The sequence below is a fragment of the Pseudomonas sp. TE24901 genome, from assembly GCF_054058375.1.
Map to the genome: position 1 here is coordinate 228,559 of NZ_JBSSAF010000011.1, position 43,728 is coordinate 272,286.

At 63.5% G+C, this 43,728-nt stretch carries 43 protein-coding genes; 33 read left to right on the forward strand and 10 right to left on the reverse strand.

Features of this window, described 5'->3' with window-relative positions:
• Positions 1-491: 491 nt before the first annotated feature.
• Positions 492-1,421: a DMT family transporter gene (locus ACVWVP_RS22505; RefSeq protein WP_178921248.1), complete on the reverse strand. Its 930-nt coding sequence runs from the start codon at positions 1,419-1,421 to the stop codon at positions 492-494.
• Between the two features lie 92 nt (positions 1,422-1,513).
• Between ACVWVP_RS22505 and ACVWVP_RS22510 the strand changes: the two genes are divergently transcribed.
• From ACVWVP_RS22510 to ACVWVP_RS22560, 11 genes are all read left to right on the forward strand, one after another.
• Positions 1,514-2,077, forward strand: a complete 564-nt coding sequence (locus tag ACVWVP_RS22510) for a helix-turn-helix domain-containing protein (protein WP_178921250.1) — start codon at positions 1,514-1,516, stop codon at positions 2,075-2,077.
• Between the two features lie 155 nt (positions 2,078-2,232).
• Positions 2,233-3,429, forward strand: a complete 1,197-nt coding sequence (locus tag ACVWVP_RS22515; protein ID WP_457408105.1) for an SfnB family sulfur acquisition oxidoreductase — start codon at positions 2,233-2,235, stop codon at positions 3,427-3,429.
• A gap of 9 nt (positions 3,430-3,438) precedes the next feature.
• Positions 3,439-3,765: an acyl-CoA dehydrogenase gene (locus tag ACVWVP_RS22520; protein WP_457408107.1), complete on the forward strand. Its 327-nt coding sequence runs from the start codon at positions 3,439-3,441 to the stop codon at positions 3,763-3,765.
• Positions 3,765-5,180 (forward strand): LLM class flavin-dependent oxidoreductase, encoded by a 1,416-nt coding sequence (locus ACVWVP_RS22525; RefSeq protein ID WP_457408109.1) that lies wholly within the window; start codon positions 3,765-3,767, stop codon positions 5,178-5,180. The genes ACVWVP_RS22520 and ACVWVP_RS22525 overlap by 1 nt, the downstream gene beginning before the upstream one ends.
• A gap of 132 nt (positions 5,181-5,312) precedes the next feature.
• Positions 5,313-6,215, forward strand: coding sequence for an AMP-binding protein (locus ACVWVP_RS22530; RefSeq protein ID WP_457408110.1), 903 nt, complete (start codon positions 5,313-5,315; stop codon positions 6,213-6,215).
• The gene (locus ACVWVP_RS22535; protein ID WP_457408113.1) at positions 6,212-6,985 is read left to right on the forward strand and encodes an ABC transporter ATP-binding protein; all 774 of its coding nucleotides are present in this window, start codon (positions 6,212-6,214) and stop codon (positions 6,983-6,985) included. The genes ACVWVP_RS22530 and ACVWVP_RS22535 overlap by 4 nt, the downstream gene beginning before the upstream one ends.
• Positions 6,982-7,863 (forward strand): branched-chain amino acid ABC transporter permease, encoded by an 882-nt coding sequence (locus tag ACVWVP_RS22540; RefSeq protein ID WP_457408115.1) that lies wholly within the window; start codon positions 6,982-6,984, stop codon positions 7,861-7,863. Before ACVWVP_RS22535 ends, ACVWVP_RS22540 begins: the two co-directional genes overlap by 4 nt.
• 4 nt (positions 7,864-7,867) lie before the next feature.
• A complete protein-coding gene (locus tag ACVWVP_RS22545) occupies positions 7,868-8,917 on the forward strand; it encodes a branched-chain amino acid ABC transporter permease (protein ID WP_457408118.1) in 1,050 nt (349 codons plus the stop codon).
• A gap of 17 nt (positions 8,918-8,934) precedes the next feature.
• Positions 8,935-10,275: an ABC transporter substrate-binding protein gene (locus ACVWVP_RS22550; RefSeq protein WP_178921265.1), complete on the forward strand. Its 1,341-nt coding sequence runs from the start codon at positions 8,935-8,937 to the stop codon at positions 10,273-10,275.
• 3 nt (positions 10,276-10,278) lie between these two features.
• Positions 10,279-11,046 (forward strand): ABC transporter ATP-binding protein, encoded by a 768-nt coding sequence (locus ACVWVP_RS22555; RefSeq protein ID WP_457408121.1) that lies wholly within the window; start codon positions 10,279-10,281, stop codon positions 11,044-11,046.
• A gap of 12 nt (positions 11,047-11,058) precedes the next feature.
• Positions 11,059-12,453 (forward strand): FAD/NAD(P)-binding protein, encoded by a 1,395-nt coding sequence (locus ACVWVP_RS22560; protein ID WP_457408122.1) that lies wholly within the window; start codon positions 11,059-11,061, stop codon positions 12,451-12,453.
• A 103-nt stretch (positions 12,454-12,556) separates the two neighbouring features.
• Here the strand turns inward: ACVWVP_RS22560 and ACVWVP_RS22565 are convergent, their stop codons facing one another.
• The 4 genes from ACVWVP_RS22565 to ACVWVP_RS22580 are packed head-to-tail and all read right to left on the reverse strand — an operon-like array spanning position 12,557 to position 17,177.
• Positions 12,557-13,810 carry an efflux RND transporter periplasmic adaptor subunit gene (locus tag ACVWVP_RS22565; RefSeq protein ID WP_178921271.1) on the reverse strand — a complete coding sequence of 418 codons (1,254 nt, stop codon included), beginning with the start codon at positions 13,808-13,810 and terminating at the stop codon, positions 12,557-12,559.
• Complete coding sequence (locus ACVWVP_RS22570) at positions 13,800-15,281, reverse strand: TolC family protein (RefSeq protein ID WP_178921273.1); 1,482 nt, start codon at positions 15,279-15,281, stop codon at positions 13,800-13,802. Before ACVWVP_RS22570 ends, ACVWVP_RS22565 begins: the two co-directional genes overlap by 11 nt.
• A complete protein-coding gene (locus tag ACVWVP_RS22575) occupies positions 15,274-16,473 on the reverse strand; it encodes an ABC transporter permease (RefSeq protein ID WP_178921275.1) in 1,200 nt (399 codons plus the stop codon). The genes ACVWVP_RS22570 and ACVWVP_RS22575 overlap by 8 nt, the downstream gene beginning before the upstream one ends.
• Complete coding sequence (locus ACVWVP_RS22580; protein ID WP_178921277.1) at positions 16,470-17,177, reverse strand: ABC transporter ATP-binding protein; 708 nt, start codon at positions 17,175-17,177, stop codon at positions 16,470-16,472. The genes ACVWVP_RS22575 and ACVWVP_RS22580 overlap by 4 nt, the downstream gene beginning before the upstream one ends.
• Before the next feature lie 358 nt (positions 17,178-17,535).
• Between ACVWVP_RS22580 and ACVWVP_RS22585 the strand changes: the two genes are divergently transcribed.
• Positions 17,536-18,294, forward strand: a complete 759-nt coding sequence (locus ACVWVP_RS22585) for a TetR/AcrR family transcriptional regulator (protein WP_176998819.1) — start codon at positions 17,536-17,538, stop codon at positions 18,292-18,294.
• Positions 18,295-18,474: 180 nt separating this feature from the next.
• Here the strand turns inward: ACVWVP_RS22585 and ACVWVP_RS22590 are convergent, their stop codons facing one another.
• Both ACVWVP_RS22590 and ACVWVP_RS22595 read right to left on the reverse strand, forming a co-directional pair.
• Entirely contained in the window at positions 18,475-19,533 is a 1,059-nt protein-coding gene (locus tag ACVWVP_RS22590; protein WP_457408125.1) for an FUSC family protein, read from the reverse strand.
• A gap of 151 nt (positions 19,534-19,684) precedes the next feature.
• Positions 19,685-21,301, reverse strand: coding sequence for an NADP-dependent glyceraldehyde-3-phosphate dehydrogenase (locus ACVWVP_RS22595; RefSeq protein WP_457408127.1), 1,617 nt, complete (start codon positions 21,299-21,301; stop codon positions 19,685-19,687).
• A gap of 127 nt (positions 21,302-21,428) precedes the next feature.
• Between ACVWVP_RS22595 and ACVWVP_RS22600 the strand changes: the two genes are divergently transcribed.
• The gene (locus tag ACVWVP_RS22600; protein WP_178925815.1) at positions 21,429-22,304 is read left to right on the forward strand and encodes a Dyp-type peroxidase; all 876 of its coding nucleotides are present in this window, start codon (positions 21,429-21,431) and stop codon (positions 22,302-22,304) included.
• Between the two features lie 122 nt (positions 22,305-22,426).
• Here the strand turns inward: ACVWVP_RS22600 and ACVWVP_RS22605 are convergent, their stop codons facing one another.
• Entirely contained in the window at positions 22,427-22,909 is a 483-nt protein-coding gene (locus ACVWVP_RS22605) for a winged helix-turn-helix domain-containing protein (protein WP_178925816.1), read from the reverse strand.
• A gap of 703 nt (positions 22,910-23,612) precedes the next feature.
• Between ACVWVP_RS22605 and ACVWVP_RS22610 the strand changes: the two genes are divergently transcribed.
• The 7 genes from ACVWVP_RS22610 to ACVWVP_RS22640 all read left to right on the forward strand — a co-directional run bounded on the left by ACVWVP_RS22610 (position 23,613) and on the right by ACVWVP_RS22640 (position 29,344).
• Entirely contained in the window at positions 23,613-23,774 is a 162-nt protein-coding gene (locus tag ACVWVP_RS22610) for a hypothetical protein (protein ID WP_016969018.1), read from the forward strand.
• 122 nt (positions 23,775-23,896) lie between these two features.
• Complete coding sequence (locus ACVWVP_RS22615; protein ID WP_259175225.1) at positions 23,897-24,781, forward strand: SctD/MshK family protein; 885 nt, start codon at positions 23,897-23,899, stop codon at positions 24,779-24,781.
• 64 nt (positions 24,782-24,845) lie between these two features.
• Positions 24,846-25,202 carry a hypothetical protein gene (locus ACVWVP_RS22620; protein ID WP_178925818.1) on the forward strand — a complete coding sequence of 119 codons (357 nt, stop codon included), beginning with the start codon at positions 24,846-24,848 and terminating at the stop codon, positions 25,200-25,202.
• Entirely contained in the window at positions 25,202-25,537 is a 336-nt protein-coding gene (locus tag ACVWVP_RS22625; protein ID WP_370589118.1) for a tetratricopeptide repeat protein, read from the forward strand. The genes ACVWVP_RS22620 and ACVWVP_RS22625 overlap by 1 nt, the downstream gene beginning before the upstream one ends.
• On the forward strand, positions 25,534-27,672 hold the full coding sequence (gene sctV / locus ACVWVP_RS22630) for a type III secretion system export apparatus subunit SctV (protein WP_457408129.1): 2,139 nt from the start codon (positions 25,534-25,536) through the stop codon (positions 27,670-27,672). Before ACVWVP_RS22625 ends, sctV begins: the two co-directional genes overlap by 4 nt.
• Positions 27,669-28,949, forward strand: coding sequence for a type II and III secretion system protein family protein (locus ACVWVP_RS22635; protein ID WP_259175222.1), 1,281 nt, complete (start codon positions 27,669-27,671; stop codon positions 28,947-28,949). The genes sctV and ACVWVP_RS22635 overlap by 4 nt, the downstream gene beginning before the upstream one ends.
• A gap of 14 nt (positions 28,950-28,963) precedes the next feature.
• Positions 28,964-29,344 (forward strand): hypothetical protein, encoded by a 381-nt coding sequence (locus ACVWVP_RS22640; RefSeq protein WP_178925821.1) that lies wholly within the window; start codon positions 28,964-28,966, stop codon positions 29,342-29,344.
• A gap of 491 nt (positions 29,345-29,835) precedes the next feature.
• Here ACVWVP_RS22640 and ACVWVP_RS22645 read toward each other — a convergent pair whose 3' ends face one another.
• Positions 29,836-30,600 (reverse strand): tetratricopeptide repeat protein, encoded by a 765-nt coding sequence (locus tag ACVWVP_RS22645; protein ID WP_457408131.1) that lies wholly within the window; start codon positions 30,598-30,600, stop codon positions 29,836-29,838.
• A 48-nt stretch (positions 30,601-30,648) separates the two neighbouring features.
• On the opposite strand from ACVWVP_RS22645, the gene ACVWVP_RS22650 reads away from it, so the two are divergent.
• From ACVWVP_RS22650 to ACVWVP_RS22710, 13 genes are all read left to right on the forward strand, one after another.
• Positions 30,649-31,212: a type III secretion protein gene (locus ACVWVP_RS22650; RefSeq protein WP_457408134.1), complete on the forward strand. Its 564-nt coding sequence runs from the start codon at positions 30,649-30,651 to the stop codon at positions 31,210-31,212.
• A 12-nt stretch (positions 31,213-31,224) separates the two neighbouring features.
• Positions 31,225-31,467, forward strand: coding sequence for a hypothetical protein (locus tag ACVWVP_RS22655; protein WP_178925768.1), 243 nt, complete (start codon positions 31,225-31,227; stop codon positions 31,465-31,467).
• A gap of 9 nt (positions 31,468-31,476) precedes the next feature.
• The gene (locus ACVWVP_RS22660) at positions 31,477-31,911 is read left to right on the forward strand and encodes a hypothetical protein (protein WP_016969163.1); all 435 of its coding nucleotides are present in this window, start codon (positions 31,477-31,479) and stop codon (positions 31,909-31,911) included.
• A 4-nt stretch (positions 31,912-31,915) separates the two neighbouring features.
• Entirely contained in the window at positions 31,916-32,698 is a 783-nt protein-coding gene (sctJ, locus tag ACVWVP_RS22665) for a type III secretion system inner membrane ring lipoprotein SctJ (RefSeq protein WP_176998803.1), read from the forward strand.
• Positions 32,695-33,309 carry a type III secretion protein gene (locus ACVWVP_RS22670; protein ID WP_178925767.1) on the forward strand — a complete coding sequence of 205 codons (615 nt, stop codon included), beginning with the start codon at positions 32,695-32,697 and terminating at the stop codon, positions 33,307-33,309. Before sctJ ends, ACVWVP_RS22670 begins: the two co-directional genes overlap by 4 nt.
• Positions 33,306-33,890, forward strand: a complete 585-nt coding sequence (locus tag ACVWVP_RS22675) for a FliH/SctL family protein (protein WP_178925766.1) — start codon at positions 33,306-33,308, stop codon at positions 33,888-33,890. The genes ACVWVP_RS22670 and ACVWVP_RS22675 overlap by 4 nt, the downstream gene beginning before the upstream one ends.
• Positions 33,887-35,209 (forward strand): FliI/YscN family ATPase, encoded by a 1,323-nt coding sequence (locus tag ACVWVP_RS22680; RefSeq protein WP_178925765.1) that lies wholly within the window; start codon positions 33,887-33,889, stop codon positions 35,207-35,209. The genes ACVWVP_RS22675 and ACVWVP_RS22680 overlap by 4 nt, the downstream gene beginning before the upstream one ends.
• A 187-nt stretch (positions 35,210-35,396) precedes the next feature.
• Complete coding sequence (locus ACVWVP_RS22685) at positions 35,397-35,843, forward strand: hypothetical protein (protein WP_457408136.1); 447 nt, start codon at positions 35,397-35,399, stop codon at positions 35,841-35,843.
• Positions 35,840-36,847 (forward strand): type III secretion system cytoplasmic ring protein SctQ, encoded by a 1,008-nt coding sequence (gene sctQ / locus ACVWVP_RS22690; protein ID WP_457408137.1) that lies wholly within the window; start codon positions 35,840-35,842, stop codon positions 36,845-36,847. Before ACVWVP_RS22685 ends, sctQ begins: the two co-directional genes overlap by 4 nt.
• Complete coding sequence (gene sctR / locus ACVWVP_RS22695; protein WP_017137580.1) at positions 36,844-37,497, forward strand: type III secretion system export apparatus subunit SctR; 654 nt, start codon at positions 36,844-36,846, stop codon at positions 37,495-37,497. The genes sctQ and sctR overlap by 4 nt, the downstream gene beginning before the upstream one ends.
• Before the next feature lie 58 nt (positions 37,498-37,555).
• Positions 37,556-37,825: an EscS/YscS/HrcS family type III secretion system export apparatus protein gene (locus tag ACVWVP_RS22700; RefSeq protein ID WP_016969171.1), complete on the forward strand. Its 270-nt coding sequence runs from the start codon at positions 37,556-37,558 to the stop codon at positions 37,823-37,825.
• Positions 37,826-37,831: 6 nt separating this feature from the next.
• The gene (gene sctT, locus ACVWVP_RS22705; protein WP_176998797.1) at positions 37,832-38,644 is read left to right on the forward strand and encodes a type III secretion system export apparatus subunit SctT; all 813 of its coding nucleotides are present in this window, start codon (positions 37,832-37,834) and stop codon (positions 38,642-38,644) included.
• A gap of 2 nt (positions 38,645-38,646) precedes the next feature.
• Positions 38,647-39,693, forward strand: coding sequence for an EscU/YscU/HrcU family type III secretion system export apparatus switch protein (locus ACVWVP_RS22710; RefSeq protein ID WP_176998796.1), 1,047 nt, complete (start codon positions 38,647-38,649; stop codon positions 39,691-39,693).
• 131 nt (positions 39,694-39,824) lie between these two features.
• Here ACVWVP_RS22710 and ACVWVP_RS22715 read toward each other — a convergent pair whose 3' ends face one another.
• The gene (locus ACVWVP_RS22715; protein ID WP_457408140.1) at positions 39,825-43,352 is read right to left on the reverse strand and encodes a hypothetical protein; all 3,528 of its coding nucleotides are present in this window, start codon (positions 43,350-43,352) and stop codon (positions 39,825-39,827) included.
• Positions 43,353-43,728 lie beyond the last annotated feature (376 nt).

Consider the following 43,728-nt stretch of genomic DNA (forward strand, 5'->3'; position numbering starts at 1 on the left):
GGCCGAAAATGCCTACTTGGCACTGTGCACCGTAGTCAATAATTGGAATCCGATCCCTGTGGGAGCCGGGCTTGCCCGCGATGACGGCCATCCAGCCAACCCGGTTCTATCAGGTATAAATCAGTCAAATGTGGGAGCTGGCTTGCCTGCGATAGCGGTATGTCTGTGTACATATCCGTTCCTGCGGTAACGGCCACTTATGGTTCCGCTCTTACAGCGGGTCACTTTTGGAAGAGCGCCAAAAGTAACCAAAAACGCTTCGCCCCACCCCTCGGCACCTCGCCTAGGCTCGGTGTGCCCTCTCTCCGGCTTGAATCCGTGGGCCGCCGTCATGGGCCATCCCTGGCCCAGGACGGCTAACCCGGCGTCCTGCCGGGTCACCCACGGATTCAAGCCTGCGTTCGGCCAGCGTGGTTGACGGGGCGCCTTGGATCAAGATCAAGATCAAGGTCAAAAGCAAAGCAGATCAAAAGCCGGGTGTTCGGTGGGCCTTAACCGATGCGTTCCTGCTCCAACGCATCCTCTCGCTCTGCTGCCCTCTGCCCCTTGGTCTTCATCTCGCTCACAATCACCGCTGCCACAATCAACGCCGCACCCAGCATTGCTATCGGCGGGAAGCGCTCACCGGCAATTCGCCCAACCACGCCTGCCCACACCGGCTCACCGGCATAGATCAACGTGGCTCGGGTCGGTGAAACGCTTTGCTGCGCCCAGTTCATCGCGACCTGGATCACCGCACTGGTCAGGCCCAGGCCCACGGCACTGAACAGCAGCAACCACGAGAACCCCGGCAACGCTTCGCCCATCGGCACCACCATCATGAATGACAGCACCGACGCGGTGGCGAGTTGCACCACGGTCACCCGGCGCACGTCTACCTGGCCGGCAAAGGCGCCGATCAGGATGATTTCAGCGGCAATCGCCACCGCGCCGATCAGCGTGGCGATCTCGCCGGGGCTGAAATTCAGCGAAGCGCCCGCAGGCCCGGTCAGCAGCATCAGCCCGGTAAACGCCAGCATGATGCCAATGCTCGGCATCAAGCCCGGGCGACGGCCCAGCACCACCCATTGCAGCAGCGGTACAAACGGGACATATAAAGCGGTGATAAACGCCGACTGGCTGCTGAGGATCGTCTGCAAACCGATGGTTTGCAGCCCGTAGCCAAACATGATCGCCACGCCGATAAACACCCCGGCCTTCAACTCGAACACGGTCAGGTCACGCAACGTGCGTAGGGAAAAGAAGCCCACTACAATCGCCGCCGCCGCAAATCGCAGGCCCACGAAAAACATCGGGCCGCTGACGGTCATTGCATGCTGCACCAGCAAAAACGTGCCGCCCCAGATCATGGTGATCACCACCAGGATGCATTCGGCTTTACTGAAACGGTTGAAACGAGGTGAGGCGTTCGGCGTGGTCATGGCGGCTCGGTCTTGCAAGGGAAAGGCACGGACCGCACAATGCGCCGCACGCTGGGCAGTATACTGCGCACACCCACCCATTGAGCAATATAGTGCACAAAGAAAATCCACAACGGGCCTCGGTCCTGCAGCACGTCAGCCAGAACGTTCGTCGCCTGCGCCACGCCGCCGACCTGAGCCAGACCGCGCTTTCGGAAAAGTCCGGGGTCAGCCGGCGCATGCTGGTGGCCATCGAGGCGGGGGAGAAGAACGTCAGCCTGTCCACCCTCGACCGCGTGGCCGAAGCGTTGGACGTGGCGTTCAGCGACCTGATCCAGGCGCCGGACGCCCCCGATCACAGCCGCATCAACGAACTGGCCTGGGCCGGTGAAATCCCCGGGAGCAAGGCGGTGTTGCTGGCCAAAGCCACGGCGCGGCGCGAGGTCGAGTTGTGGGAGATGCACCTGGAACCCGGCGATCGCTACAGCCCCGACCCAGACCCGGAGGGCTGGAGCGTGCAATTGTTTGTGTTCGAAGGTTGTCTCACCTTGTTGGTGGGGGATGAAGACAAATGCGTCGCCGCCGGTGAGTTCTACATGTTCGCCAGCCGTCATGTGCACGGCTATCGCAACGACGGCGACGTGCCGGTGCGTTTCGTGCGCAATGTGGTGATCTAACTGTTTGCCGGGCAACAGTGGATGGACACTTTGCTGGTTTGAAACGCCATCCAAACACCCGATTAGTCAGCAACTGACTGATTTCATTAGGTTATAAATTCAGGCACGACTCCTGCAATCCTCCAGGTCATCCCATCGGAGCCTGGAGTCGGCCCATGTCAGCCCACCCTCAACACCCTGCCCATATCATCCGCTCGGACGCGGAGGCCATCGAGGTCGCCACCCGCCTGGCCGCGCGTTTCGCCGTCGACGCCAGCGCGCGCGACCGCGAACGCCGCCTGCCGGTGGCCGAGCTTGACGAGTTCTCTGCCAGCGGCTTGTGGGGCATCACCATTCCCAAGGCCTATGGCGGCGCCGAGGTGTCCTATGTGACGGTGGCCGAGGTGATCAAGTTGATCTCCGCTGCCGACCCGTCCTTGGGGCAGATTCCGCAGAACCACCTGGGTGTGGTCGATATCCTGCTGCAAACCGCCACGGAGGAACAAAAGCAGTATTACTTCGGCAAAGTCCTGCAAGGCTATCGCTTCGGCAACGCCTTTTCCGAAGCCAAGAGCAAAAACGCCGGCACCTTCGACACGCAGATTCGCTTCCACGGCGATACCGCGCAAATCAACGGCGAGAAGTTCTACTGCACCGGCGCGCTGTTTGCTCATATCGTGCCCACGGTCGGCAACAACGAAAAGGATCAGGCCTTTATCGCGTTCATCGAGCGTGATGCCCAAGGCTTGAACGTGATCGACAGCTGGGACGGTTTCGGCCAGCGCACCACCGCCAGCGGCGGTGTCACCCTCGACGGCGTCACGGTGCCGCGCAGCGCGGTGATCCCGGCTCACCTGGCCTTCGATCAGCCAACGGCCAACGGCCCGATTTCACAGATCATCCAGGCGGCGGTGGATACTGGCATCGCCGTCGGTGCCCTTGAACAGGCGAAGATCTATGCCCGCCAGGCGCGGCCCTGGATCGACAGCCAGCAGGATCACGGCTGGCAAGACCCGTTCACCATCGCCGCCATCGGCGATCTGCAATGGCGCGTACACGGCACCGAAGCCATCCTCGCCAAAGCGGGCCTGGCCGTAGACCGGGCCCTCGCTGAACCCAGTGAAGACAGCGTGGCCCAGGCCTCGTTGGTGGTCGCCCAGGCCAAGGTGCTGTCGGCCGAAACCGCCTTGCTCGCCAGCAGCAAACTCTTCGAACTGGCCGGTACCCGCTCGGTCACCGGCAAGCACAACCTTGACCGTTTCTGGCGCAACGCCCGCACCCACACCCTGCACGACCCGGCGCGCTGGAAATATCACCTGATCGGCAATTTCGTGCTCAACGGCGTGAAGCCTGCGCGCCACGCCTGGAACTGAGGACTACCTATGACCGCATTGAACCTTGCGCGCCAGTTGCTGGACAGCACCCGCCGCCACGTTGAAAAAAGCGACGACCCCTACGTGATCAGCCGTTTCGGCGACTTGCAGATCCGCGTCGACGTGGCCGCCGCGCTGCTGGACCGCGCCGAAACCCACCCCAGTCCCGTCGCGGCCACCGAAGCGCAGATCGCTGCCGCCGAAGCACTGATTGCCGCCAGCAACGCCGAATTCGAACTGACCGGCCAACGCACCACGCTGCCGTCGAGCCTTGATGATCCCTTGCGTGCCAAATACCGGATCGTCGGCAACTACCACCTCAACGGAGTGCTTTGATGGCCCGTGAAATCCGCTTGAATGCCTTCGACATGAACTGCGTCGGCCACCAATCCCCTGGCCTGTGGGCGCACCCCCGTGACCGCTCGTGGCAGTACAAGGACCTGGAATACTGGACCGACCTGGCCAAGATCCTCGAGCGTGGCAAGTTCGATGGCCTGTTCATCGCCGACGTGCTCGGCATCTACGACGTGTACAACGGCAATGGCGACGCGGCGATTCGGCAGGCGGCGCAGGTGCCGGTCAATGACCCGCTGTCCCTGATCGCGCCGATGGCGCTGGTCACCGAGCACTTGGGGTTCGGCCTGACCGCTTCGCTGTCGTTCGAACACCCGTACCCGTTTGCACGTCGCCTCTCGACCCTGGATCACCTGACCAAGGGTCGCGTCGGCTGGAACATCGTCACCTCCTACCTGGAAAGCGGCGCCAAGAACCTCGGCCAGAAAGCCCAGACCGAACACGACGCGCGCTACGACTACGCCGAGGAATACCTAGAGGTTTGCTACAAGCTCTGGGAAGGCAGTTGGGAGGAGGGCGCGGTGTTGCGTGACCGCGAACGGCGGATCTTCAGCGACCCGAGCAAGATCCACGAGATCCGCCACGTCGGTAAACACTTCCAGGTGCCCGGCATTCACCTGTGCGAGCCGTCGCCCCAACGCACACCGGTGCTCTACCAGGCGGGCGCGTCCAGCCGTGGCAAGCAGTTCGCCGCCGAGCAGGCCGAATGCGTATTCGTTGCCGCGCCGTCCAAGGTGCTGCTGAAAAAGACCGTCGCCGACATCCGCCGTCGGGCGGCCGAGGCCGGGCGTGATCCGAAGAAAATCCTGATCTTCAACCTGCAGACCGTAATCGTCGGCGAGACCGACGCCAAGGCCAAGGCCAAGTTCGAGGAATACAAATCCTACGTCAGCTATGAAGGTGCCATGGCGCTGATCTCTGGCTGGACCGGCATCGACTTCAGCCAGTTCAAGCCCGACGAGCCGCTCAAGCACGTGCACACCAACGCCATTCAATCGGCGGTGGAAGCCTTCTCCACGGCGGACCCGAACAAGGTCTGGACGCCGAACGAACTGGCCGATTGGGTTGGAATCGGTGGCTTTGGTCCGCTGTTCGTCGGTGGCCCGGAAACTGTGGCCGACCTGCTCCAGGAATGGGTCGAAGAGACCGACGTGGACGGCTTCAACCTGGCCTACGCGCTGACCCACGAAACCTTCATCGACGCTGTGGACCTGCTCGTGCCGGAGCTGCAGAAACGCGGGGTGTACAAGACCGAGTATGCCCAGGGCACCTTGCGCGAAAAGCTGTTTGGCGACGGTGCACGGTTGGGCGCGAACCACCCGGGCGCCAGCTACCGCAACCTATCGAACCTACACAAAACCAATGTGGGAGCGGGCTTGCTCGCGAATGCGGACTGACATTCACCCTTTGTGTCGACTGACCCAACGCTTTCGCGAGCAAGCCCGCTCCCACATTTTGATCTTCATTGTTTGATCGATCCCGGCCAGCGGACCACCGCACGCACATAACCCTAATAGGAGAACCTCCCTATGAGCGTGCACGAACTCAAACGCCCGCTGGCTGTGGAATGGCCCGCTGAACTGCTCGGCCACCTGCCCAAGGCCCTGGAACAACTGCATCACTGGGCGCAGATCACACCGTTGCACACGGCCCTGCGCCACAAGCGCCAGGGCCAGTGGTATGCCTGGCGCTGGATCGACGCTTTGCGCGATGTAGAGCGCCTGGCCGATGGCCTGCGTCAACAGGGCTTCAGCGACCAGTCGCGCCTGGCCTTGAGCGGTGCGTTCGAACCCAACCTGTTGCTGCTGGCCCTGGCCGCGCAATCCATCGGCGGGCAGGTGTTGACCCTGGCCGACAACCTCGACCCCGAGGCGCTGCAACAGCACCTGTGGCGCATCCGTCCCACCCATTCCTTCACCCAAGACCGCCAGCAAGTGCGGCATTGGCAGTCCGCCAACCTGCTGGCGTTCGCCCAGCTGCTCGGCCCGGTGGACCCTGCGCAACACCTCGCACGCTGGTGGCAACCCACCGGTGAAACCGCGTTGTGGAGTGAAGAGGGCACCCATTGGCAGGGCGGCCTGGCGGTGTTGCTGGAGCAATGGCTCAACAGCGGTCACGGCCTGGCGTTTCCGGAAAGCCTGGCCTCGGCGCAGCGCGATCGCCGCGAAGTCGCCCCCACCGGCTTGCTGTTGTCGGCCGAACGCCTGCAACACCTGGCCGATGAAATCGAACACCGCCTGGCCTCCCACGGCACCTGGCGCCGACGGTTGTGCGATTGGGCCATTGCCCACCCCCAGAGCGGCCTGCGCCGGTTGCTGAAAAACCGCGTGCGCAAGCTGCTCGGTTTCCAGCGCCTGGCCTATATCTGGCAACCCCTCAAAACCACCCCCGAGCCCGCTTGGCTGGCCGAATTCAAACGGGACATCGCATGAGCCACGCCATCCTCCAGGTGCGGGATATCTCGCTGTCGTTCAAAGGGGTCAAGGCCATCAATGCCTTGTCCTTCGAGGTCGCACGCGGGGAAATCTGCGCGCTGATCGGGCCCAACGGCGCGGGCAAAAGCTCGCTGCTCAATGTGCTCAACGGCGTGTACCGCTTTGACACCGGCCAGATCGTGTTCGAAGACCAGCATTTCCACCGCATCGACCCACTGGGCGCCGCACGCCGGGGCATCGGCCGCACGTTCCAGAACAACGCGCTGTTCAAGAAGATGAGCGTGATCGACAACCTCCTCACCGGCCTGTCGCGACACATGCGCAGCCGTTTTATCGAACAGGCCCTGGGCCTGCCACGCGCACGTCGTGAGGCCGAAGCCTTCCGCCTGCGCGCCCAGGGCATCCTCGAATTCCTTGAGCTGCAAGCCCACCGCGATGTGCTGGTGGGCAACCTCTCTTACGGCCTGCAAAAACGTGTGGAGTTGGGCCGGGCGCTGATCGCCGGGCCCAGCCTGTTGCTGCTGGATGAGCCGATGGCTGGGATGAATGCCGAAGAGAAACAGGAAATGGCGCGCTTCGTCGCCGACGTGAACCGCGACCTCGGCACCACCGTGGTGTTGATCGAACACGACATGGGCGTGGTGATGGGCCTGTCCGACCACGTGGTGGTACTCGACTACGGGCGCAAGGTCGGCGACGGTACGCCCGCCGACGTCCAGGCCAACCCCGACGTGATCGCGGCTTATCTGGGGACGGTGCACGCATGACCTTCTTCTTTGAAACCCTGCTCGGCGGCCTGCTCGCCGGCACCATGTACTCCCTGGTCGCCATCGGTTTTGTACTGATCTACAAGGCCAGCGGCGTGTTCAATTTTGCCCAGGGCTCGATGCTGCTGTTTGCGGCCCTGACGTTCGTGAGCCTGCACGATCAGGGTGTGCCGTTTGCCTTGGCATTGCTGCTGACCGTGATCGTGATGATCGTCGGCGCCTTGCTGATCGAGCGCCTGGTGTTGCGGCCGCTGGTGAACCGTTCGCAGATCACCCTGTTCATGGCCACGCTGGGCCTTTCGTTCATCATCGAAGGCCTGGCCCAAGGCTTGATGGGCTCGCAGGTACGCGCCCTGGACCTGGGTATTGACGACGTGCCGCTGTTTGTCGGCCCGCTGATGCTCAGCCAGTTCGACCTGATCGCCGCCGCAGCGGCGGTGGTACTGGTGACGGTACTGGCGCTGCTGTTCAACAAGACCCGCATCGGCGTGTCGCTGCGCGCCGTGGCGGATGACACCACGGCGGCGTTGTCCATCGGTATCAACCTCAACCGCATCTGGCAGATCGTCTGGGCGGTGGCTGGCATCGTCGGGCTGGTGGCCGGGCTGCTCTGGGGCGCGCGCCAGGGCGTGCAGTTTTCGTTGTCGCTGGTGGTGCTCAAGGCCTTGCCGGTGCTGATCATCGGCGGCTTCACCTCGATTGGCGGGGCGATTGTCGGCGGGTTGATCGTGGGCGCGGCAGAGAACCTGGCCGAGGTGTACGTCGGCCCGTTGATCGGCGGCGGCATCACGCCGTGGTTCGCCTACGTGCTGGCCCTGGCTTTCCTGTACATCCGTCCTGCCGGCCTGTTCGGCGAGCGCGCCATCGAGCGAGTCTGAAACCATGTCGATTCCTGTTGTTCAAGAAACCGCGCCATTGCTACTGATCCAGCGGCGCGTGCCCTGGAGCCTGCTGGGCCTGTTGGCGCTGGCCTTTGGCGTGGTGCCGCTGTGGGGCAATGACTACTGGCTCAATGCGATCCTGATCCCGTTCCTGGTGTTGTCCCTGGCCGGGCTGGGCCTGAACCTGCTGACCGGCTACACCGGGCAAACCTCGGTGGGCGCTGCCGGTTTCATGGCCGTCGGCGCGTTTGCCACCTATGGGTTCTTGCTGCGCCTGCCGGAACTGGGCTTGCCGGTGGCGCTGCTCGGTGGTGGGGCCATCAGTGCGCTGGTCGGGCTGTTGTTCGGCTTGCCCAGCTCGCGGATCAAGGGCTTCTACCTGATGGTCACCACCCTGGCCGCGCAGTTTTTCCTGGAGTGGCTGTTCGTCAAGTTCCCCTGGTTCTACAACTACGGCTCGTCGGGCACCATTTCTGCGCCGAAACTCTCCTTGTTCGGCCAAGACCTCAACACACCGCTGGGCCGCTACCTGCTGACCCTGGTGACGGTGCTGGTGCTAACCTGGACCGCCGTCAACCTGGTGCGCAGCCAGGTGGGGCGCAACTGGATGGCGATCCGCGACATGGACACCGCCGCTGCCGTGGTCGGCATTCCGGTCGCGCGCTACAAGCGCCTGGCGTTTGCCGTCAGTTCGTTCTACCTCGGCATCGCCGGCGCGCTGTGGGCCTTCGCCTACCTGGGCACGGCCAGCGCCAGCAGCTTCGATATCAACCGGTCGTTCCAGATCCTGTTCATCATCATTATCGGCGGCATGGGCAGCATCGCCGGCAACTTTGTCGGCGCGGCCTTCATCAGCCTGTTGCCGATCTTTCTCAGCCATGCCGGGCAGGCGCTGTTCGGTGGGGCGGTGGACGCAGGGCAATTGCAGAACCTGCAGAAAATCATCTTTGGCGTGTTGATCATCGTGTTCCTCATCAAGGAACCCGAGGGCTTGATTCGCCTGTTGCACAACCTTCGCGACCGGCTACGTCAGTGGCCCCTACGTTTTTGACCCATAAGAGAACTCTCATGCGTGCATCCTTGAAACGATCCCTGGTCGGCGCTGCATTCGCGCTGGCTGCTTTGGCGGGTGCTGTCCCTCAGGCAATCGCCTCGCCGGACCAGCAATTCATTCCCCTGGCCACCTACCGCGTCGGCGCCTACGCCTCCAGCGGCGTGCAGGTGTGGGCCGGCATGATCGACTACCTGCGCTACATCAACGAGGTCGAAGGCGGCATCAACGGCGTGAAACTGGTGTGGCAGGAATGCGAGACCGAGTGGACGGCGGAGAAGGGCATCGAGTGCTATGAGCGCTTCAAGAATGGCCTGGATGGCGCGCCGGTCGCGGTGTACCAGCCCAACGGCGCGCCGGCGGCCTATGCCTTGAGCGAGCGGGCCGAAGTGGACAAGATCCCGCTGATCACCCTCGGCTATGGCCGCACCGAAGCCACCGACGGCACCGTATTCCCCTATAACTTCCCGGTGATGCTGACCTTCTACAGCGAGGCCTCCACCCTGGTGAACTACATCGCCCAGCGCGAGGGCGGTTTCGACAAGCTCAAGGGCAAGAAGATCGCCACGGTCTACCACGACTCGGCCTACGGTCGCGAAACCCTCGGCCCGCTGAAATTGCTGGCCGAGAAATACGGCTTCGAGAACATCCAGATTCCGGTGGCCGACCCGGGCAACGAGCAATCCGCGCAATGGCGCCAGGTACGCCAGGCCAACCCGGACTGGGTGTTCCTGCGTACCTGGGGCGTATCCACCCCGGTGGCGGTGAAGACCGCGGCACGCTTTGGCTTCCCGGTGGACCACATCATCGGCGATATCTGGGCCAGTTCCAGCGAAGACGTGTTGCCCGCCGGCGCCGCCGCCAAAGGCTACCTGGCGCTCACGCCATACCCGGCCGGTGCCGACTTCGAGATCCACAAGCGCCTCAAGCAATACATCCTCGACAAGGGCCACAGCGACCTCAAGGACCTGAAAAACTTCGGCAGCGTCTACTACAACTCCGGCCTGGTGAATGCCGCCGTGGCGGTGGAAGCGATCCGCACCGCCCAAGCCAAGTTCGGCAAGCGCCCGCTCAATGGCGAAGAAGGCCGTTGGGGCCTGGAGCATCTGAACATCGACGACGCACGCCTCAAGGCCATGGGCTACTTCGGCCTGATGCAGAACCTCAAGCTGTCGTGCCGTGACCACGAAGGTGGCGGTTCGGCGCGGGTGCAGCAGTGGGACGGTGCCCACTGGACGCTGATCAGCGACTGGATCGCCGCCGACCGCGCGTTGCTGCGCCCACTGATCGATGAAAAGTCCGCCGCGTTCGCCAAGGAAAAAGGCCTGACGCCGCGCACCTGCACCGGGGATGAATAAACCATGAGCCTGCCCGCCATTGAGCCTGGGAGCCCGTCGCTGCTGACGGTCAACGATATCGAAGTGATCTACGACGGCGCGATCCTCGCCGTGGCCGGGGTGTCGCTGCAGGTGCCCAAGGGTGCGATTGTCGCGTTGCTGGGGGCCAATGGCGCAGGCAAGAGCACCACGCTCAAGGCGATCTCGGGGCTGGTGCGCGCTGAGCGCGCCGAAGTCAGCCGAGGTTCCATCGAATACGCTGGCACCGACCTGGCCGGCATCGACCCCAGCCAGCGCGTGCGCCAGGGCATGGTCCACGTGTTGGAAGGCCGTCATGTCTTCGGCCAACTCACCGTGGAAGACAACCTGCGCAGCGGCGGCTTTGTGCGGCGCCTGAGCCGCAAGGCCATGGAGCAGGACCTGGAGCGAATTTACAGCTGGTTCCCCCGGCTCAAGACCAAGCGCCACACCCGGGCCGGGCTGACCTCCGGAGGCGAGCAACAGATGGTCGCCATTGGCCGTGCGCTGATGACGCGCCCGACGTTGGTGCTGCTCGACGAGCCGTCCATGGGGTTGGCGCCTATGATCGTGCAGGAGATTTTCGAGATCATCGCGCAGCTCAATCGCGAGCAGCAGGTGAGTTTTTTGATCGCCGAACAGAACATCAACGTCGCGCTCACCTATGCGACCCATGGCTACGTGCTGGATACTGGGCGGGTGGCCTTGAGTGGCAGCGCGGCCGAACTGCTGGCGCGGGGCGATGTGCATGATATTTATCTGGGTAAACAGTAAGGGCGAATTTGCATGACTGAATCCATCCGCAACGCTGATGTCCTGATCATCGGCGGCGGGCTGAGCGGCACGATGCTGGCGGTGCAACTGCTGCGCCTGCCTGGCCAACGCCAGATCCTGGTGATCGAGTCGCGCGCCGAACTTGGCCGTGGCGAGGCCTACAGCGCTGTCGAGCTGGGCCACACCCTCAACGGCAATGCGGCGCGCATGAGTGTCGATCCGGACAATGCCGATGACCTGACCCAGTGGCTCACCGACTACATCGGCGCCGGTGGCTGGCCGGAGTCGGACCAGCAGCACGTGCCCATCAGCGAACTGTTCCCGCCACGCGGGATTTTCGGCTTGTACGCGCAGCAACGCCTGAGCGAGGCCAAGGCGCTGTCGGCGTCGACGGTCGAGCATGTGCGCGCAGAAGTGGTCGACCTGCAAGTGGATCAAGCCTCTACGTTGCTGACCCTGGACAACGGCCAGCAATTGCGCGGCAACTATGCCGTGTTGGCCACCGGAATGTTCCCGGCGGCGCGCACGCCACAAACCGAATCCAGCGGCTTGAACGCGGCGTCGGTCGACCCGTGGGACGTCCAGGCCATGCGCCAGATCGACCCACAGGCGCCCGTGTTGATCATCGGTTCGGGGCTGACCATGGTGGATGCCGTGGTCTCGCTGGAACAGGCCGGGCACCGTGGGCCGATCGAGGTGTTCTCGCGTCATGGGCTGTTGCCCCACGTGCGCCGGCAACCGCCGAGCTGGGTGGATTTTCTCGCCGAGGATCACGGCTTGCGCAGCCCGCTGCAATTGTTGCGCGAAGTGCGCCGACAGTGCCGCATCGCGATCGCCCAGGGCATCGATTGGCAAGCGCCGTTGGACACAGTACGGGCGCATATCGGTCGCTTGTGGAGCCAGGCCAGCGAACGGGAAAAACGCCAGTTCGTGCGCCATGTGCGGCCGTGGTGGGAGAGCCATCACCACCGCTCGCCGCCGCTGAGCGCTCAGCTGGTGGCGCGCTTGCATGGGGAAGGGCGCCTGCGCATTCAGGCAGCGTCTTACAAGGGGCTGGAAGCGTCGGCCAACGGCGTGACCATTCGCCTGCGCCGTCGCGGCGAGCAGGCGGTGACCCAGGTGTCGGGCGCGGCGTTGATCAACTCCAGCGGCATCGAATACGACTGGCGCCGCGTGGCCCGGCCGTTGCCGCAGCAGTTGCTCAAGCGCGGGTTGATCAAGCCCGGGCCATTGGCGTTGGGGATCGCGGCGGACCCATCAGGTGCTGTGGTGGATGCGCAGGGGCAGGTCAGCTCGCGCTTGTTCGCCATGGGCCCACCGCTGCGCGGGATGTGGTGGGAAAGCACAGCGGTCACTGATGTGGCGCTGCAAGCCAAAGCCCTGGCCGCCCGGCTGACACACATCTAAATGTGGGAGCGGGCTTGCTCGCGAATACAGTGTGTCAGTGATGGATGTGTTGACTGACACACCGCATTCGCAGGCAAGCCAGCTCCCACAGGGGATCGGCGTTTCAGCTTCCGATCTTCACGAAGCCGGGTTTTAGGCCGAACACTTCGACGCCTTGGGGTGTGGACTGCCCGGTTGTCACCTTCACCCGCTCAACCGGCTTATCCATCGCCTCCCGATACTCCACTTCACCCCCGTTGATCGCTTGCGCCGGTACCACCATCGCCTGCTCATTGTTGTAGGTGACGATGGTCAACCGCGCACTCATCCCCAGCCGTACCCGCTGCAACTGCTGCGGCGTGAGCTTGGGAATCGACAGGGTCACCGGAAATTGCGCGCTGCCCTGGCTGTCGCCGGCAATCGCCAGGCCACTGACCACGCTGACGGAGCCGGTCAGCCGTTCACCGTCGAACCCGTCGCCCATCACCTCCACCGCCTGGCCCTGGTGCAACTGGTTGATGTCCAGCTCCGAGACTTTGGCGACGATCTTGAGCCGTTCGATATTGGCCAGGCCGAACAGCACCTGACCCTGGCTTACCTTGCTGCCGGCCTGCACGGGTGCATTGTTGTTGCCGCCGCCTTGGGACGAACTGCTATTACCGGGAGCCGGTACCACGATCCCGGAAAACGGCGCCTTGACCTCGCGGCCATCGAGCAGTTTGTGCAGGGCGTCGTATTTCACCGTGGCGTTGGTCAGCTCCATGTCAGCGATCTGACGGTATTCGCCTTTGCCCTGGTCCAGCGCCTGTTGCAGTTCACTGCGTGCCGAGGCCAGGTCCAGTTGCTGCTGTTGGGTTTGTTGCCGCAGGTCATCCAGCTCATTGCGCGGGATGATGCCGCGCTTGAACAGGTTCTCGCTTTCGGTGAGCCTGCGCTGGTTATTGTCGGCTGTCATTTGCGCCGTGCGCAGGGTGCGGCGCGCGCGGCTGACGATTGTGCCGCTGTCCCAATCCTGCATTTCCTGCACGGTACGCCGGGCCTTGAGTTGGGCGGACAAGGCATCGCGCAGTTGCACTTCGAGGGTCGACGGATCCATGCGCAACAACACCTGGCCGGCCTCCACACGCTGGCCCTGTTCCACCAGGTTGACCTGTACATTGCCGTCGAACGGCGCCGTGAGGGTGATGGTCGTGTCGGGTTCGATCTTGCCCACCAGGCCGATCTGATGCACCAACGGGTCCGGCTTCACCGCCAGCCATTGCTCGGTCGTGCCGGCCGGGTTGGCGGCAGGGCTGCGCAGGCTCAGCACGGCGATGCCCGCACCCGCCAGCAGCACGATCGACACAGCAGCCAGCAGGCGTTTGTTTTTAGTAGTCATTGAGGGCGATTTCCCAACTTTCCAGCGTCATGCCCAGGGTCAAGTCGAGCTGGGTCTGGGCGTTCAGATAAGCGATCAGCGCATTGAGCTGCGCGTTTTCGGCGTTGCGCAAATCGGTCTCGTAGCTCAGCACCTGGAAGTTGGTGGAGCGCCCGGCGCTGAGTTTTTCCCGTTCGATCTGGATCTTGCGCCGCGACAACTCCACCGCACGCTGGGAGATTTCATATTGGCGCCAGCGGGTGCCAAGGTCGCGCACCACGTCGTTGACGCTGCGTTCCAGTTCCTGGCGTGCGTCGGTGATGCGGATCTCCTGGTCCTCCACATTGACCCGCGCACGCACTTCGGCCTGGCGCGTGCTGATGTCGCCGATGGGGATCTGCACCTGCACCCCGGCGTAGCTGTCCCAGGTGCGGTTGTTGGTGTTGCCGGCGTCGTTATTGTAGGCGTCGCGTACCTGGTTGGCGCCGGCCACCAGGTCCACTTGCCAGCGTCCGGAGTCCTTGGCGATCACCAGGTTGAGGTCGGCCTGCTGGCTGCCGAGCAGGGCGGCGAGGTACTCCGGCTGTTGGGTCTGCGCCAGGTTGAAGGCCTGGCGTTTATCGATGACCATCGGCTTGGCCTCCAGGGCTTCGCTGGCGCGGATCGGTGTCGACAGGTCCAGTGCCAGCAAGCGCAGCAGCGCCAGGCGGCTGGTGTCGAGCTGGTTCTGGGCCTCTTCGACACCCAGTTGCTGGGTGGCGATATCGGCTTCGGTCTGCACGATTTCGAACTCGGCCATGCGACCGGCACTGATCAGCGCCTTGTTCACCTCCAGCAAGGTGTTGGAGCGCTTGAGGGCGTCCTGCACGATGCTCAGTTGTTCCTGGGCGCGCAGCAGTTCGCGGTAGGTGGCGATGATCTGGCTGATGGTCTGCGCCACGGTGGCCTTGAGGTTCAGGCGGTTGGCCTGTTCCGACAGGCGTGACAGGCGCAGCGGCGCGGTGGTGGCGTCCCAGCCGGCGCCGCGCATCAGCGGTTGGATGATCGCCAGGTCCAGGCCATCGCTGCGGTAGCGCCCGGCGCGGTCGGCGTTGTTCAGTTGCTGGGTCCAGGCCATGCTCAGGCGCGTGCCGTACTCGCCGAGCAGGGTGGCGTTCGGCGCCAGGTTGGCGTTGCGTGCGTTGTCCGCCGAGCCGCGGGTGCTGCGGTAATAACTGTTGAGGGTGAGCTTGGGGTTGAACGTGTCTTCGGCCACACGCAGGTCGAACTTCTGCGCCACCCGCTGCAGGTACGCGCTGCGAATCGCCGGGTTGTTGCGCAAGCCCAGGTACACCGCATCGCCCAGGGTCAGGGTGGTGACCTGGGCGTTCAGCGAGACGCCCCGGTCATAGCCGCTGCGGGTGCTGCTGGGGGCCGAAGGGTTGATCACCACGTCGGCGGCCACGCAGGGCAGGCTTGCCAGGGCGAGGGCAAGCAATAGGCCTTTATTCATCGCGCAGGGCCTCCACTGGCTGCAACTTGGAGGCCGACACCGCCGGGTAGATGCCGAAGAACAAACCCACCAGCAAGGTACTGCCCACCCCCAGGGGCAGGGCGGCTGCGGCCAAGGCAAAGGCCCAGCCCGACATCCACGCATAGAGCCAGGCCGCGGTCATGCCGATCACTGCGCCACACGCTGCGCCCACGGCGGTCAGGGTCACTGCTTCAAGCAGGAACAGGTTGCGGATGTCGCGCTGGCGCGCGCCCAGCGCCATGCGGATACCGATTTCACGGCGGCGCTCCGAGACGTTCATCAGCATCACGTTCATCACCCCTACGCCACCGCCCACCAGCGAGATAGCCCCCAGGGCCAGCAACAGATAAGCAAAGGTGCGGCTTTGCCGGGTCATGCCGTCGATCATTTGCTGGGGTACCTGGATGTCGACCGTGTGGTCGGTGAGTTGGCGCTGCAGGGCGGCGCTGGCGTCGCGGGCGATGCGTTCCATGTCCTGGCCGGGCGTGGCGCGGATGATCACGTTGCCGATCTGCGGCGAGGCGTAGATACGGCGCATGCCCTCGGCGGGGATGAACAGCGATTCGTTGGCTTGTACCGGCATCAATATCGCGCGTGGCTGGCTGTGGAGAATGCCGATCACCAGGAACAGATAGTCGTTGATGCGCACCCGGTCACCCAGTTTGACCGGGTCGCCGGGGACGCCCAGGGCCTGGGCGAGCTGGTCACCGATCACGCCATAGGTTTCATTGGCGTCGAAGGCGGACAGGAAACGGCCTTCGCGCACGACGATCCGCATGGCGTCCTTGATGTCCGGTGTTGTCCCGACAAAGTTCGCATTGGCGGTGCGGCCATGGAAAACCATGGGCCCGCTGAACAGGGTGAGCGCGCCGATGTGGGCAATGCCCGGTACGGCCTGGCGCACCGCTTCAAGATCGAGGCTGGCGCGCATCGTGGCGGGGCTGTTGCCCTTGGGGGGGAACTGGGCCACCAGGGTGTCGGTGCCCATGTCCTTGAAAATCATTGCCGCGTCGACTGCGGCGTTGTGGCCGATGTTGATCAGGGCCACCACCGAGGAACTGCCGATGACGATGCCCAGCAGTGCCAGGATCGAACGTTTGCCCAAGGTACGCAGGCTGATGAAGGCTTCATGCAGCAACTGGCTGAGGCTTTGTTCGACCCGCAGGCTCATAGGCACCCGGCCTCTTGCACCACGCCATTGCGCACCAGGATCTTGCGGTCCAGGCGTTCGGCGATGTGGGGGTCGTGGGTGACGATGATCAGCGTCACCTGTTGCTCGCGGTTCAGGGCCAGGAGCAGGTCCATGATCTCCTGGGCGGTGGTGCTGTCGAGGTTGCCGGTGGGTTCGTCGGCGAGGATCACCGAGGGCTTGCCCACCAGTGCCCGGGCAATCGCCACGCGTTGGCGCTGGCCGCCAGAGAGGTCGGCGGGGCGGTGGTGGGCGCGTTCGGCCAGGCCGACCTGTTCGAGCATGCGCAGGGCCTGTTCCACCGACTCATGACGTGACACGCCACGGTAGCTCAGGGGCAGGGCGACGTTGTCGAGGGCACTGAGGCGCGGCAGCAGGTTGAAGCTCTGGAACACGAAACCGATCTGCTGGTTGCGGATCGCGGCCAGTTGGTCGGGGCTGGCGCTGAAAATATCGTGCCCGGCAAAGTGATACCTGCCGCAGTTGGGCAGGTCCAGCAGGCCGAGAATGTTGAGCAGGGTGCTTTTGCCGGAGCCGGAGGCACCGAGGATGCCGCAGCTGTCACCTTTGGCGATGGACAGGCACACATCATTGAGAATGGACAGTTCTTGCCCGGCCAGCTGATAACGCTTGCCGATGCCTTGCAGGGAGATCAAGCCTGGGTGCGCGGGGGTATCTGTCATCATGACTACGCCTGCAGTCTCGACGGTGCCGCCATGCCCCCGGAAAATCCTTGTAACAAGTTCGGGAGCTGCCTGGTACGCGTCACGGACTGGTTTTATTTCTTGTTTTTAAAATATTGTTTGAATAGTAACCGCGTTCCAGGCGCTCCGCCAGCCATGGATGTAGAGCGGTTTTACCCTTTGAAATGATTTTTCCAGCGGTCGCTCCAGGGGGCAAAAAAATGCCTCGGCTAGGGGCAATGTGCCCGTTTATACAGGCTTTTAGTAGTATGGCGCAGTGTCACTACTTGCTTTCGAAAGGCCGCCCCGGTATAAAAAATCAAATTATTTTTTAAAACAATATTTCCCACGTGGAACCCCTATGGTCGCGAAGAAACTCAGCGCTCCAAACGTTACCAAGACTCGACTGCTGGATGCGACAGAGGCTCTCTTCATCAAATACGGCTATGACGCCGTGCTGCTCCGGCAGATTACCGAGCGTGCCCAGGTGAACCTGGCCGCCGTGAATTACCACTTCGGGGACAAGGATTCCCTGATGAAAACCCTATTGATGCAACGCCTGGAGCCGCTCAACGAACAGCGCCTGGAGTTGCTCGCGCGTTGCGAAGCCGAATCCGACGGCCCGCTCGATTGCGACACCTTGCTCGGCGTGCTGTTTGCCCCGGCCATGGGCCTGGAGCGCAGCGACCCGGCCAGCGCCAGTGGGGAAGGGCGCTCGTTCATCCGGTTCCTGGGCCGGGTCTACAGCGACACTTCGCCGTTTATCCAGGAATACCTCAAGGTGCATTACCAGCCGGTGTTCCAGCGTTTCTTCGAAGCCTTTGCCCTGGCCTTGCCGGACCTGCCGCGCAATGAGCTGGGCGTGCGTCTGCAATTTGCCCTCAAGGCGATTTCCGGGGTAATGGCGGGCACTGAACTGCGCCTGCTGATGAACTCCATGAGCCTGGGCCGTCCGGCGACGGATGCCGAAGTCATGGCCAAGTTGATCACCCTGGTGTCGGCGGCGATTCGTGTGCCGCAGCAGAGCCCGGAAGCCGAGAATGCCTTGGCCAAGGTGCTGGACACTCAGCGGGCCATTCGTGAACAGGCCAATGAACCAGCGGCCAAGGCCTCGCGCTAGCTCAAATCCCAGGCAAAAAAAACCCGCTGGGGCGGCGGGTTTGATGTGAAGCATTTGTAACGGATGAGGCTTCACACTACGGCTCGCGATGTGAATAAAACGTGAAAAGTTTGTAAGGCAAAGTGTGAAAACGTCGAGATGTGTAAACGTTTCTGAGTTTTCCCATTGCGCCGGTCGAATTCAGATTTTCCAGCGGCCGGCGCTCTTCGCCAGGCGCTGGCGCATCGCGTCCACGTTCTGTGCCAGTTGCACGGTCAACAAGCGATAACCATCCAAAGCGCTATAAACCGGCGCGTCCAGCGCGGGTTCTGCCCCGATGTGGCTGGGACGCTCCAACCGCTCCGTCACCCCCGACTTCAACGCCCGCGCCATCCCCACCAATTGCACGCGGATCTGCCGGTGCTCGGCCTTCAACATCACCTGCATCCGCGCGCTCGCCTGCTCGTCACGCGGGTCCGGCCGCGTGTTGCCCAGAATCTCCAGGGTGCTGATGCACATGCGCAGGTGCCGCTGGATCGCATCCAGCTCGGTCATGGAAATGCGCACTTCCTTGGACACCGACGGCATCAGCGAGCGCAATTGCAGCATCGCCGCGTTAAGGCGGTTCATCAGTTTAAGGTGCTCGTCGTCGGTGACCGACCGCCCGCTGATGATCCGGCTGTAGATCTCGGCGCAGTCACGCAACGCGCTGGCCAGGTTGTAGCGCCACGAGTACACCGCATACAGCGGCAGGGCGAAGGAGAAGGCCAGTGCCAGCACAATACCGATCAGGATGTCCACGGTACGCCACAGGCCATCGGAGATCGGATTGTCCCCGTGGCCTGCGACGATAAACACCGTGATCGCCGACAGCAACGCGATGTACCCGCCCTTGCCGATGGCGTGATAGGAAAAGAACCCGCACACCACCGACATCAACAGGTAGGTCAAGAGCGGCTGGCCGAAGTAAGCCTGTTGCAGCACCAGCAACAAACCGACGCTGGCGCCGATCAAGGTGCCGTAGGCGCGCTCCACGGCTTTCTTGCCGATGTTGCCGTGGTGCTGCAGGCCGCCGATCACGATCAGCATGGTCACCGACGCCCATTCTCCGTGGGGCAGGTTGATGCCGGTGGTCAGCAGGATCGTCGCCAGCAAGCCAATGGACACGCGCACGGCGTGGATCAACTTGGCGTGGTGGTAGCGGCGGTAGGGGTCGAGCAGGGGGCGCAACAGGCGCCGGGCAAACAAGGGCAGGTTCATCGCTAATAAAAGGACCTCGGTTCCAGGGCTGTACACAAACACGTGTGGGAGCGGGCTTGCTCGCGAAAGCGGTGGTTCAGTCACTGATGTATCGAATGACACTCTGCCTTCGCGAGCAAGCCCGCTCCCACATTTTTGACCGGCGTAGTTCTCAGAAAATGTAGTCAGTGGTCAGGAAGCTCGAATCACGGTTGCGCAGGATGTTGCTGACCAACGCCTTGTTGCTCTCCTGGAACTTGGTCGCCACCAGCGTGCGGATCGAGAACACCCGCAACGCGTCATGCACCGACAGCGTGCCCTCGGCCGAATTCTTGCGCCCGTTGAACGGGAAGGTATCCGGCCCGCGCTGGCACTGGGCGTTGATGTTGATGCGACCGACCTGGTTGGCGAAGGTATCGACCAGGCGCCCGACTTCCACGGCGTTGGTGCCGAAGAGACTCAGCTGTTGGCCGAAGTCCGAGTCCAGTACGTACTCGATCACGGTTTCCAGGTCGCGGTACGGCACGATGGGCACCACCGGGCCGAACTGTTCTTCGTGGTACACGCGCATCTGCGGGTTCACCGGGTACAACACTGCCGGGTAGAAGAACGACCCACGGCTCTCGGCGCCGTGCTCATTCACCACCTTGGCGCCGTGCTGCGCGGCATCCGCCACCAGCCCGTTGAGGTAATCCACCTTGCCCACTTCGGGCAAGGGCGTCAGCGCCACGCCGTCTTCCCACGGCATGCCGGGTTTGAGCGTGGCCACCTTCTTGTTGAATTTGTCGATAAAACTGTCGACCACGTCTTCATGCACAAACAGGATTTTCAGCGCGGTGCAACGCTGGCCGTTGAACGACAGTGAACCGGTAACGGCTTCGCTCACCGCGTTGTCCAGGTCCACTTCAGGCAGCACGATGCCAGGGTTTTTCGCGTCCAGGCCAAGGGCAGCACGCAAACGGTGTGGCTTGGGGTGCAGCTTTTTCAAATCACTGGCGGCCTTGTTGGTGCCAATGAACGCAAAGATATCGATCTTGCCGCTGGCCATCAGTGCGCTGACGGTTTCGCGGCCGCTGCCGTAGATCACGTTGATCACCCCGGCCGGGAAGCTGTCTCGGAACGCCTCCAGCAACGGGCGGATCAGCAGCACGCCGAGCTTGGCCGGCTTGAACACCACGGTGTTGCCCATGATCAGCGCCGGGATCAACGTGGTGAAGGTTTCGTTGAGCGGGTAGTTGTAAGGGCCCATGCACAACGCCACGCCCAGCGGCACGCGGCGGATCTGGCCGAGGGTGTCCTGCTCCAGCTCGAAACGGCTGCTGCGGCGGTCGAGTTCCTTGAGGGCATTGATGGTGTCGGTGATGTAGTCGCAGGTGCGGTCGAATTCTTTCTGCGAGTCCTTGAGGTTCTTGCCGATCTCCCACATCAGCAGCTTGACCACCGCTTCGCGCTGTTCACGCATGCGCCGCAGGAAGGCTTCGACATGCTGGATCCGGTCAGCCACGCGCATCGTCGGCCATTCACCCTGGCCCCGGTCGTAGGCGCGCACGGCGGCGTCCAGGGCGGTGAGGGCGGTGTCGGCGTCCAGCAGCGGTGTGCTGCCAATGTGTACGCGCTCTTCACCGAATTGAACCGGGCTTTGTACCCGGGCTAAGGGGCCGTTCCACACGTGCAACTGGCCATCGACCAGGTAATCCCGTTGTTCAATGGGCGCTCCGAGCTGGAATTGCGCGGGAATCTCGTCGGCGGTGGCGGGAAACAGCTGGGCGAGCAGGTTGCTGGTGGTCATGTCGCTACCCCTGGAATAGTTGCAAAACATGACTAGAGAGTCACCCAACAACAGGCTCTATGGCAAGGCTTGCGCGCTTTCTTCTACGCCTGCGGGTAAACTGCGCGGCTTTTCAGAAGGAGTTCACATGAGTCAGTACCAGCCGGGCATTCTTGCCGCACCGGTGCCGTTGCAGGCACGCCATCTGTTTTTTTCCGTGGAAAGCCTGGCCGCTGTGCCCGCAGCGCTGGACGCCCTGGTGCAGTTGGCCGATTCGGCGGCGGTGGTCGGTTTCGGTGAGCCGCTGGTAAACGCTTTGGGTGTTCACATTGATGGCCTGCGCCCATTCCCGGCCGTCAGCGGCCCGGGCGCGCACAACCCGTCGACGCAGCAGGCGTTGTGGGTGTGGTTGCACGGTGTGGATCGCGGTGAACTGCTGTTGCGCAGCCGCGCGTTTGAAAAAGCACTGGCCCCGGCGTTTCGCCTGGTGCAGATGACCGAAGGCTTCCGCTACAAGACCGGCTTTGACCTGACCGACTACGAAGACGGCACCGAAAACCCCCACGACGACGCCGCCGTCGAAGCCGCCCTGACCGACAGCGGCGCCAGCTTCGCCGCGATCCAGCAGTGGCAGCACGACCTCGACGGTTTCGCCGCGCTGCCGGCCCAGGAGCGCGACCACATCATCGGCCGTCGCCATGGCGACAACGAAGAGCTGGACGACGCCCCGGCGTCCGCCCACACCAAACGCACCGCCCAGGAAAGCTTCACCCCGGAAGCCTTCGTGGTACGCCGTTCGATGCCCTGGGCCGAGAACGGCCAGGCCGGGTTGATGTTCCTCGCGTTCGGCCACTCCTTCGACGCCTTCGAAGCACAACTGCGCCGCATGAGCGGCCTGGAAGACGGGATCGTCGATGGCCTGTACCGCATCAGCACGCCGTTGACCGGTGGCTACTACTGGTGCCCGCCGATCAAGGACGGGCACCTGGACCTGAGCGCACTCGCCCTCGCGTCGCACCGATAAACCCGTAGGAGCCGGCTTGCCAGCGATGGCGGTGCGTCAGCTTGCATCGCTGCAACGGATAGACCGCAATCGCCGGCAAGCCGGCTCCTACAGTGGGCGCGTCGTGCCCCCCATCCTCTTGATCAACTGTTCTGCCTATCCCCATGCGCCGCCTGGCGCTGCGCGAACAGCGGCATCATCCCGGCGCCCCGGCAGTGGCGGCAGCCATACACCCCCAGCACCACCGGCTCCTTGACCACAGGTTTGGGCGCAGGCGCCTGTTCGAACCAGGTGGGCGCGACGAAGCGATAACCCTGGCCCGGCGCCGTGGCGATGTAGAACGAATCGTCGTCGTTCAGGGCACGCCGCAGCGTCTTGATCTGGGTGCGCAGGTTGCATTCTTCCACCACCAGCTTGGGCCAGGCGATGTCCAGCAGTTCGGTTTTCTCCAGCAGTTGGCCGGGCCGCGAGGCGAGGGCGATGAGCAAGGTCAGGGCGCGGTTGCCCAGGGCCACGGGTTGCCCGTGCTTGAGCAGCAGATGACGTTGGGGCAGCAGGCGGAACGGGCCGAAGTGGATCTCGAAGGAAGCGTCATCGGTGAGGTAGCTGCGGGTCGGGTACGTCATGTCATTTAACCTTTAGGCGTTGGAATCACAGCCCGGTGCGGCTCCCTTTTGCGCCGGGTTGCAGGGGAGGGTCAGGTCTTGATTGCAGGGATCGGATAGGCACTCATGGATCACCTGGAAGTTCTTTCATATAGCAATGCCTGCGAACTAAGGGGTTTGGCTATTAGTGCAACTGTACTAATTCGTTTGGGGAAATTAGTTGCCAACGCGGTTTAAGGTCACTCGCGCCGAGCTATCAAACGCGATCATTAAGTCGCTTTTGTTACAAATGGAAATATCTGGAAAGTTGGGCAAAGGGCTATTAGCGAAAAATGTGAAGTTGTCCCGAAAAAAGTTGTGAAGGTGTGACCTGTCAGTCACTTCGGTGCGGGGTGGGTGGGCAGCAAGGCTCGATGAGTCGGGGTGAGAGCCCCGTAAACAGGGGGCTCTGTCGTGTCTTGAATTTTTTATAAAAGTTCCATGACCTGAAGGCGGTGAATTTTTCTCAACGCCAGGTTGAGCCAAACCTTTCACACGGCGTATCTGAAACGTTTCACAAGCTTTCACAGCGAAGGCGTTTTGATCCTGAGTAGTATGGATCCCATGCAAACCAACGGCGGTTCGAAAGCTCACTGTCTGACGTTTTGGGCATTCACCGGTTTGCATACTTTCAGCTTGCTGTTGCGCAACTGAATAACTTCCCTATCGATGCAAGGAGATGAACATGGCTGATGTCCCACCAGTAAAAGCAGGCGGCGCCGACGACGCTATCGCGAAGATGGAAGCGACCTTCAACATGGCTATCGAGAAGTCGGCCAAGATCACCGAAATCAGCACCGCGAAAAAAGCGGAGCTCGACGCCACTAAACAGCGTCCGCAGAACTGATTCGCCAAAACGGGCGGCGCCGGCGCTGCCCGTTTACCTCCTGATTGTTGACCCCGTTGCACCGTTGTTGATCGGCACAGGCGTGCCTGCGGCCTGTGATTCTCAAGGGGGCAAACCCGAACATGACAGCCTTGATTTCTTTGGGCCCGGTCGCCGGTATTGGCGCGCCGACCCTGACAGTGACCGGCGGTTTGCACCAGGGCAGTTCCCTGGTGCTCGACCAGCCGGTCTATACCATCGGCGCCGACCTGGCGGCCGATCTCGTACTCAGCGATCCCGGCATTGCCGGCCTGCACCTGCGCCTGCGTTTCGAAGGCGGGCAAGTGGCGGTCGAAGCCCTGGGTGGCGAGGTGCTGATCGCCGGTCTGGTGCGTATCCCCCAGGGCAGCGGCCATCGCGCGCGACTGCCCTTGCAGCTGCGCATTGGTGCGGCAGGCGTGAGCCTGGCATTACCGGCGGGCGCAGAACAACCTGTGGCCGCACCGCGCAAGTGGACGCCGTGGATCGTCGCCACGGCGTTGCTGTTCATTTGCGCGGGCGCGTTGGCGTTTCGCAGCGAAGCGCCGGTGATCCCCGCAGCCGCCGTGGCCGAAACGCCGCTGGTGAAAAAACCTTCCCGCGAGCAGGCCAAAACCTGGCTTGAACAGCAACTGCTGGCGGCCCATCTGGACGGCATCAAGGTCAGCAACGGCAACGGCCAGCTCAGCGCCGTGGGCACCTTCGAGCAATCCCAGAAGCCGCAGTGGCTGGCCTTGCAACAAGCCTTTGACCAGCGTTACGGCCAGCAAGTGGTGCTCAACCCCCGGGTGACCGCGCGCGCGGATGCCGCGCGGCCGCGTGTGCGGTTCCAGGCCGTGTGGTTCGGCACCAATCCCTATGTGATCAACGACAGCGGCAAGCGCCTGTACCCCGGCGCGGCACTGGCGGACAACTGGGTGCTGGAGCGCATCGAGAACAACCAAGTGATTCTCGCCCGAGGCGAGGAGCGCTTTACCTTCACGTTATGAGCCTGCCCATGGAATGCACACGATCCAACCGTAGGAGCGCCCTACGCCCAATACGAGCCCATGCATGAAAGTCGAACCCCGCCCGCTCATCCAAAGTGACGTACGCAGCGCCCCCGTCGAAGCCATTCGCCCGGTCAGTTCGCGCCAGGCGACCGCGTTCGAAGCGGTCCTCAAGACCCGCAAGACCCAGACCCGCCGATCCCTGCGCAGTGACCTTGAAGCACTCACCAGCGCTGCCGGCGTCGACTCGCTGCTGTTCGGCAGCGCACGTTCCCTGGAGCTGCTGGAGCACGTGATGGAACACATCCTGCCCACCCTGGACGCCGAGCCGCACATCAAGGAACTGGCCACCGAGTTGATCGGCGAAGAGATCGAGATGCGCCGCAACCTCGAACAGCAACGCTCGGAGGTGCATGCCTGATGGCCCGCGATAACGACGACGCCGTGCAACTGCTCAAGGGCATTGGCGAGCTGTACCGACGCAATGGGCAGTCCCAGCGTGCCCTGGTGATGTTGCTGATCGCCGTCAGTGTCGCGCCCCACGACGGCGTGCTGCTGCGTTCGTTGGTACTGGCGTTCACCGACAGCGGCGACGCCACCCGTGCGTTGGGCGCCCTGGACCGTCTGGTCGCCCTGGAAGGCGAATCCGCCAGCCTGTTGCTGCTGCGCGCCCGCGCGCTGTGGTACGGCGAGCGCAAGGACGAAGCGCGCCAATGCTTCAAACGCTACCTGGCCGCACGCAGGGCTGGCGCATGAGTGCACTCAACCGCCTGAACAACCTGGCCCGCCTCGCGGCCCAGCGTACTGACGTGATCATTGTCGCCTTTATGCTGATGGCGATTGTGATGATGATCATCCCGCTGCCCACTTACCTGGTGGATGCGTTGATCGGCCTCAACATTGCCCTGAGCATCCTGATCCTCATCGTCGCGTTCTACATCGGCCATTCCGTGGAGTTCTCCGCGCTGCCGCCGCTGATCCTGCTCAGCACGCTGTTCCGCTTGTCGCTGTCGATCACCACCACGCGCTTGATCCTGCTGCACGGCGACGCCGGCCACATCGTCAAGGCCTTCGGCGACTTCGTGATCGCAGGCCAAGTGGTGGTGGGCATGGTGGTGTTCCTGATCATCACCGTGGCGCAGTTCGTGGTGATCACCAAGGGCGCCGAGCGCGTGGCGGAAGTGGCCGCGCGCTTCACCCTGGACGCGATGCCCGGCAAACAGATGAGCATCGACAACGACCTGCGCAACGGCGATATCGACCAGGCCGAAGCCCGTCGTCGTCGCTCGCGCCTGGAGCGTGAAAGCCAGATGTTCGGCGCGATGGACGGCGCCATGAAATTCGTCAAAGGCGACGCTATCGCCGGCCTGGTGATCCTAGCGGTCAACCTGCTGGGCGGCATGCTGATCGGCATGATCGAGCGCGACATGCCCTTTGGCGTGGCGGTGCACACCTACTCGCTGTTGACCGTGGGTGATGGCCTGATCGCACAGATCCCGGCGCTGCTGATTTCGGTGGCGGCGGGCACGGTGGTGACCCGTGTGAACAGCGACGGCGAAGCCGGCGACCTGGGCAGCGAGATCATCAAACAACTCGGTGCCAGCTACCGTGCGCTGGGGTTGACCGCGCTGATCATGATCGGCGTGAGCCTGTTGCCGGGCTTCCCGACGTGGGTGTTCATTGGTTTATCGGCGGTGTTTGGTGGCGCAGCGTTCGTGATGTATCGCCGTCACAATCGCCAGCCCGAGGACGAGGTGCAGGTGCTGGCCGAGGCGCCGGAACCGGTGGCCGACGTGCAAGCCGAACTGGACGACAACCTGCTGCCCGACACTCGCGTGCTGCTCACTCTTGGCAGCGGCTTGTCCCAGAGTGCGCCGCGCCAGTTGCTGCGCCAGCGGGTCGAGGCGTTGTGTCACGACATTCGCACCGACCTGGGCGTGGATGTGCCGGTGCCGGGCATCTACATGGAAGCCAAGGCCACGCCCGGCAGCTTCCGCGTGTCCCTGGAAGGCGTGCCGGTGAGCGAAGGCGAGTTGCCGATCAACTGCCTGCTGCTGCAGGACGACCCGGTGCATGTGCAGTTGCTGGACATCGCCACCGAGCAGGCCGACTCGCCGCTCAACGGCCGCAGCGCGCACTGGATCGAACGCCAGCACGAAGACACCTTGCGCAACGCCGGTATCGGTTTCCTGTTGCCCGATGAAGTGCTGCGCGGTGTGCTTGAACGCAGCCTGCGCCGCTACGCCGCAGACTTCCTCGGTATCCAGGAAACCCGCTTGCTGCTGGAGCGCACCGAAGCCACCTACGGCGAACTGGTCAAGGAAGCCTTGCGCCTTGTGCCTCTGCAACGGGTGGCCGAAACCCTGCGCTTGCTGGTGGGCGAAGGCGTGTCGATCCGCAACCAGCGCGCGTTGCTCGAAGCCATGGTGGAGTGGGGCGCCCGCGAAACCGACGCCGGGCGCCTGACCGAGCACCTGCGTGCCGCACTGGCGCGGCAGATCAGCCATCAGTACGCCGACCGCAACCGCGTCATCGGGGCATTGGTCTTGGCGCCGGGCCTGGAAGACCAGTTGCGCGCGTCCCTGCGCCGCCAGGAGCCCCAGCGTGAATTGATCCCCGAAGACATCAGCCGCGCCTTGCTCGCCCAGTTGCGCCAGGCCTGCGAGAACACCCGTGAGGTCAACAGCGCGGTGTTGCTGGTGCACCCGGAACTGCGCCGCAGCCTGCGTCGCCTGGTGCTGCGCGGCGAGCTGGACCTGGCGGTGCTGTCGTTCCGCGAGCTGGCCACCGAGTACAACCTGCAAGCGCTGGTGACCATCAGCCTCACCGATATTTCCAACCGTCGCGCGCCTGCCGCGGCTTCCGTCACTTCCCTGGCGTCTGCCTCATGATGCGTTTTTGTGTGCTGTTGTTCGCGTTGATTTGCACTGCCAGCCAGGCTCAGGAAATTGCCGCCGGCGCCGGGGGCACCCTTAACCTGGCGTCCGGTGAAGGGCGCATCCTGCACTTTGTGGCACCGGTGGATTCGGTGCTGGTGGCCGAGCCGAACGTGGCCGACCTGCAAGTGGTGTCCCCGGGTACGCTCTACATCTTCGGCAAGGCACCGGGCAATACCAGCCTGATCGCCTTGGGCAACGACGGCAAACAACTGGCCAGCCTGACCTTGTCGGTCAGCAGCGGCACCCAGGCGGTGACGGCGCCGATGCAGGAACTGCACCCCGGCAATGGCGCGCAGATCACCGGTGCTGGTAACCGCCTGATCGCCAAGGGCACCGTAGGTTCGGTGGCCGAAGCCACTGACCTCAACGCGCTGCTCAACCCCCAGGGCCAGGGCTTTCAAAGCGCGATCAACACCACCGAATACACCGGCGCAGCCCAGGTGAACCTGCGCGTGCGGTTTGCCGAAGTGTCGCGCTCGGAACTGCTGCACTACGGCGTGAACTGGAACGCAATGTTCAACAACGGCACGTTCTCGTTTGGCCTGATCACCGGTGGCCCGTTGGCGGCCGCGACAGCGGGTGGCCTGGCGACGGCGGGCACCGGCTCCGGCAATGTGAACATCGACGGCATGCTCGACGCGCTGCAGGCCAACGGCATTCTGCAGATCCTCGCCGAACCGAATATCACCGCCATGACCGGCCAGACCGCCAGCTTCCTCGCGGGTGGCGAAGTGGCGATCCCGGTGCCGGTCAACCGTGACCTGGTGGGCATCGAATACAAGTCGTTCGGGGTGTCGCTGCTGTTCAACCCGACCTTGCTGCCCAACGGCCGCATCGCCCTGCAAGTGCGCCCTGAGGTCAGCAGCGTGGTCAGCGGCGGCACCGTGGACTTCGGCAACTTCCACGTGCCGTCCTTCAGCGTGCGCCGTGCCGATACGCGGGTAGAAGTCGGCAGCGGGCAGACCTTTGCCATCGCCGGCCTGTTCCAGCGTGAAAGCAGCCAGGATATCGAGAAACTGCCGTTGCTGGGCGACCTGCCGATCCTGGGCAACCTGTTCCGCTCCAAGCGCTTCCAGCGCAATGAAACCGAACTGGTGATTTTGATCACGCCTTACCTCGTGGAGCCGGTGCGCGGTCGCACCCTCGCCACGCCCCTGGACGCCCAACCGGCTACCGCAGCGGCCACCGGACCGCGCAGCGGCGGGGCGTTCGGTTTCTACATGAATTGATGAGGGGGCCTGCGATGACTGCTTTGCGTGTGTTGATGCTGTTGCCCCTGGCGCTGATGGGCTGCCAGACCCACTTGGCGCCGGCGTATTACTCCTCCGAATACCGGGCGGATGGTTTGCCGACGCAATGTCAGCAGCCGCCGGCGACGGACACCGTTGGCCTGGGCGAGGATTTCAAGCCGACGCTGGCGTTGGGGTGTGCGAATAATTTGAATCTGATGCAGATGGTTGAGCGCAAGCAGGACCTGACCCAGGGCCGTGCGACGGGCCCGGCCATGGCGGCGCCGGTCGGGCGGGCGGCGCAGGTGTATATCGAGGGGTTTGATCGTGAGCAGTTGCAGCGGCGCAAGGATCAGCAAGAGGCCAAGGCTGGTGCAGCGGGGGGGCAACAATGACCTCCTTTTCTGGCACCCGGTATCTTTCTGACGCCCCACATCCCAACTGTAGGAGCTGGCTTGCCTGCGATGGCGCCCATCCAGCCACCCCAACGCTACCTGACACCCTGCATACCAACTGTGGGAGCGGGCTTGCTCGCGAAAGCTGTGTGTCAGGCGCTAGAGGTTTTGGGGTGGAGTACATATCCATTGCTGCGGTAACGGCCAATTATGGTTCCGCTCTTACAGCGGGTCACTTTTGGAAAGGCCGGAAGCCGGCCCAGCCAAAAGTAACCAAAAGGCCTTCGCCCCACCACTCGGCACCTCGCTTAGGCTCGGTGTGCCCGAACGAAGGCTTTGGAGCGTGGGCCGCCGCGATGGGCCATCCTTGGCCCAGCGCGGCTAACCCGGCATCCTGCCGGGTTACCCACGGATTCAAGCCTGCGTTCGGCCAGCGTGGTTTTATGGGGCGATTGAGATCAAAAGCAGATCAAGAGCAGAGCGGTGTTGTGTCAGTTGGGGGCTACCAACCCCAGTTCTTTCGCCTGCGCCACCGGGTCGCTGATGGCTTTGATGCGTTTCGCTTCCGTCACCAATCGCTCACGCTCGGCAGCGGGGATATCGTCCAGCGGCAGTGTGGCAATGCGCTGTTCGTACCCGGCCAGTACCATCACCAGCAGCACATTGCGCTGGTGCCGGGGCAGGGCGCGGGGGGATTGGGTGACGGGGGCGATGGCGTCCAGCGCTTGTTGCGACTGCCCGCCGAGGGCGTAGGCCAGGGCCAGGTTGCAGCGGTTGTCGAGGTCGTCGGGCTTGAGGCTCAGGCTCTTGGCGAAAGCGGTTTGCGCGGCAGCGGCCTGGCCATTGAGGACGTGCGCGACGCCCAGGCGGGTGTAGGCCACCGGCAGGCCGCCGAGGTCTGCGGCTTGGCTCAGGGCCGTGACGGCGCGCTGGGTCTTGCCCAGTTGCAATTGCGCAGTGCCCAGGCCGAGCAGGGCGTCGGCGTTGCGGGCGTCGAAGCCCAGGGCTTGCTGGAAGGCGCGTTCGGCGCCGAGGGCGTCCTTGGCGTCGAGTTTGGCCTGGCCGAGTTTGAGCCACAGCTCGATGCCGGCCCCCGGCTGCTGGGTCGCGCGCTCGTACAACGCGGCTGCGCTGGCGTAGTCGCCACGCTTGCTCAGGTCGCCCGCCAGTTGCAGCGACTTGTCGGCATCGGTCGCAGGTTTGCTGGAGCAGGCAGCCAAAAGCAGGGTACTGGCGAGCAAAAAGTTCTTGGACATCGTCACGACTCGTTGGGCGAAGGCGGACGCCATGTAAGCATATTTTTGATGGCCGTCCTATGCCTGTTCGGCAGCAGTTTGGCCCGTGCTGCCGAAGAGCCGGCGTGGTTCTCCCAACCCTATGCCTACGTACTGGTGGACCAGGATGTGCGCAGCGCCCTGGAAGAATTCGGCCACAACCTCGACGTGCCACTGGTGCTCTCCGACAAGGTGCGCGGCAAGGCCCGCAGCACCATTCGCGCGGCCACCGCCGGTGAGTTCCTGCAGACCCTGTGCAGCACCAACGGCCTGACCTGGTACTTCGACGGCAACCTGCTGTACCTCAACACCAGCGATGAGATCACCACCAAGCTGTTCAAGGCCAGTGCCCTGAACCTGGACCAGTTGCAGGCCTACCTCAACAGCCTGGACGTGTTCGGCCAGCAACTGTCGATGCGCAATGGCCCCGAGGGCGATGAAGTGTTCGTGTCCGGCCCACCGCCTTATCTGGCGCTGGTGCAGCAGCATGTGGATCACCTGCAACCCATGGTCGTGGCCGCCCCGGTGGCGCGCGAGCGCGGTGTGCGGGTGTTCCGTGGCGCGCAAGTCAGTACCGAAACCCCAACCCAGTAAAGGAGCAGCACCATGTCCGTTACCCCGATCGACAGTACGCCCGGCACCGGTGGCCCAAGCCCCGAAGCCAAGTTCAATGCCGCGGTGAACAACGCCAAGGCTGCCGATAAACCGGCCGACACCTCGGACACCAGCGATGCTGAATTCAACGATGCGCTGATCACGCAGGCGGTCACCATCGGCGGTCAGTTCATCATCATGCCGAAGATGCAGGAACTGCTGAACGACGCCATGTCCGATGACGACGAAGAGTAGGTAACCCTTATGACTATCAGTCTCGCCGCTGGCGCTTCGGCCTTGCCGCCGTCCGCTGGCGCGGGGCCCGCAGGGGCCTCGCAGAATCTGTTCGAGCACATGGCCAATACCGCCAAGGGCATGCCCGAAGGCGCGAGCCCGCACCAGATCGGCTCGGGCTTGATGGAGCGCATGAACAGTTTCATCGACCGCACGCGGGCGTTTTCCGAGCGTGCCGACGTACTCACCAATAACCCGTCGGCGCCGCCACCGGCCTCGGCGGAAATCCGCACGGCCAGTGCTTCGCCCCAGGGCGAGCCGGGCAAGAAAGTCGGCGAGCAACAGGTCGACCAGATCGTCCACTCCCTGGGCAAGATGTTCGACTACTCCATCGAAACCCAGATGGTGGTGCGCGGTGCGACGCAGATTTCCGGTTCCGCCAACACGCTGCTCAAGGGTCAATAACGCCATGCCAAGCCCAAACCGCGCCCTGCGCCTGTTGCTGATCGGCCTGCTGGCCAGCCTGTTGCAGGCGTGCAACACCGACCTCTATACCAACCTCAGCGAGCGCGACGCCAACGCGATGGTCGCGGTGCTGTTGCGCGGTGGCATCCCGGCGGAGCGCAAGACCCAGGACAACGGCCAACTCAAGGTGGTGGTCGACGAAGAACGCTTCGCCGAAGCCATGACCCTGCTCGACAACGCCGGCCTGCCGCAGCAGAGCTTTTCCAACATGGGCGAGGTGTTCAAGGGCAACGGCCTGGTGTCGTCGCCGGTGCAGGAGCGGGCGCAGATGATCTATGCGCTGAGTGAAGAACTGTCGCACTCGGTGTCGCAGATCGACGGCATCGTGGCGGCGCGGGTGCACGTGGTGCTGCCGGACAACGACTTGCTCAAACGCGTGATTTCGCCGTCGTCGGCCTCGGTGCTGGTGCGCTATGACCCGGGCACCGACATCAACACCCTGATCCCGCAGATCAAGACCCTGGTGGCCAACGGCATCTCCGGCCTGAGCTACGACGGCGTGTCGGTCACGGCGATCAAGGCGGCCGTGGCCATCAGCCAGAACCCCGCGCAGCCACGTTTGGCGCGTTTCATGGGCCTGTGGCTGCTGGAAGACAACCTGCCCCAGGCGCGCCTGATGTTCGGCGGCCTGTTGCTGATCGCCCTCGGCGCCCTCGGTGTGTTGGCCCGTCAGCAATGGGCACGCCGTCAGGCCCAGGCGTTGTATGTACTCAAGGAGGGTGAATGAGCGTGTTTGAACGTTGGCAAGGGCTGATCGCCGAGCCGTTGCAGTTTGTGCGCGGGCCCAGCCTGGGTGCGTGTTTTGCCGCCGAGCTGCCGGACGAGGTGCTGCACGCCATGCACCGCCAGCCGCGGTTTCGCCAGCGCCTGGAACAGTTGCTGGTCAGCCATTATCAATTGGCCCCGCTGGACCAACTGGTGACGCCCCTGGCCGCTGATTTGCCGGTGTTGCTGTTGTCGCCGGCGCAGTTCGCGCGCTTGCCGAGGTTGTGCGGCGCGATCTGGCATGCCTCGACCTTGAGCCGCGAGATTCGCCGCGACGTGGTCAACGAACTGCGCGAAGGCCTCGGCGCCGATGTGTTCAGCCAGGCCTTGGCATTGCGCCAACTGGGTGGGGCGGCGGATTTGCTGCGTGACCCCGGCGAGCTGATCGAGGCCATCGACCGCGACGGCCAGGGCTGCGTAGCCGCCTGGTTGCACGCCCAGCAGGCTGACCTGCAAGGCTGGCTGCGTTTGCGCTTTGTCTTCCCCCAAGGTCAGAGCGCCCGGTTGCCCCGCGACCTGGAAATCGTGCAGGCCGCCGCCGCGTGCCTGGCCGCCGAGGACACCACCCCATGAGTGAATTACCGAGCCGGCCCACGGCGCGCATCCTGCGGGCCGAAGAAGCAGCGCTGTGGACCGAAGGCTTTGCGTTTCTGCAAGCCGCCAAGGAGCAGGCGCAACAGGTCAAGGCCGACAGCGACCAATGGCTGCAGGCCGCCCGCGCCGAAGGCTTTGAAAGCGCACGCCTGGAGGGCGCCGAGCAGGTCGCGCAACTGCTGGTAGACACTCAATCCCAGGTGCAGCACTACTTGAGTGGCCTGGAGGCGTCGCTGGCCGACCTGGCCTTGGGCATCGTGCGCGAAGTGCTGGGCGAGCTGGACAACGCCGAGCGTATCGCGCGCTGCACCCGCCAGGCACTGAGCGCGTTCCGCCAGGACCAGGCCCTGACCCTGTGGGTGCCGCCCGCCGACGTCGATGCTCTGCGCCAGCGCCTCAAGGCTGAAGGTCTGGCGATTGCCGTGGACGCCGATGAGCAACTGGGCGCCGGCCAGGCCCGTCTCAACAGCCCCGCAGGCTCCGTCGAGCTGGGCCTGGAAGCCCAATTGCAGAACCTGCGCCGCAGCCTGCTGCCGTTTGCCGAAGAAGGTGTGGCATGAACCTGCAACACCTGTTGCCACGCCTGCATGAGCGCTTGGCTCAGGCCCGCCTGCGGCCGATGCACGGCACCGTGTTGAGCATTCGGGGTGTGCTGTTGCGCGCCAGTGTGGCCGGGGCAAGCATCGGTGAACTGTGTCAGTTGCGCGACCCGGGCAGCGGCCGCAGCCTGAGTGCCGAGGTGATCGGCTTTGATGGCGACGAGGCGATCCTGTCGCCCATCGGCTCCATGGAAGGGCTGTCGACCCGCACGCAAATCACCGCCACCGGCGAAACCCTGGGCGTCGCCGTGGGCGATGCACAGCTGGGTCGCGTGATCAGCCCCATGGGCGATTTTCTCGACGGTGACGGGCTGGCGCCAACCCTGGCCCTGCAGCATTACCCGCTGCACGCCGAACCCCCTGCGCCGTTTTCCCGGCAACTGATCGTACGTTCGATGGCGCTGGGGATCCGCTCCATCGACGGCTTGCTGACCCTGGCCCAGGGCCAACGCATGGGCATCTTTGGCGAGCCGGGCGTGGGCAAGTCGTCGTTGCTGGCCAGCATCATTCGCAACAGCGAGGCCGACGTGATCGTGATCGGCCTGATCGGCGAGCGGGGCAGGGAAGTGCGTGAACTGCTCGACGTGCAACTGGATGCCAAGGCGCGGGCGCGCACGGTGGCGGTGGTGGCCACTTCGGACCGCCCGGCCGCCGAGCGCGTGCGGGCGGCGTTTGTCGCCACCACCCTGGCTGAATACCACCGCGATCAGGGCCGCAACGTGCTGTTGCTGATGGACAGCCTGACCCGCTTCGCCCGCGCCCAGCGCGAAATCGGCCTGGCAGTGGGTGAACCGCCGACCCGTCGCGGTTACCCGCCGTCCTTCTTCTCGGCCTTGCCGCGCCTGCTGGAGCGCGCCGGCCCCGGGCCGACCGGCAGCATCACCGCGTTGTACACCGTGCTCACCGAAGGCGATGCCGCCAGCGACCCGGTGGCCGAAGAGGCGCGTTCGATCCTCGACGGGCACATCGCCCTCAGCGCCGAACTGGCCCAGCGCAACTACTTCCCGGCGGTGGACGTGCTGCGCAGCCGCAGCCGCTTGATGGAACAGGTCGCCGGTGCCGAGCACAAGCGCCTGGCCATGCGCATCCGCGAATTGATGGCGCGCTATGGCGAAATCGAAATGCTCATCCGCGTGGGCGAGTACTCCGCCGGCAGCGACCCCCTGGCTGACGAAGCCATCACCCGCCACGCCGCGATTGAAGCCTTCCTGCGCCAGAACGCGGATGAGCCGAGCAACCTGGAACAGACCCTGACCCGTATGCGCCAGGTGTTGGCATGAGATTGACGATGAACAGCACTCTGCAAGTTTACGCAGAACCCTGTGGGAGCTGGCTTGCCTGCGATGGCGGTGTATCAATCACAGATGGGCTGGCTGATCCACCGCGATCGCAGGCAAGCCAGCTCCCACATTTGATCTTCATGGATTTTAAGATTGTTGCGTTGGCAGCAGTAAAGGAGAACGCCTCATGAAAACCGATCAACTGCGCACCCTGCAAACCCTGCGGGTACTGCGTGAACAACGGGCCGCCAGCCAACTGGCTGCCCAGCAGCAGCGCTGCGAACAGACCCACGGCGTGCTGACCGACGCCAAGGAGCAATTGCGCCTGCACCGTGAAGCCATCGCCGAAGAGGCGCGCCAGGTGTATGCATCCCTCACCGAGGGCTTGTCGGTGGCCAGCTGGCAGGCAGCCCAGGACCGTCTGCGCGGCCTGTCCGATGACCAGCAGCAACTGGAAAACGACGTGAGTCACGTGTCCACCACGCTGCAAAGCCAGGAGCGTGAGCGTGATCTGTTTCGCCAGGAGCGCCTCAGCCGCCAGCGTCAGTCCGACGCCTGGCAAAGCCTGCTGGAGGGCCGCGAAAGCGATGAGCGCCGGGTAGGCGAGCTGCGCGACGAAGGCGTCGGCACATGATTGCAGCCCTTGCCGATCCGCTGTCGCCGTGGCTGACCCACTACGACCCGGCGCTGCTGGCGTTGCATAACCAACTGCACCGGCGCCGTCGTGCCTGGCAGGGGCGCTGCGCCGGGCAAGACCTGCGTGTGAGCTGGGCCGCCGAGCCGCAGCTCCTCAACGCGCCGCGCGATGTGCTGCTGTTGCTGGGGCGAGCGCCGGTGCGCCTGCGTTTGCCCACCGCCGCCCTGGAGCAGGCCTTGGCGCCGCTGGCGTTGCAGTTCGACGCGCAGACGCTGCCGTCGCTGCCGCGCTCGTTGTTGCTGGAACTGGCGGTGCTCGACCTGATCGAGACCCTCGAACCGCTGCTCGGCCACCCGGTGCAGTTGCTCGAAGCCACCGAAGGATTGGGCCAACGGCCGTTTGCCGTGCAGCTGGCGCTGGAACTGAGCTTCGGCAACGGGCCCGCCTTCAGCGCGCAGCTGGAGTTGAGTGAGGGCGCCGCCGAGCGGGTGGCGCAGTTGTTGACGCAATGGGGTGAGGTCGACCCCGACCCGCTGCCCGGCCTGCGCCAGACCCTGGCGGTCGTCGCCGGCAAACAGTGGCTGAGCCTGGGCGAACTGCGCAGCCTGCGCCCCGGCGACGTGCTGATGCTCGAACCTGGCAGCGGTTTGCTGCTCGACCTGGACGGCCGCTTGCAGGCGCGCTGCCAACACCAGGGTGATGCCTTGCGCCTGCAGGAAGCCTTGAAAGCCCCCCTTTTGGATGCGGAGAACACGATGAGTGACGTTGATGCGGCTGCGGCCCTGGATGACCTGCCGCTGAAATTGGTGTGCCAGGTCGGCAGCCTGGAACTGACCCTGGCGCAATTGCGCGAACTGGGCGCCGGCAGCCTGTTGCAGCTCAACACCCCCGGCGTGGACAGCGTCGACCTGATGGTTAACGGACGGCGTGTCGGCCAGGGCCAACTGGTGAAAATCGGTGACGGCCTGGGCGTGCGCCTGTTGAGTTTTGCCACCCCATGACCGGTTATCAGCCGAACCTAATCGAGATCATCCTGGTCGTTGCGACGATCGGGCTGATCCCGTTGGCGGTGGTGACACTCACCGGTTTCATGAAGATCTCGGTGGTGCTGTTCCTGATCCGCAACGCCTTGGGTGTGCAACAGACGCCGCCGAACCTGGTGCTGTACGGCATCGCGTTGATCCTGTCGGTGTACGTGACCACGCCGCTGATTGGCGACATGTATCGCCAGGTGGAGGGGCGCGACCTCAACATCGAGCATGTGGAGCAACTCAAGGATCTGGGCGATGCCCTGCGCCCGCCGTTGCAGGCGCACCTCAAGCGCTTTGCCAACGAATCCGAGCGGGGCTTTTTTGTGCAGGCCACCGAGACCATCTGGTCGCCGGAGGCCCGCGCCGACTTGCGCGATGACGACCTGGTGGTGCTGATCCCGGCGTTCGTCAGCTCGGAACTGACCCGTGCCTTCGAAATTGGCTTCCTGTTGTACATCCCGTTTCTGGTGGTGGACTTGCTGGTGTCCAACGTGTTGATGGCGATGGGCATGTCGATGGTCTCACCGAACCTGATCTCGATCCCGCTGAAGATCTTTTTATTCGTGTCCCTGAGCGGCTGGTCGCGCCTGATGCACGGTTTGATTCTGAGTTACGGCTAACCCGTGTAGGCGCCGGTAAGCCGGGCTCCTACAGGGTGGTGTGTGTTGAGGGGGGAAGATGGGCCAGGACGTATTTTTGTCGTTGATGAAACAGGCGCTGATGACGGTGCTGATGCTCTCTGCGCCGGCGCTGGGGGTGGCGATTATCGTGGGCTTGAGCGTGGGCCTGTTCCAGGCGCTGACGCAGATCCAGGACCAGACGCTGCCCCAGGTGGTGAAGCTGGTGGCGGTGCTGTTGACCATCGTGTTCCTGGGCCCGGTGCTGGCCGGGCAGGTGGCGGAACTGGGCGGCCAGGTGCTGGACAATTTCCCGATGTGGACGCGCTGACCGCCCATGGATGCCAGCCTGACCGCGCAGTTCCTGGAGGTCGCCTACCCGGTGATCAGCTCCGCCTCGCTCGCTGCCTGTCGCGCCATGGGCGTGGTGGTGATCACCCCGGCGTTCAACCGCCTGGGCCTTACCGGCATGATCCGTGGCTGTGTGGCCGTGGCGATTTCCATCCCGATGTTTTTCCCGGTGTTCGAGTCGCTGACCTCAATGCCCGAACACGGCAGCGTGTTTATCGCCGGCTTGCTGATCAAGGAGTTCCTGATCGGCATTCTCATCGGCCTGTTGTTCGGCATTCCGTTCTGGGCCGCCGAGGTGGCGGGGGAGTTGATCGACCTGCAACGCGGCTCGACCATGGCGCAACTGGTGGACCCCTTGTCGTCGGGGGAGTCCAGCGTGATGGCGACGTTGCTCACGGTGATGCTGATCACGCTGTTCTTCATGTCCGGCGGTTTTATCCTGATGGTCGACGGCTATTACCACAGCTATCAGTTATGGCCGGTGACCTCGTTCACCCCGGTGTTTGCCAGTTCGGCATTGCTGGCGGTGCTGTCGATCCTCGACCAGATCATGCGCGTGGGGGTGCTGATGGTGTCGCCGTTGCTGATCTCGCTGCTGATCACCGACCTGATGCTCGCCTACCTGTCGCGCATGGCGCCCAACCTGCATATCTTCGATTTGTCGCTGCCGGTGAAGAACCTGTTTTTCACGATTCTGATGGTGATCTACATCGGTTTCCTGATTCCGCTGATGCTTGACCAGCTCTCCGAGTTCCGCGGCACGGTCGAGCTGCTCAAGACCCTGGCAGGCATGGAGTAGCCATGGCCGATACCAGCGAAGAGAAATCCCAGCCGGCCACGGACAAAAAGCTCAAGGACGCGCGCAAGAAAGGCCAGGTCGCCAAGAGCCAGGACCTGGTGTCGGGCATGGTCATCCTGTTCTGCACCCTGTGCATTTCGATCCTCGCGCCCCGGGCCAAGGCCCAGGTCACCGCATTGATCGACCTGACGGCGCAGATCTACATCGAACCCTTCGCCACCGTGTGGCCACGGGTGCTTGACCATGCCGAGCAACTGGTGATCAGCATCACCCTGCCGGTGATGGCGGTGACCACGGGCGTGGTGATCCTGACCAACATCATCACCATGCGCGGCTTCGTGTTCTCGGTAGACCCGATCAAGCCCGAGTTCAAGCGCATCAACCCGGCCGAGGGCATGAAGAAGATCTTTGCCCTGCGCAACCTGGTGGAGTTCATCAAGGGCTTGATCAAGGTGCACGTGCTGGCGATTGCTTTCTACGTGGTGGGCAAGCACGCGTTGCAGGCGTTGATGGAGTCGTCGCGGTGTGGCGCGGAGTGCATGGAGTCGACGTTCTTCCTGGTGCTCAAGCCACTGGTGTTCACCGTGTTGTGCGCGTTCATCCTGGTAGGCGGCGTGGACGTGATGATGCAGCGCTGGCTGTTCGGCCGCGACATGAAGATGACCCGCAGCGAGACCAAGCGCGAGCGCAAGGACATCGACGGCGACCCGCTGATCAAGAGCGAACGGCGGCGTCAGCGCAACGAAATGCAGGCCTTGGCCACCAAGCTGGGCTTGAGCCGGGCGTCGATGATGATCGGCACCACCGACGGCTGCGTGATCGGCGTGCGTTATGTGCGCGGGGAAACCCCAGTGCCGGTGGTGGTGTGCCGTGCGTCACCGGAAGAGGCGTTGCTGATGCTGCAGGAAGCGTATGACCTGGGCATTCCCCACGCGCCGGACAAGGCGCTGGCCGGGGAGATCTACCGCAAGACGGTGCCGGGCGACCCCGTACCGGATGCCTCGTTCCAGGCCGTTGCGGACTGGCTGGTGGCTGCGCGCCTTATCTGATCCAACACAGATCAAAAATGTGGGAGCGGGCTTGCTCGCGAATGCGGTTTACCAGTCAGCCTATCTGTAACTGATGTACCGCATTCGCGAGCAAGCCCGCTCCCACATTAGTTTTGTGGTGGGTCAGTGCTTTATGAGTTATCGACGTCGTGGTACGGCCCGCCGTAGCCGTCGCCCACGCGCCAGATGATGTCGTGGTTGTCGTTGGTCCATTCCGAGGGCTTGAGCGAGTACTTGTAGTCCTCGGAATTGCGGTTGTTGCCGTCGCCGATGTAGTCCGGGTGGTCGCGCCGATGGTCGCCGCCGCGAATGCTGGAGCGCGCATCCCATTCTTCCTTGCGGAAGTCGAAGATGCTCTGGTCTTGCGGCGCATCGCGCTGGCCCCAGTCGGATAGGTAGGTCTGCAGCCATACGTAGGCTTCATCGCCATTGGGCTTGAGCAGGCCGTCCTGCTTGAAGTCCTGGATCTGGTTCCAGTTCTGCATCGAGATCTTGTGCAGTTTGTGGGACTGCACGGTACTGAGGATCGCGCCGACAAACGACAGCGCGCCGGAGATCAGGAAGCCCACCGGGCCGAGGAACGGGATGATGCGGCCGGTGACGCCGAGGGTGGTGAGCACGCCGCCGCCGGCGGCCACCAGGCTGCTGACGCCACCGGCCATGGACAGCGAGCCGGAGGCGATTTTCACCGGGTCTTTTTCCCGCACGCCGTCGCGCAGGGTGAACGCGGCCTGCACCACACTGATCACACCACCGGCGACGTCGGTGGCCATGCCAATCACCTTGATCGCGCTGCTGGCGAACTTGGCACCAAAACCGGCACCGGCCACGCCGCCACGGCTGGCGATGCCTTTCTCGATGCCTTCCTGCACTTTCTTCGCGCCTTCGTCGCTCCAGCCTCCGCTGTTGAGCACCTTGCCCACGTCCTTGCCGTCGTCCATGGCCTGGTCGACGATCTCGAAGTACTTCTTCTGCACCGCCTCGGCGTCCTTGGGCAGGGCGTGGTAACCCTCGCCGGGCTTGGCCCAGAGGTCGGGCAGCGAGCGGTCGAAACCCATCAGCTTGTAGGCGTTGGTGCCGCGCAACTTGTCATAGACCTTCAGGCCCAGGGTGGCGAAGTGCGAGCCGGTGCCAAGGAAACCGAGGAAGTCGTTGGCGATCCCCAGGCGCTTCATCGGCGTGTCGGCCAGCTTGCCGCCCTGGCCGGCCAGTTGGTAGACGATACGGCCCATGCCGATGGCGCCGCCGACCGAGCCGAGCACGCCGTTGTCCTTGAGGAAGGTCAGGTTCTTCACGAACGAGCTGCGGTTTTCTTCGCTGAGGTTCGGCATGATCTCCTTGCTCACCGCGTGTTCGATATCGCTGAAGCTGATCACGCCGTTCTTCTGCCAGGTATCGCCCAGGGAGATCATCGCCTTGCCGAAGTCGGCGGCGGCGCCCTTGTCCTTGAGCAACTGGTCGACGAACTTGGAATACACCCCCAGCGCCTGGCGCGGCAGGCCGTCGGCGCCGCCCTTGAACATCGAGAGGATGGCCAGGGTGTTGTCCTGGGTGGCCAAGGCGGTGTTGTCATCGCTGATCTTGCTCGGGTCATCCATCAGCTTTTCAACGGCATCGGTGTAGCCGTCGATCTGCAGGTTCTGCAGGAAGTTGTCGGCCTTGGCCGGGTCCACATCCGCCAGGGCGGTGTAGGCGGTCTGGATCTCCTGGGTGGCCAGTTCGGTCTTGCCGTCGTCCTGCAGCGCCTTGATGTACTTGGTGAAGTTCTCCGAGGACGTGCTGTCGATGAGCTTCTGGTGCACTTCATCGACCTTGGCCTGGCCGCCGTCAACTTTGCCCAACGCCGCGTCGTGGTTGGCCTTGATGTCGGCCTGGATGGTCGAGTCGCCGAGCAGCTCGCCGATGGTCTTGTCGATGGACTTGGTGTCGAAGATGTTGTCGCGCACATCCCGTGAGGTCACATCGATCGGCGTGGTGGCGATGCCCTGGTTGCCGAAGCCGTGCTCGGGGATGATCGACATGCCGTTGTCGGCCATGCTCTTGGCTTCCACCGCACGCAGGAACTTGGCGCGTGGGTCGTCCTTGCCGATGCTGCCGTCCTTGACCCCGGCGCGGTAGCTGTCCACCAGGGTTTTCATCGACAGGTCCTGCACCGACAGCGGGTTGCCGCTTTCATCTTTTTCGGTGGTGGCGAGGTTGTCCACCGACACATCCTTGAGCGGCGGCAGGCCGTTGTCGGCGCGCAGTTTGTCGACGTCGGTGGTCTGCTGGGCGATGTCGGTGCGGTAGCCGGAGATCTGCTCGAACATCTGCGGGTTGCTGTCTTCGCTGACCACAATCTTTTCTTCGGCGCCGCCCGGCTTGTGCTGGGTGAAGGCGATCAGGCCGGGGCCATAATCGCCCACGCCGCCGACGCTCATGATGTCTTCGGTGGACGACAAATACGCATCCGGCCCGGCCAGGCTGTAGCCGTCGCCCTTGGCCTTTTCGATCCCGGCCAGGGTCTGGCCCTTGGTGCTGTAGGCGGCGAAGGCTTCGGGGGTGATGTCCTTGGACACCACCAGCAGTTTGCCGTCGGTGCCGTTGACCACCAGGATGCCGTCCATGGGCGCATCGACCTTGCTGATATCGCCCAGCTTGAGGCTGGCCTCGTCCTTGCGCAGCAGTTCCTGGCCGGGCAGGGACTGGGCGTTCTTGATGTAGTCGAAGGCCTGGGTGCCTTCGCTGTTGTGCACCGCGCTCAGGAAGTTGTAGAAGCTGCTACCGGCGTTGGGGTTGGGGTTGCTCAGGTCGGCGCCGGGCTGTGGCAGGGCGGCCTCGGACTGGCTGATCATGTACTTCTTGCCCTGGTGCTCGAACAGGATCACGCCGGATTTGGGGTCTTCGGAGACCACCTTGAGCTGGCTGAAATCCAGGTCGCCGGGCAGGCTGGTGACCTCTTCATAGCCTTTGGCCTTGCCCTCGGCGAGGGCCGCCTTGGTCACGCCGGCACTGTTGAAACTGGCGAAGGCCTCGGGCGTGAGCGCTTCGGAGATTACCAGGGTCTGGCCGCTTTCCATCTCGACCTTGACCACCCCGTCCTTGGCTTCACCCACGGACTTCACATTGGCCAGGCGCACGGTGGGGTCGTCTTCGCGCAGCAGTTGCTGGTCGGGGTTGCCCAGGGCTTCACGAATCTCTTTGCCGGCCGGAGTGCCCTGGGTTTCGGCGAGGGTGTGCAGCAGGTCATAGAGCGGCGTGCCTTCATCCGGCCCGCCCTGATTGACCGGCGCCACCGCGTGGCCGAAGTGCAGGCCCTTGAGGGTGTCGAAGCCTTCCTGGACCTTCTCGGCGCCTTCGCGGGTGATCTTGAACTTGCTGCCGTCCTGCTCGAAGTAGATGACCCCGGCGTCCTTGTCTTCGGACACGACTTTGAGTTTGTCGATGTCGAGCTTGGCGGGGAGGGCGGTGACTTCCTTGTAATCGTCGGGCTTGATCTCGCTGGGCTTTTTCAGGGCCTCGCCGGAATGGGCGGCCAGCACTTTGGGCTTGAAGTTTTTGTCGCCCGACCCGGCGGCTGCCAAGGTCTTGGCCTTGTTGAGCAGGGCGTCGAACACACGTTCCGGTGCCTTGGTTTCGGGGATGCGCGGCGAGGCGGCTTTTTCGGGTCGGTTGATCATTGTTCAGTCCATGTGAGTGGGGGCGCACGAGGACTTGATACTAGGGGGTGGCGGGGGGTGAAAGCGGGATTGTTGGCAAGATCTCACAAGCTTTCACAGGTGTGAAATGTGGGGGGCATTTGGGTGTGCTAGGGGGTGGGTACATATCCGTTATTTGGGTGATGGCTGATATTGGTTCCGCTCTTACAGCGGGTCACTTTTGGAAAAGAGCCCCAAAAGTAACCAAAAGGGCTCTTGCCCCAACACTCGGTGCCTCGCTTAGGCTCGGCATGCCCGAACGAAGGCTTGAATCCGTGGGCCGCCGCCACGCGCCATCCATGGCGCGGGGCGGCTAACCCGGCGTCCTGCCGGGTTACCCACGGATTCAAGCCTGCGT

Excerpts from the sequence above, each read along its gene's own strand:
- ACVWVP_RS22505 (WP_178921248.1), bottom strand. The coding sequence starts at position 1,421 with ATGACCACGCCGAACGCCTCACCTCGTTTCAACCGTTTCAGTAAAGCC.
- ACVWVP_RS22515 (WP_457408105.1), top strand. The coding sequence starts at position 2,233 with ATGTCAGCCCACCCTCAACACCCTGCCCATATCATCCGCTCGGACGCG.
- ACVWVP_RS22520 (WP_457408107.1), top strand. The coding sequence starts at position 3,439 with ATGACCGCATTGAACCTTGCGCGCCAGTTGCTGGACAGCACCCGCCGC.
- ACVWVP_RS22525 (WP_457408109.1), top strand. The coding sequence starts at position 3,765 with ATGGCCCGTGAAATCCGCTTGAATGCCTTCGACATGAACTGCGTCGGC.
- ACVWVP_RS22530 (WP_457408110.1), top strand. The coding sequence starts at position 5,313 with ATGAGCGTGCACGAACTCAAACGCCCGCTGGCTGTGGAATGGCCCGCT.
- ACVWVP_RS22535 (WP_457408113.1), top strand. The coding sequence starts at position 6,212 with ATGAGCCACGCCATCCTCCAGGTGCGGGATATCTCGCTGTCGTTCAAA.
- ACVWVP_RS22540 (WP_457408115.1), top strand. The coding sequence starts at position 6,982 with ATGACCTTCTTCTTTGAAACCCTGCTCGGCGGCCTGCTCGCCGGCACC.
- ACVWVP_RS22545 (WP_457408118.1), top strand. The coding sequence starts at position 7,868 with ATGTCGATTCCTGTTGTTCAAGAAACCGCGCCATTGCTACTGATCCAG.
- ACVWVP_RS22550 (WP_178921265.1), top strand. The coding sequence starts at position 8,935 with ATGCGTGCATCCTTGAAACGATCCCTGGTCGGCGCTGCATTCGCGCTG.
- ACVWVP_RS22555 (WP_457408121.1), top strand. The coding sequence starts at position 10,279 with ATGAGCCTGCCCGCCATTGAGCCTGGGAGCCCGTCGCTGCTGACGGTC.
- ACVWVP_RS22560 (WP_457408122.1), top strand. The coding sequence starts at position 11,059 with ATGACTGAATCCATCCGCAACGCTGATGTCCTGATCATCGGCGGCGGG.
- ACVWVP_RS22565 (WP_178921271.1), bottom strand. The coding sequence starts at position 13,810 with ATGACTACTAAAAACAAACGCCTGCTGGCTGCTGTGTCGATCGTGCTG.
- ACVWVP_RS22570 (WP_178921273.1), bottom strand. The coding sequence starts at position 15,281 with ATGAATAAAGGCCTATTGCTTGCCCTCGCCCTGGCAAGCCTGCCCTGC.
- ACVWVP_RS22575 (WP_178921275.1), bottom strand. The coding sequence starts at position 16,473 with ATGAGCCTGCGGGTCGAACAAAGCCTCAGCCAGTTGCTGCATGAAGCC.
- ACVWVP_RS22580 (WP_178921277.1), bottom strand. The coding sequence starts at position 17,177 with ATGATGACAGATACCCCCGCGCACCCAGGCTTGATCTCCCTGCAAGGC.
- ACVWVP_RS22585 (WP_176998819.1), top strand. The coding sequence starts at position 17,536 with ATGGTCGCGAAGAAACTCAGCGCTCCAAACGTTACCAAGACTCGACTG.
- ACVWVP_RS22590 (WP_457408125.1), bottom strand. The coding sequence starts at position 19,533 with ATGAACCTGCCCTTGTTTGCCCGGCGCCTGTTGCGCCCCCTGCTCGAC.
- ACVWVP_RS22595 (WP_457408127.1), bottom strand. The coding sequence starts at position 21,301 with ATGACCACCAGCAACCTGCTCGCCCAGCTGTTTCCCGCCACCGCCGAC.
- ACVWVP_RS22600 (WP_178925815.1), top strand. The coding sequence starts at position 21,429 with ATGAGTCAGTACCAGCCGGGCATTCTTGCCGCACCGGTGCCGTTGCAG.
- ACVWVP_RS22605 (WP_178925816.1), bottom strand. The coding sequence starts at position 22,909 with ATGACGTACCCGACCCGCAGCTACCTCACCGATGACGCTTCCTTCGAG.
- ACVWVP_RS22610 (WP_016969018.1), top strand. The coding sequence starts at position 23,613 with ATGGCTGATGTCCCACCAGTAAAAGCAGGCGGCGCCGACGACGCTATC.
- ACVWVP_RS22615 (WP_259175225.1), top strand. The coding sequence starts at position 23,897 with ATGACAGCCTTGATTTCTTTGGGCCCGGTCGCCGGTATTGGCGCGCCG.
- ACVWVP_RS22620 (WP_178925818.1), top strand. The coding sequence starts at position 24,846 with ATGAAAGTCGAACCCCGCCCGCTCATCCAAAGTGACGTACGCAGCGCC.
- ACVWVP_RS22625 (WP_370589118.1), top strand. The coding sequence starts at position 25,202 with ATGGCCCGCGATAACGACGACGCCGTGCAACTGCTCAAGGGCATTGGC.
- sctV (WP_457408129.1), top strand. The coding sequence starts at position 25,534 with ATGAGTGCACTCAACCGCCTGAACAACCTGGCCCGCCTCGCGGCCCAG.
- ACVWVP_RS22635 (WP_259175222.1), top strand. The coding sequence starts at position 27,669 with ATGATGCGTTTTTGTGTGCTGTTGTTCGCGTTGATTTGCACTGCCAGC.
- ACVWVP_RS22640 (WP_178925821.1), top strand. The coding sequence starts at position 28,964 with ATGACTGCTTTGCGTGTGTTGATGCTGTTGCCCCTGGCGCTGATGGGC.
- ACVWVP_RS22645 (WP_457408131.1), bottom strand. The coding sequence starts at position 30,600 with ATGTCCAAGAACTTTTTGCTCGCCAGTACCCTGCTTTTGGCTGCCTGC.
- ACVWVP_RS22650 (WP_457408134.1), top strand. The coding sequence starts at position 30,649 with ATGGCCGTCCTATGCCTGTTCGGCAGCAGTTTGGCCCGTGCTGCCGAA.
- ACVWVP_RS22655 (WP_178925768.1), top strand. The coding sequence starts at position 31,225 with ATGTCCGTTACCCCGATCGACAGTACGCCCGGCACCGGTGGCCCAAGC.
- ACVWVP_RS22660 (WP_016969163.1), top strand. The coding sequence starts at position 31,477 with ATGACTATCAGTCTCGCCGCTGGCGCTTCGGCCTTGCCGCCGTCCGCT.
- sctJ (WP_176998803.1), top strand. The coding sequence starts at position 31,916 with ATGCCAAGCCCAAACCGCGCCCTGCGCCTGTTGCTGATCGGCCTGCTG.
- ACVWVP_RS22670 (WP_178925767.1), top strand. The coding sequence starts at position 32,695 with ATGAGCGTGTTTGAACGTTGGCAAGGGCTGATCGCCGAGCCGTTGCAG.
- ACVWVP_RS22675 (WP_178925766.1), top strand. The coding sequence starts at position 33,306 with ATGAGTGAATTACCGAGCCGGCCCACGGCGCGCATCCTGCGGGCCGAA.
- ACVWVP_RS22680 (WP_178925765.1), top strand. The coding sequence starts at position 33,887 with ATGAACCTGCAACACCTGTTGCCACGCCTGCATGAGCGCTTGGCTCAG.
- ACVWVP_RS22685 (WP_457408136.1), top strand. The coding sequence starts at position 35,397 with ATGAAAACCGATCAACTGCGCACCCTGCAAACCCTGCGGGTACTGCGT.
- sctQ (WP_457408137.1), top strand. The coding sequence starts at position 35,840 with ATGATTGCAGCCCTTGCCGATCCGCTGTCGCCGTGGCTGACCCACTAC.
- sctR (WP_017137580.1), top strand. The coding sequence starts at position 36,844 with ATGACCGGTTATCAGCCGAACCTAATCGAGATCATCCTGGTCGTTGCG.
- ACVWVP_RS22700 (WP_016969171.1), top strand. The coding sequence starts at position 37,556 with ATGGGCCAGGACGTATTTTTGTCGTTGATGAAACAGGCGCTGATGACG.
- sctT (WP_176998797.1), top strand. The coding sequence starts at position 37,832 with ATGGATGCCAGCCTGACCGCGCAGTTCCTGGAGGTCGCCTACCCGGTG.
- ACVWVP_RS22710 (WP_176998796.1), top strand. The coding sequence starts at position 38,647 with ATGGCCGATACCAGCGAAGAGAAATCCCAGCCGGCCACGGACAAAAAG.
- ACVWVP_RS22715 (WP_457408140.1), bottom strand. The coding sequence starts at position 43,352 with ATGATCAACCGACCCGAAAAAGCCGCCTCGCCGCGCATCCCCGAAACC.